Below are 56,086 nucleotides of genomic sequence, written 5' to 3' on the forward strand. Positions count from 1 at the left end.
GGTCGGCTACAGGGAGCGGTCGTGGGGGGTGCGGGTTCCTCCCCGGATCGCCGCCGTCGCCGCCTGTGTCGTACTCGGGCTCGGGCTCATCGGCGGTGCCGCGACCGGGAGTTGGCTGATCGGGGACTCGGGCGACGACAGCGGCGGCGACAGCTTCGCCAAGGCCGGGGAGCTGTGGCACAGCGTGCCCGTCGACCAGTTGTTCCCGCCGACCGTGGACGGCCGGGGCGCCGGGCCCGGCGGAGCCGACCGTACATGGACGCGGATCGCCGTCGCCCCCGACAGCGGCTGCACGGACGCCTTCGACCCGCTGCTGCGCAAGGCCCTCGCCCCCGTCGGCTGCGAACGCCTCCTGCGCGCCACCTACACGGACGCCACCCAGAGCTACGTCACCACCGTCGGCCTCCTCTTCACCGACGCCGACGCCGCCGCCATGCGCGACATGGACAAGCGCTTCACCAAAGACGGCCTGGACACCCGCACCGACCTGATGCCTCTCCCGTACGCCGCGAAGAACACCCTCGCCGCCGACTTCGGGGCGAAGCAGCGGGCGTCCTGGACGATCTCCGTCCTCACCGACGCCCCCGTCGTCGCCTACGCCGTCTCCGGCTGGGCCGACGGCCGTGCGGTCGACACCCCGGAGCCCGCCGAGCAGGCCATGGAGTCCGGGGACACCACCCCCGTGGCCCAGTCCGGTCTCGGCAACGAGGCCCAGGGCCTGGCCGACCGCGTCGAGCGTGCCCTGCGCAAGACCGTCACCTCGCCCCCGGAGCAGCCCTCATGAGCGTCACCACCCGCAGGGCAGGTCTCCTGAGCGTCCTCCTCGCCGCCTCCGTCGCCCTCGTCCCGCCCACCGCCGCGCACGCCGACGGCATCCGCGCCAAGCAGTGGGCCCTGGATGCCATGCACACCCAGCAGGCCTGGCAGACCACCAAGGGTGCGGGCGTCACCGTCGCCGTCCTGGACACCGGCGTCGAGAACGACCACCCCGACCTCGTCGGCAACGTCCTCACCGGCAAGGACATGATCGGCTTCGGGGCCGTACGGGGACAGCGCGCCTGGGCCCGGCACGGCACCGCCATGGCCGGCATCATCGCCGGGCACGGCCACGGCTACGGCGACGGCGACGGGGTCATGGGCATCGCCCCCGAGGCGAAGATCCTCCCCGTCCGCGTGATCCTGGAGGACGGCGACCCGTCCCGCACCAAGGCCCGCAACACCCGCGGCAACGCCCTCGCCGAGGGCATCCGCTGGGCCGCCGACCACGGCGCCGACGTCATCAACCTCTCCCTCGGCGACGACTCGTCCTCCGCGCACCCCGAGGCCGGCGAGGACGACGCCGTCCAGTACGCCCTCAAGAAGGGCGTGGTCGTGGTGGCCTCGGCCGGTAACGGCGGCGAGAAGGGCGACCACATCTCCTACCCGGCCGCCTACCCGGGCGTCATCGTCGCGACCGCCGTCGACCGGTACGGCACCCGCGCCGTCTTCTCCACCCGCCGCTGGTACGCCACGGTGGCCGCTCCCGGTGACGACGTCGTCATCGCCGACCCCGACCACAAGTACTACGAGGGCTGGGGGACGAGCGCCGCCTCCGCGTTCGTCTCCGGCGCGGTCGCCCTCGTCAAGGCGGCCCACCCGGACCTGACGCCCGCGCAGATCAAGCGGCTCCTGGAGGACACGGCCCGCAACGCCCCCTCCGGCGGCCGCGACGACTCCCGCGGCTTCGGCTTCGTGGACCCCGCGGCGGCACTCAAGGCCGCGGCTCGCCTCAAGCCGGAGGGCCTGCAACCGGCCTCCTACGGCGAGAAGTACTTCGGCTCCGGCCCGGACACCGCCAAGTCCGATGACGACACGGCGAGTTGGGCGGCCCCGCTGGCAGGCGGCTTCGGCATCGCCCTGCTGGCCGCCGCGGTGGTCCTGTGGCGCGGTCGCCGTGGCCCCCGCCGCTCCTACGAGGGCGTCTGAGCCGGGAGTACGACGGTCACCGCGCGGCAGCCGCGGACGCGGACGACGTGGCGTCGGCACCCGTGAACACCGACACCGCCGCCCTCGCCGCCGCCTCCACCAGCGAAACCCCCTTCGCCTGCGTCGAGTTGCCCTTGGACAGCACGGCCACCAGATAGTCGTGCCCGTCCACCGTCACCCGCCCGACGCTGTTGATGTCCCACAGCCCGGTCGTGCTGCGCGGCAGCCACCCGTTCTTCAGCGCCCAACCGACCCCGTCGGCCGCCGCCGAGACACCCCAGTGCTGGTCGGCCTCTATCTGTCCCATCAGCCCCTGAAGATACGACCGCGAGGCCTCGCTGAGCTCCGAGTCGTCCCCGAACACCTGCTGGAGCAGGGTGAGTTGGTCGGCCGCGGTGGTCTGGGTCAGCCCCCACAGCGCCCCGTCACCGCCCTCGGTGCCGGTCAGCCCGAACTTCTCGTTCGCGGCGTCGAGCCCGGACGCCTTCCCGATGATGTCCCACAGCGCGGACGCCGAGGCGTTGTCGCTGTTCTCGATCATCCTGGTGGCGTATGCCTTCTCCTGCGCGCTCAGCTCCGTGCCCGCCGCCTGGTGCTGGAGCAGCAGCGTCGCCAGGATGTCGACCTTCACGATGCTCGCCGTGTCGAAGGCGCCGTCGCCGTACACCGCGCTGTCGCCCGACTCCAGGTCGAGCACCGCCACCGACACCTTCTGCTCGCCCGTCACGCCCACCGACTTCATGGCGTCGGCCAGCTGCTCGTCGAGATCCACCACAGGCTCCGCCACAACCGCCTCCTGAGTCGTGGTCGCCGACGAGGGCGAGACCGACGGCGTCGCCGCCGACGATACGGCGCGGCTTCCGGTGTGCGCCTGCGCCTTCACGTACACGGTCCCGCCGGCCGTGGCACCGACGATGGCGACGGAGGCGAGCGCGGTGTACGTCAAAGGCCGCCCGGGGAACCTGCGGACGCGGCGTATGGCGGCTCTGGAGGACTCCATGCCGCCGATGGTCGGGCCGCCGACTGTGCGGGCCGTTAGGCGGACGTTAGAGCTGTGTCAGCGAACTCTGAGAAACCCGTGAAATCCGTCACGAGCGGGTTTCCGGGCCCGCACAACCGCAGCAGCAAGCCCCCTATAGGGTCGGTGACCGTGGCGAACAAGAACATTCCCGACCCCGGCTTCTCCGACGACGACGGCTCCGCCGATCCCCGGCTGAGCGCGGCGCTCGCGGCCTGGGCCGAGGACCGTGCCGCCGTGGGCCCCGTCCTGGAGGCGCTGAAGGGGGCCCGGCTGCTCGTCCCCGTGGTGGCCGTGCTCGGCGAGGTCGAGGAGGACGAGAACGGGCTGCGCCGCGAGAAGACCAGCGACATGGCCGTCCCCACCCTCAAGGCCGGTTCCCGCGTCGCGCTGCCGGCCTTCACGTCCACGGAGTCGCTGGCCCGCTGGGACCCCGAGGCCCGCCCCGTCGCCGTACCCCTGCACCAGGCGCTGCAGGCCGCGGCGCACGAGAAGGCCGACACGGTCGTACTGGATCTGGCCGGTCCGGTGCCCTTCGAGCTGACCGGCTCGGCACTGCTCGCGCTCGCCGAGGGCCGCGCGAGCGCCGACCCGCTGGCCGACCCGGCGGTCATCGACGCCGTACGAGACGCGGTGGCCGCCGAACCCGCCGTCCTGCGTGCCCACCTCGGCCCGGGACAGGCCGACGGCACCCTGGCCCTCGCGCTGGACCCCGGGACCCGGCCCGCGGATGCCGCTCGTGCCGTCGCCGAGCGCATCGCCGCCGACGAGACGCTGAGGGCCCGCCTGGTGCACGGCCTCGACCTGGCGGTGCTGCCGGCCGGGGCCACGCCGCCGGGCGAGCCCTTGTACGTACGCGGGTCGAACTAGCCGTAGACCGGGCCGGTGTACTTCTCACCGGGGCCCTGGCCCGGCTCGTCCGGGACCAGGGACGCCTCGCGGAACGCCAGCTGGAGGGACTTCAGGCCGTCCCGCAGCGGGGCCGCGTGGAAGGAGCTGATCTCGGTCGCGGACGCGTCCAGAAGGCCGGCCAGAGCCGTCACCAGCTTGCGGGCCTCGTCCAGGTCCTTGTACTTGTCGCCCTCCTCGGTCAGGCCGAGCTTCACGGCGGCGGCGCTCATCAGGTTGACGGCGACCGTGACGATCACCTCGACGGCGGGGACCTCGGCGATGTCGCGGGTCATCTCGTCGAAGTCGGGGGAGTCAGCAGACGCGGGAGGGGTGTCACTCATGTCCCACACGATAGGGCCCGGTGCAGGCGGGTTCGCACCACCCCCTGGATGCTGCTAACCTTGTGTGACGACCGGCCGGACATTCATATGCCCGGCCCACAAGTGGAGGCTCCGATCTCCCACCCGACCGCCCTCCGGGACGGCGGGTCACCCCGGTCAGGCGGCCACCATCGTTCCGTACGGACGATGGAGTCGCCCGAAAGCGCGCCCCGCGTCACGCGGCGGTGCTCCGGCAGTGTTTTGGAGCCCCGTCTGTGATCGTCCGGGGCATTTTTTGTGCTTCGGCGCGGTTAGGTCTTAAGAAAAGACATACGCGGCTGTCCGCCGGACCGCCGTGTGGTGCTAACCGAGGAGGATCCATCAGCGCCGAGCCCCGCATCAACGACCGGATTCGCGTTCCCGAGGTGCGACTTGTCGGTCCCAGTGGCGAGCAGGTGGGCATCGTCCCGCTGGCCAAGGCACTGGAGCTTGCGCAGGAGTACGACCTGGACCTGGTCGAGGTCGCGGCGAACGCCCGTCCGCCCGTGTGCAAGCTCATGGACTACGGGAAGTTCAAGTACGAGTCGGCCATGAAGGCCCGTGAGGCGCGCAAGAACCAGGCGCACACGGTCATCAAGGAGATGAAGCTCCGGCCGAAGATCGACCCGCACGACTATGACACCAAGAAGGGTCACGTCGTCCGGTTCCTCAAGCAGGGCGACAAGGTCAAGATCACGATCATGTTCCGTGGTCGCGAGCAGTCCCGGCCCGAGCTGGGCTACCGACTGCTGCAGCGGCTCGCCTCGGACGTCGAGGACCTCGGGTTCATCGAGTCGAACCCGAAGCAGGACGGCCGAAACATGATCATGGTTCTCGGCCCGCACAAGAAGAAGACCGAGGCGATGGCCGAGGCCCGCCAGGCGCAGGAAGCCCGCAAGGCGGACGCGAAGGCCAACCCCGGCAAGTCGCAGAACGCCGCGGAGTCCGAGCACGACGAGGACATCGACGACGTCGTGGAGTCCGAGGCGCCTGCCGAGGCTTCCGCCGAGGCGTGACCCCCGGGGACGCGAGTCCCCAGGACGTAACCGATACAACAGCGACGTTCCACCGTGCCCGGTTTCACGACCGGGCACCGGAACGCCACCGACGAGGAGAGAACGGCGCTATGCCGAAGAACAAGTCGCACAGCGGTGCCAGCAAGCGCTTCAAGATCACCGGCTCCGGCAAGGTGCTCCGCGAGCGTGCCGGCAAGCGCCACTACCTCGAGCACAAGCCGTCGACACTGACGCGCCGCCTCACCGGCAACGCCGAGATGGCCCCGGGCGACGCCAAGAAGATCAAGAAGCTTCTCGGCAAGTGAGGGCGGGCGCCCAGCGCCTGAAGCACCTCAAAGACCGGGACCCAATCGTTTCCGGGCCGTGTGAGTCCAACCACGGCCCCGCTACAAGGAGTTAACAAGTGGCACGCGTCAAGCGGGCAGTCAACGCCCACAAGAAGCGCCGGGCGATCCTCGAGGCGGCCTCCGGCTACCGCGGTCAGCGTTCGCGCCTGTACCGCAAGGCCAAGGAGCAGGTCACCCACTCGCTGGTCTACAACTACAACGACCGCAAGAAGCGCAAGGGTGACTTCCGCCAGCTGTGGATCCAGCGCATCAACGCCGCTGCCCGCGCCAACGGCATCACGTACAACCGCTTCATCCAGGGTCTGAAGGCCGCGAACATCGAGGTCGACCGCAAGATCCTGGCCGAGCTGGCCGTGAACGACGCCACCGCGTTCGCCGCGCTGGTCGAGGTCGCGCAGAAGGCCCTGCCGGCGGACGTGAACGCCCCCAAGGCTGCGTGACGCCGCGCTTGGCCCAGGCCGACGTGACTGAGTGGACCCGCAGGCTGTGAAGCCTGCGGGTCCACTGTTTCCCGAACACTTTCCGAAGGTGAAGAGCATGGCCCCCGTCACCCCCGAGCTGATCTCCCCCCGTTCCCCCCGCGTCTCCGCCGCCCGGCGGCTCGCCCGGCGGAACTTCCGGGGGAAGGAGCGGCTGTTTCTGGCCGAGGGGCCGCAGGCCGTGCGGGAGGCCGCCGGGCAGGGGCTCGTCGAGCTGTTCGCCACCGTCGAGGCCGCGGAGCGGTACGCCGACATCGTTGGCGAGGCCCGGGCCGTCGGGGCCCGTGTGCACCTCGCCGCCGAGGACGTCATCGCCGACATCTCCACCACCGTCACGCCTCAGGGGCTCGTCGGGGTCTGCCGGTTTCTCGACACCCCCTTCGAGGAGATCCTCGCCGCCCGGCCGAAGCTCGTCGCCGTGCTCGCCAACGTCCGGGATCCGGGGAACGCCGGCACCGTCCTGCGGTGCGCCGACGCCGCCGGCGCCGAGGCCGTCGTACTGACCGACGCGTCCGTCGATCTCTACAACCCCAAGGCCGTACGGGCCTCCGTGGGCTCCCTGTTCCACCTGCCCGTCGCCGTCGGTGTGCCCGTGGAGGAGGCCGTCGAGGGGCTCAGGCGGGCCGGGGTGCGCATCCTCGCCGCCGACGGGGCCGGGACCGACGACCTCGACGACGAGCTCGACCAGGGCACCATGGGCGGGCCGACCGCCTGGGTGTTCGGGAACGAGGCCTGGGGGCTCCCGGAGGAGACCCGCGCACTCGCGGACGCCGTGGTGCGCGTCCCGATCCACGGGAAGGCCGAGAGCCTGAACCTCGCCACCGCCGCCGCCGTATGTCTCTATGCGTCGGCCCGTGCACAGCGCGCCCCCGGAGGGTGCCGCTCCGTCACCCAGAACCAGTAGGGTGACCAGCTCGGGGGCCCCTCAGACGCCTGAGAGGTGGGGTACGGGGATGAGTGTCGGCACGAGGAGCGCGCAGGGCGTGCCCGGGGCCCGGGCCGGTGGTCCCGCAGAGCTCGGCATCGACCCCGACCAGCTGCCCGACGGCCTCGTCGTCGCGGACGAGCAGGGCCGGGTGATCTGCTTCAACGCGGCCGCGGCCCGGATCACCGCCCTCCCCGCCGAGGACGCCCTCGGACAGCGGCTGGAAAAAGCCCTCCCATTAGAGGACCTGGAGGGGCGGCGCTGGTGGCAGCTGACCGATCCGTACGGCGGCCTCGCCATCCGCAGGCGACAGCCCGAGCGGAACCTCCTGCTGCCGGGTGGCCGAGAGGTCCTCGTCGCCGCGCAGTACGTGCGTGCCGAGCCCACCGGACCCGTCCGCCGAGTCGTCGTCACCCTCCGCGACACCGAGGCCCGCCGCCGCACCGAGCGCAGCCACGCCGAGCTGATCGCCACCGTGGCCCATGAGCTCAGGTCCCCGCTCACCTCCGTCAAGGGCTTCACCGCGACTCTCCTCGCCAAGTGGGAGAGGTTCACCGACGACCAGAAGCGGCTGATGCTGGAGACCGTCGACGCGGACGCCGACCGGGTCACCCGGCTCATCGCCGAGCTGCTGGACATCTCCCGCATCGACTCAGGGCGCCTTGAGGTGCGCCGCCAGCCCGTCGACATCGGCGCCGCCGTCGGACGCCACATCCAGGCCTACGTCGCCGCCGGTCTCGCCGCCGACCGCTTCCTGCTCCGCCTGGAACAGCCGCTGCCCATGCTGTGGGCCGACCCCGACAAGATCGACCAGGTGCTCAGCAACCTGCTCGAAAATGCGGTGCGGCACGGCGAGGGAACCGTCACGATTGACATCACGCCCACGGCGTCCCCCCGAGAAGGGGAGGACACCGGCACGTCGGTCACGGTGAGCGACGAGGGTGCCGGCATCCCGGAGGAGTCCATGAACCGCGTCTTCACCCGCTTCTGGCGGGGCAGCAAGCGCGGTGGCACCGGCCTCGGGCTCTACATCGTCAAGGGCATCGTCGAAGCCCACGGCGGCACCATCACGGTCGGCCGCGGCCCCCAGGGCGGCGCCGAGTTCCGATTTACGTTGCCCGTGAGCGCTCCGGCCTATCTGACCTGAGCGCCCGCGGGCACATGCGTACATCCCCACCCCGTTAGACTCGGCCTTTGGCACCCATGTGTCCCATGGACGGCCCTCTGACCTCTGAGTGAGTCGGTGACGGGGACCTTCAGCCAGCCAATCGGAAGCACGGGAAGAGATGTCGGCACCGAACAAGTCGTACGACCCTGTAGAGGTCGAGGCCCTGAAACCGGAAGAGATCGAGCGCATGCGGGACGAGGCGCTCGCCGCCTTCGCCGCCGCGGACTCCCTCGACGCGCTCCAGGAGGCCAAGGTCGCCCACACCGGCGGCGCCTCCGCGCTGGCCCTGGCCAACCGCGAGATCGGCGCCCTGCCCCCGCACGCCAAGGCCGCCGCGGGCAAGCTCGTCGGCCAGGCCCGGGGCGCGGTGAACAAGGCCCTCGCCGGACGCCAGGCCGAGCTGGAGGCCGAGCGCGACGCGCGCGTGCTGGTCGAGGAGGCGGTGGACGTCACGCTGCCCCACGACCGGGTACCGGCCGGCGCCCGCCACCCGCTCACCACCCTCTCCGAGCGCATCGAGGACGTCTTCGTGGCCATGGGCTACGAGGTCGCCGAGGGCCCCCAGGTCGAGGCGGAGTGGTTCAACTTCGACGCGCTCAACATCGGCCCGGACCACCCGGCCCGCGGTGAGCAGGACACCTTCTTCGTCGAGGGCCCCCAGGGCGGCACCGAGTCCGGTGTCGTGCTGCGCACCCACACCTCGCCCGTGCAGATCCGCTCGCTGCTCTCCCGTGAGCTGCCGGTGTACGTGATCTGCCCCGGTGTCGTCTACCGCACCGACGAGCTGGACGCCACGCACACCCCGGTCTTCCGCCAGGTCGAGCTGCTGGCCGTCGACGAGGGCCTCACCATGGCCGACCTCAAGGGCACCCTGGACCACATGGTCCAGGCCCTGTTCGGCGAGGGCATGAAGACCCGGCTGCGCCCGAACTTCTTCCCCTTCACCGAGCCGTCCGCCGAGATGGACATGGTGTGCTACGTCTGCCGCGGCGAGTCCGTCGGCAACCCCGACCGCCCCTGCCGCACCTGCTCCTCCGAGGGCTGGATCGAGCTGGGCGGCTGCGGAATGGTCAACCCCAAGGTGCTGACCGCCTGTGGCGTCGACCCGCAGAAGTACAGCGGCTTCGCCTTCGGGTTCGGCATCGAGCGGATGCTGATGTTCCGCCACAACGTCGAGGACATGCGAGACATGGTCGAGGGTGACGTCCGGTTCACCCGGCCGTTCGGGATGGAGATCTGATGCGGGTCCCGCTTTCTTGGCTGCGGGAGTACGTCGACCTGCCGGCGACCGAAACCGGCCGTGACGTCCAGGCCAAGCTCATTTCGGCCGGTCTCGAGGTCGAGTCCGTCGAGCACCTCGGCGCCGACCTCAAGGGCCCCCTGGTCGTCGGCCAGGTGCTGACCATCGAGGAGCTGGAGGGCTTCAAGAAGCCGATCCGCTTCTGCACGGTGGACGTCGGCCAGGCCAACGGCACCGGTGAGCCCCAGGAGATCGTCTGCGGCGCCCGTAACTTCGCCGTCGGCGACAAGGTCGTCGTGGTCCTCCCGGGTGCCACGCTGCCCGGCGGTTTCTCCATCTCCGCCCGCAAGACCTACGGCAAGACCTCCCACGGCATGATCTGCTCCGGCGACGAGCTGGGCATGGGCGACGACGGCAGCCACGGCATCATCGTGCTGCCGCCGGAGACCGAGGTCGGCAAGGACGCCATCGAGCTCCTGGAGCTGGTCGACGAGGTCCTGGACATCGCCGTCACCGCCAACCGCGGCGACTGCCTGTCCATCCGGGGCGTGGCCCGCGAGGCCGCCATCGCCTACGGCCTGCCGCTCAGCGACCCGGCCCTGCTCGACGTGCCGGGCCCGAACGCCTACGGCTACCCGGTCCAGGTCTCCGACCCGCTCGGCTGCGACCGCTTCACCGCGCGCACCGTCACCGGTCTGAGCCCCGACGCCCGCTCGCCGCTCTGGCTCCAGCGCCGGCTCCAGAAGGTCGGCATGCGTCCGATCTCGCTCGCCGTCGACGTCACCAACTACGTGATGATGGAGCTCGGTCAGCCGCTGCACGCCTACGACCGCTCCCTGGTCCAGGGCACCATCGGGGTGCGCCGGGCGGCCGAGGGCGAGCAGATCAAGACCCTCGACGGCGTCGAGCGCAAGCTGCACGCCGAGGACCTGGTCATCACCGACGAGCGGGGCCCGATCGGCCTCGCGGGCGTGATGGGCGGCGCCAACACCGAGATCGCCGATCACACCGAGGCCGAGGGCACGACCGACGTCGTCATCGAGGCCGCCCACTTCGACGCCGTCTCCATCGCGCGTACGGCCCGCCGCCACAAGCTGTCCTCCGAGGCGTCCCGGCGCTTCGAGCGCGGTGTCGACCCGGCGGCCGCCGCGGCTGCCGCACAGCGCACGGTCGACCTGCTGGTCCTCCTCGCGGGCGGCACCGCCGAGGCCGGTGTCACCGAGGTCGTCGCCCCGTCGGCCCCGCACACCATCAGCGTCCCCGCGGATCACCCCGACAAGGTCGCCGGTGTCTCCTACGGCCGCGAGACCGTCGTACGGCGTCTCCAGGAGGTCGGCTGCGACGTGTACGGGCAGGACGAGCTGATCGTCACCGTGCCGTCCTGGCGTCCCGACCTTCAGGAGATCAACGACCTGGCCGAAGAGGTCATCCGTCTGGAGGGCTACGAGAACCTGCCCTCCACGCTGCCGAGGCCCCCCGCAGGGCGCGGTCTGACCCACCGCCAGCGGCTGCACCGCCGGGTGGGCCGGGTCCTCGCCGGTGCCGGGTACGTCGAGGCACCGAACTACCCCTTCGTCGGCGAGCAGGTCTTCGACCAGCTGCTGCTGGACGCGGACGACCCGAAGCGCCGGGTCGTCAGGCTGACCAACCCGCTCAGCGACGAGGAGCCCGCACTCCGCACGTCACTGCTGCCGGGCCTGTTCGGTGCGCTGCGGCGCAACGACGGGCGGGGTTCGCACGATCTGGCGCTGTTCGAGACGGGGCTGGTCTTCCTGCCGCGTGCGGAGCAGCGGGTCGCCTCGGTGCTGCCGGTGGACCGACGGCCCACCGACGAGGAGATCGCCGAGCTGGACGCCGCGCTGCCCGAGCAGCCGCGCCACGTTGCCGTGGTGCTCGCCGGTGCGCGGGAGCAGGCCGGCTGGTGGGGCGGTGGCCGTCCGGCCGGTTGGGCCGACGCGGTGGAGGCGGCACGGGTCGTCGCTCGCGAGACCGGGGCCGAACTGGTCGTCCGCGGTGGCCAGTACGGGCCGTGGCACCCGGGCCGGTGCGCCGAGCTCCTGGTCGGGGACACCGTCGTAGGACATGCCGGTGAGCTGCACCCGCGCGTGGTGAAGGCCTTCGGGCTGCCCGCGCGGACCTCTGCGATGGAGCTGGACCTGGACGTCCTGGAGACAGCCGGCGACGACACCCCGCAGGCGCCGAGCATCTCCACGTTCCCGGTGGCCACGCAGGATGTCGCGCTGGTCGTGGACAAGTTCGTGCCGCACGCCGAGGTCGAGGCCGCGCTGCGTGAAGGTGCGGGGGAACTCCTTGAAGGCATCCGGCTGTTCGACGTCTACGAGAACGAGGAGCAGCTCGGCGACGGCAAGAAGTCGCTGGCGTACGCGCTGCGGTTCCGGGCGGGTGACCGGACGCTGACGGTGGATGAGGCCTCGGCGGCCCGGGATGCGGCCATTGCCCTGGCGGGGGAGCGGGTGGGAGCGGCTCTCCGTAGTTAGCCGCGGCGCCGGTCACCTCACTCAATAGGGTGAGTTCACCCGGCGATCTGGCCCTTTCGGCCCATGCGGTCGACAGAATCGGACCGGCCTTTCGAGGCCGGTCCGATTGCGTGTGCAGGGCCTAGTTGGGGGGCCATCGGCATGATGTGCTTCAAGGCTGCGGTTCCCCGGGTGGGGTCGTTGCGCCGGGTGCTCTCGTGGGGGCTGCCCACCGTGTGGGGTACCGTCGCGATCACGTACAAGCTGACCTGCCCGCTCGCGCAGCAGAACGGCCTCGGCGCGCGGGTCGTCACCAGTGCCGTGTTCTTCGCCGTGGGCACCGGGCTGATAATCCATGTCCGGCGCGCACTGCTGCGTGAACTCCGGCAGGCCCGCGAGGTCGCGGGTGCCGCGCAGAGCGTGTTGCTACGGCCGTTGCCCCCGCGGATCGACGGGCTCACCGTCGCCGCGGCCCAGCTGTCCGCCGACCGTGGTGCCAGCATCGGCGGCGACCTGTACGAGGCCGTCGCCACCGAACACGGCGTACGGGTCGTCATGGGCGACGTCCGGGGCCATGGCCTCGCCGCCATCGGTACGGCCGCCGCGGTCCTCGGCAGCTTCCGCGAGGCCGTCCATGACGAGCCCGAACTCGAGGGCGTGCTGCGCAGACTGGACCGCGCGCTCGCCCGCCACCTGCGCGAACGTGCCGAACGGGACGGCATGGACACCGAGGAGTTCGCCACCGTACTGCTGCTGGAGATCGGGCGGGACGGCAGGCTGCACGGCCTCAACTGTGGGCACCCATGGCCGTACTTACTCAGCGGCCCGCGTGTGGAGCCCCTGTCCTGCGCGGATCCCTTACCCCCTCTCGGCCTGTTCCCCCTGCCCGGTGAAGTGCCGGTACTGGAGTGCGGTCAGCTGCTCCCGGGGGAGACTCTGGTGCTGCACACGGACGGCGTCGAGGACGCGAGGGACGGCCGTGGCCGGTTCTTTTCGCTGCCCGAAGCACTGGGCAAGGCGTGGGAGGCTCCTCCACAGTCTGTGCTGGGCACGGTCTTCACCGCGCTCCTCGGCCACACGGCCGGCACCCCGAAGGACGACGTGGCCTTACTGGTCCTGAGAAACGACCGTCAACCGCAGCCCGCTCACGGGGCTCGGGGCGCGCGACCAGCCACAACGCACCTCACCTGAACCCCGGTCGAGCCCACGGCCAGGCCACCGCACTGTACGAGGGGGAGCCGGCGGCCCGGCCGGCCTCTTGCGAGGCATTTCAGTCAACCGGCTGGGCACTCTCCGCAACAGTGCGCACACGCTGCGGATTCGGGCACTCCGTTCACACCCCGTGCGAAGACGAACGCACTACTCTGTCCGCACCGAGCCACCCGGGGGGCATATATGCAGCCCAACACTCTGCTCGACGCGATCCTCGACGAAGCCGGGATCTCGCACGCGGGGCTTGCCGCACACGTGAACCAGGCCGGGAGGGCACGCGGCCTCGCGCTCAGGTACGAACACACCGCCGTGGCGCGGTGGTTGAAGGGGCAGCGCCCCCGCGGCCAGGTGCCCGACCTGATCTGCGAGGTGCTCGCCGGCCGGCTCCAACGCCCCGTCACTCTCGACGACATCGGCCTCGGCGTCCCCGGTGAGCCCTCCACCCCGCACGGCACCTCCCTGTCCGGCTTCGTCGAGCGGGCCACCGCCCTGTGGCGCTCCGACGAACAGCAGCGCCCGCACATCCTGGGCGCCCCCGCGGTCACCGGCACCCCCGCCGTCATGCCCGTGTGGGAGTGGGAGAACCCGCCCGAGGACGTCGACGTCTCCCGCGGCGGCCGGCACCGGGTCACCCGCGCCGACATCGAGATGCTCCGCGCGGCCCGCACCCACTACGAGCAGATGTACCGCAAGGCCGGTGGCATCGCGACCCGCACCCGGATCGTCGGCTTCCTCAACGCCGAGGCCGCCCCGCTGCTGCGCGGCAGCTACACCGACGAGACGGGCCGCCAACTGCACCGCGCCACCGGAGGGTTGGTGGCCGTCGCCGGGATCTGCGCCTACGACTCCGACGCCCACGGTCTCGCCCAGCGCTACTTCCACCAGGCCCTCAGGCTCGCCAAGGCCAGCGGCGACCGCGGACTCGGCGCGTACGTGATCGCGCTGCTGGTCAACCAGTCCCTGTTCATGCGGGAGTACCGTCAGGCCGTCGCCTTCGCCGAGGCCGCCCTCAGGGCCGCGGGCAAGCACATCACCCCGGCGCTCGCCTGCGACCTCTACGCGATGCAGGCCAAGGCGTACGCCCACCTCGGCGACGGCACGACCGCGCTGTCCTGCATCCGGCGGGCCGAGCAGGCCGCCGAACGCATCCGGCGCGGATACGAGCCCGACGAGACCGGCTATGTCCAGCCGGGCCTCGTCAACGTCCAGGTGGCGGAGGCGCTCCTCAGCCTCGGCGAGCTCGCGGCGGCCGCCGCGCACGCCGCGGCCGCCGTCGACAACCCCGCCCACGACCGCGGCCGGGTCCACCGGCTCGGCATGCTCAGCACGATCGAACTGCGCCAGGGCAACGCCGACAAGGCGGTGGCCACCGCGGTACAGATGGCCGAACAGGCACGGGGCATGGAGTCCCAGCGCCTGCGCGACAGACTCCGGGTGGTACGCGAACACCTGGTGCGCAGCGGCTGCGCCGGCACGGCGGAGGCGGCCGAACTGATCGACGGGGCGCTGCGCGTACCGTTGTAGACGGGCGCACGACGACCGGCACCCCACAGTCCCTGCTGCGATATTGCCACTTACTCGACGGAAGGTGGCAGAACCGTGCAGTGGACGAAACAGAACGAACAAACTGTGTATGAAAACCGCTGGTTCAGCGTCAATCTCGCTGATGTCGAGCTGCCGGACGGGCGGCATCTCGACCACTTCCTGATACGGCTGAGGCCCGTCGCCGTGGCCACGGTGGTGAACGAGGCCAACGAGGTCCTGCTGCTGTGGCGCCACCGTTTCATCACCGACAGCTGGGGGTGGGAACTCGCCGCGGGCGTGGTCGAGGACGGCGAGGACATCGCCGTCGCGGCCGCCAGGGAGCTCGAGGAAGAGACCGGCTGGCGGCCGGGACCGCTCCAGCACCTCATGAGCGTGGAGCCCTCCAACGGACTCACCGACGCCCGGCACCACATCTACTGGGCCGAGGAGGGCGAGTACGTCGGGCACCCCGTGGACGACTTCGAGTCCGACCGCCGGGAATGGGTCCCCCTCAAGCTCGTTCCCGACATGGTCGCCCGTGGGGAGGTCCCGGCCGCCAACATGGCGGCCGCGTTACTCCTGTTGCACCATCTGAGGCTCGGTCAGGACACCTAGGGCCTGCCCGGCGGATCATGCCGGGCTCGCGGGCTCGGCTCGGCCGGTCCGCACTGTTTCTTCCAGCCGGCCTGATCCACCGGACAGACCCTAGCCCTGATCCCCCACCCGAGTGTCCCGAGGCCTCAGCGGCCCAGGGCCTGCCAGATCGCCACGATGAGTGCGCCCACGGCGGTGATCGCCGCGACCGCGGGAAGCGGCCAGCGGGCGTGCTCCAGGGCGATGATCCGTGCGCTCAGATCGTCGATCTCCTTGTCCGTCTCCTCCGTACGATGACTGAGCAGAGCGAGGCCTCCCTCGACGCGTGCGTACGCGACATCGAGGCGGCGCCGTAACTCTGCGAGTTCTCCATGGACCACGGGATGCTCCGGGTCGGCGGTCACGAGTCCGCTCCTTTCCGTAGTCGTCACATCCCTTGCATGCGCATGAAGAGTCAACTCGCCTGGTGGGCGCGTGGGGAGAGTGTGCGACAGGCATATGCGGGCCCGGCGCGCACACGGTGTGTGAATGACGCGGGCCCGGCGCTCCGAAGAGTGCCGGGCCCGCGTTCGTAGCACTGTGTAATCAGCACCCTGGAACGGACAGTGTGCAGGTCAGCCGTACGTGTAGAAGCCCGAGCCGGACTTCCGGCCGAGCCGGCCCGCGTCGACCATGCGCTGGAGCAGCGGGGGAGCGGCGTACAGCGGCTCCTTGTACTCCTCGTACATCGAGAACGCGACCGAGGCGACGGTGTCCAGGCCGATCAGGTCCGACAGCTTCAGCGGGCCCATCGGGTGGGCGCAGCCGAGCTCCATGCCGTTGTCGATGTCCTCACGGCTGGCGATGCCCGACTCGAACATCCGGATTGCGGAGAGGAGATACGGGATCAGCAGCGCGTTGACCACGAAGCCGGAGCGGTCCTGGGCGCGGATCGCGTGCTTGCCGAGCAGCTTCTCGGCGAACTGCTGGGCGCGGGCCAGGGTGCCCTCGGAGGTGGTGAGCGCCGGGATCAGCTCGACGAGCTTCTGCACCGGGGCCGGGTTGAAGAAGTGAATGCCGACGACCTGGTCGGGCCGCGAGGTGGCGACCGCGAGCCGCACCAGCGGGATGGAGGAGGTGTTGGAGGCCAGGATCGCGTCCGGGCGGGTCACCACCTGGTCGAGCACCTGGAAGATCTCGGTCTTCACCTGCTCGTTCTCCACGACCGCCTCGATGACCAGGTCGCGGTCCGCGAACTCGCCGAGGTCGGTGGTGAAGCTCAGGCGGGCCTGCGTCGCCGCCAGCTCGTCCGCCGTGATCTTGCCGCGTTCGGCGGCCTTGGTCAGGGAGTTGAACAGCCGGGTGCGGCCGATCTCCAGGGCCTCGCCGGTGGTCTCGGCGACCTTCACGTCCAGACCGGCGCGGGCGCACACCTCGGCGATGCCCGCCCCCATCTGGCCGCAGCCCACCACTCCGACGCGTGCGATGTCTCCCGCCGGGAAGTCCGTCACTTCGTCCCTTTCGCTGGTCTTCACCTCTGGCAGGTCAGCCGTGGCCGGTTCCTGCTCCGTTCGTGCACGTTACTCCCAAGTATCGATGATCGATCGCCGGGGTCCGTCATCCGTCGGGCATTCTGGGGCCGGGAGACGATCCGTGACCGCGCGGATCCATGGAGTCGGGGGAGTGTGCACATGGGACGTCTGTCGCGCCGGGCCTTCGCCCTGGCCGCGCTGTCGACCCTGACGACGGCCTCGGAAGCGGCGGCCACGCCACGGCATCCGAGGCGGGCGGCGACCGAGATGCGGGGGGTGTGGCTGGCCACCGTGGGCAACCGGGACTGGCCGTCGCAGCCGGGGCTGACCGCCGCCCAGCAGCGCGCGGAGCTCATCGCGCACCTCGACCGGGCGGCGGCGGACCGTCTGAACACGGTGATGTTCCAGGTGCGGCCCACCGCCGACGCCCTGTGGCCCTCGCCGTACGAGCCGTGGTCGCAGTACCTCACCGGGACACAGGGCAGGAACCCGGGCTGGGACCCGCTCGGCACGGCCGTGACCGAGGCGCACCGGCGGGGCCTGCAGCTGCACGCCTGGTTCAACCCGTACCGCATCGCCCTCCACAGCGACCCGACGAAGCTGGTCGCCTCCCACCCTGCCCGCCGACACCCGGACTGGGTGGTGCCGTACGCCGGAAAGCTCTACTACAACCCCGGGCTGCCCGCGGTCCGCGCCTTCGTCCAGAAGGCGATCCTCGACGCGGTGCACAAGTACCCCGTGGACGCGGTCCACTTCGACGACTACTTCTACCCGTACCCGGTGCCAGGCCAGACCTTCGACGACGACGCGGCCTACGACCGTTACGGCGGGGATTTCGTCAGCCGGGCCGACTGGCGGCGGAACAACATCGACAAGCTGGTCCTGGAGACGGCGGCCGCCATCAAGCGGATCCGGCCCACCACCCGGTTCGGCATCAGCCCCTTCGGGGTGTGGCGCAACGACTCCACCGACCCGCTCGGCTCGGACACGAGCGCGGGTGTGCAGTCCTACGACGACAACTTCGCGGACACCCGTAAGTGGCTGCGTGAGGGCTGGCTCGACTACCTGGTGCCGCAGCTCTACTGGAACATCGGCTTCGCCGCCGCCGACTACGCGAAGCTGGTGCCCTGGTGGGCGGAGCAGGCGCGCGGCAGCAGGACGAAGCTGTACCTGGGCGAGGCCCTCTACAAGGCCGGGGACCCGGCGCAGCCAGCCGCCTGGCAGGACCCCGCGGAACTGTCCCGGCACCTCACGCTCGCGCGCCGGTACCAGCAGGCTCGCGGGCACGTCTTCTTCGCCGCGCGGGAGATCGCGGCGGACAAGACCGGGGCGATGGCACGGGTGGTCGCCGACCACTATCAGAAGCCGGCGATTCCCCCGCGCTGAGTCACCGGCCGGTCTGCTGGAACCGGTGCCGGATCTCGGTGTCGGGGCCGGGTGAGCACACGCCCTCGTGCCCGTCCTCGAAGCGGACGCGGTACGGGGGGTTGCCCTCCTGACCCATCACCTCGACGATCTCGCCGACCTTGTCCTGCTGTCCGACCACCCTGCCGTGCTGGACAAGCTGGTCGCCCACGGTTGCACGCATCAGCGGTGCCTCCTCACCAAGTGAGCGGTCCGTGGCCTGATTTTACGGCGCGGGGGCCTACTGGGAGCCGGCGCGTACGCGTCGCTCAACCCCGCGCCCGCTGGGTGACCGCGATGCACACGAGCACCGCCGCGGCCGTCAGCGGGGCGGCCACCGTCAGGTGCTCGCCGAGCAGCAGCACCGACCACACCAGTGTGAGCAGGGGCTGGGCAAGCTGCAACTGGCTGGCCTTCGGGATCCCGATCGCCGCCATGCCCCGGTACCAGACGACCAGGCCGAGGAACTGCGAGCCCGCCGCGACCCAGAGCAGTCCGGACACGCTGTGCGCGGTGAGGTGGACGGGTTCGTACGACAGCGCGAGCGCCGCCGCCGGCACGCTGAACGGCAGGCACAGCACCAGCGCCCATGCGATGACCTGCCAGCCGGGCATGACCCGGGCCAGCCGGCCGCCCTCGGTGTAGCCGGCCGCGCACACCAGCAGGGCGGCGAAGAGATACAGGTCGGCGGTGCTGAGTGCGCCGCCGCTCTGCTGCACGGTGAAGGCGACCACCGCGGCCGCGCCCGCGAGAGCCGCCGTCCAGAAGGTGCGCGAGGGACGGGTGCCGACGCGCAGGGCGGACAGCAGCGCGGTCGTCAGGGGGAGGAGACCGACCACGACGGCGGCGTGCGCGGTGGTCGACGTCTGCAGGGCGAGCGTGGTCAGCAGCGGGAAGCCGACGACGACACCGGCGGCGACGACCACGAGCCCCGGTCGGTCACGACGGCTCGGCAGGGGCACCCGCAGCGCCAGCAGACAGCCGCCCGCGATCAGCGCCGCCAGCACACTCCGGACGGCGACGAGGGACCAGGGTCCGAAGCCCTCGAGCCCCCACGCCGTCGCGGGGAAGGTGAGGGAGAAGGCGGCGACTCCGAGGGCGGCCTGGAGGGTGCCGACGGTCTGCGTGGGGGTGATGACCGCTATCCGGGTCGGCGCAGTAGCGCTACTCTCTACTTTCATGCATGAGCGTAGCAGTGTCGGTGAACTGGCGGAACAGCTCAGACATGAGCTCGACCGCTACTCTCCAGGTGGAAAGCTCCCGTCGAGTCGGGCGCTGGTCGAACGGTTCCGGGTCAGTCCGGTGACCGTCTCCCGCGCCCTCGCCCAGCTCGCCGCCGAGGGGCTTGTGGTCACCCGGCCCGGCGCCGGAGCCTTCCGCGCCCGGGCCCGGACCACCGCCGCCGCGGCCGGGGACACCTCGTGGCAGGAGGTGGCGCTGAGCGCGGACGGCGCCGCCGACCTAGTACCGCGCTCGGTGGACGCGTCCGGCGTGCTGGTCTCGCTGGCCGCCCCGCCGCCGGGCGTGATCGAGTTCAACGGCGGGTATCTGCACCCCAATCTCCAGCCGGAGCGCGCGATGTCCGCGGCCCTGGCCCGCGCGGGCCGCCGTCCCGGTGCCTGGGGACGGCCTCCGACGGAGGGACTGCCGGAACTGCGTGAGTGGTTCGCGCGGAACATCGGCGGGGCGGTCACGGCCGCGGAGGTGCTGATCACCGCGGGCGGCCAGTCGGCGCTCACGACGGCGCTCCGCGCGTTGGCCCCGCCCGGCGCACCTGTACTGGTGGAGTCGCCCACCTACCCGGGCATGCTGGCCATCGCCCGCTCCGCGGGCCTGCGGCCGGTCCCCGTCCCGGTCGATCCGGACGGCGTGAAGCCGGACCTGCTCGCCGACGCGTTCCGGGCGACCGGCGCCCGGGTGTTCGTCTGCCAGCCGCTGTTCCAGAACCCGACCGGCGCGGTGCTCGCCCTCGAACGCCGGGGCGAGGTGCTGCGGATCGCCCGCGAGGCCGGCGCGTTCGTCGTGGAGGACGACTTCGTACGACGGCTGGTGCACGAGGACGCCGGCCCGCTGCCGCGTCCGCTGGCCGCCGACGACCCCGACGGAGTCGTCGTCCACGTCAGCTCGCTGACCAAGGCGACCTCGCCCAGCTTCCGGGTGAGCGCACTCGCCGCCCGTGGCCCGGTACTGGAACGCCTGCGCGCGATCCAGATCGTCGACACCTTCTTCGTCCCGCGCCCACTCCAGGAGGCGGCCCTGGAACTCGTCGGCTCGCCGGCCTGGCCCCGCCATCTGCGCACGATCTCGACGGAGTTGAAGGCCCGCCGGGACGCGATGACCACCGCACTGCACCTCGACCTCCCCGAACTGGCCCTCCCGCACATCCCGTCGGGTGGCTACCACCTGTGGCTGCGCCTGCCCGACGGCACGGAGGCCGCCCTGACCTCGGCAGCGCTCCGCGCGGGCGTCGCGATCACCCCCGGCCGCCCGTACTTCAGTGCCGAACCCCCCGCCGGACACCTCCGGTTGAGCTTCGCGGCGGTGGCGGGTCCACAGGAGATCACCGAGGGCGTACGGCGGCTCCGTACCGCCTGTGAGGAGGTGCTCTAGCCGCGCGGCACCGGCGCCACCCCGCACAGGAACTCGGCGGTCGCGAAGAGTTCCGGCGTCAGGCGTATGCCGGTCAGACGGTGGGCGAGAGCGAAGGAGGCGCCGGTCAGGGCCGCGTAGTACGCGTCGTGGTCACCGTCCTCGTCGCGCTCGGCCAGGTCGAAGCCCGACTCCCGCATGGCGTCGAGGAGTTCGTCGGGACGGCTCCCATGGCGTTCGTCGGCGAAGAGCGGTTGGAAGTGCAGGCGCAGATCGCCGTCCTCGTACCAGCAGAAGCGGTCCACCGCGTTGACGTTGAGGAAGTGGGAGACCACCCTGCGGCCGCGCGAGACCGGCAGCATGGCCGCATCGGTGACGCCGAGGTAGCCGTTGAACTCGACCATCAGCGTCCAGCGGCCCGTCGCCGCGGCCCCGGCGAACTGCCGGGCCGGGCGGGACACCTCGTACGACGGCCCGGCCAGTCCGTCCACCCCGACGATCCGCATCCGCCCTTCGGCGCCCAGCTCTCGGAGCAGCTCCTCCGGTGTGATGTCCCGGACCAGCGTGACGCAGTACGCCTCCAGCAGGAGCTCGTACCGCTCCTTGAGCCACGCGTAGTCCGCGGCCGTCGTCATCCCCGTCATCCCCGTCATGTCCGCAGCATGGCACCCGGCACTGACAACGGCCTCCGTCCGCCGCGAAAACCGTTCGACGCCGACGGTCGTGAGCTGGGAATCTCCCGGCATGAACGACACCCCGCCCCTCGCCGAGGGCTACGAGATCTCCACCGACCCGGACCGCCTCGACGCCGGGCGGGTGCATCACTGGCTGTCCACCGACGCGTACTGGGCCATCGGGCGCCCGCGGGAGAAGCAGGACCGGGCCATCGCGGAGTCGCTCAACTTCGGGGTGTACGACACGGCGTCGGGGGAGCAGGTGGGGTACGCGCGGGTCGTCACCGACAGGGCCACCTTCGCCTGGCTGTGCGATGTGTACGTGGACCGTGCCGTACGCGGGAAGGGGATCGGGGTGGCCCTCGTCGGGGCGGTGCGCGAGCACCTGCGGCCGCACGGGCTGCGGCGGATCTTGCTCGCCACCCGGGACGCGCACGGGGTGTACGAGAAGCTGGGGTTCGCGCCACTGGTCGAGCCGGACATCTGGATGGCGCTGGTCCTCGACCGGTGAACCTGCGCACACCCAGGGTAACCGCCCGGTAACGCCTCTTGACCTGCGCACTTCCGCGGCTCACGATCGCCGCATGCAACTTCGGGTCACGTTCGTCGCCGCCGCGCGCAGCTCCTCGCTGCTCGCCGAGCGGTTCGAGGACGACCGTCCGCTCGACCAGGCCGGCTGGGACGAGGTGCTGGCCGCCGCGCGGGAACTGCTGCCGCTCGCGGCGGCCGAACTGCGCTACTGCTCGCCCACGCCCCGCAGCCGTGCCACCGGGGAGGCCCTCGGCTACTCCCCGCTGGTCCAACTCGCCCTGCGGGACTGTGACATGGGCCGCTGGCGCGGGCTGACCCTCGGCGAGGCGATGGCCCGTGAGCCGGGGTCCGTGGACGCGTGGCTCGCCGACCCGCGGGCGACCCCGCACGGCGGTGAGTCACTGCTGACCTTCATCTCGCGGGTGGGGGAGTGGCTCGACACCCGGCCGGTGGAGGACGGCGGCCGTGTCGTCGCCGTCGCGGAGCCCGCCGTGATCCGGGCCGCGCTGGTGTACGCCCTGAAGGCTCCGCCGTCGACCTACTGGAACATCGACGTACGCCCCCTGTCGGCAACCACGGTCACGGGCCGGGCGGGCCGCTGGAACCTCCGCTTCGAGGGGGCGCCGGCTCACCCTGTGCGGGGCTAGGGGAGGGGGCGCGTGGTGCGGGCCGGTGGCTGGTGGGTCTCGTGCGGGTGGCTGCGGGGGCTCGCTGGTGGGTTACCGGCTGTTTTATGCGGGCGGGTCCGCGCCGTGAGCCGTTGGCCGTCCGGGCGGTGGCTGTCGCGTGGTCTGGTGCGGTGAGGTGTCGGTCGGCCTGTGTCGGTGGTGGTCGTCGGGGCTTGCGTGGGGTGTCGTGGCCGCTCTTGGGTGAGGTGGCCTCCGGGTTCCGCGTGGTGGGTCGCCGACGGTGTCCTGGGGGCGGTCGGCGGGCCCTCTCGTGCGGGTGGCTCCCAGGCGTACCCGTGCCCTGAGTAGACGGCCGCCGCCTGCCGGAGGCTGCCGTTGGACTCGTGCCGTCAGCCGTCTCGTGTGCGCAGCGGCCCGCAGTCGCCCGCCCCCGTACGCGTGTAGTCGGTCGTCAGGACGAGGTCCTTGGCCGGGCCGCCGACCCGCCACACCGTGCGCCAGTGGTCCGCGTCCAGGACGGTGAACTCGCCGCGGTAGAGGTCGGCCGCGCAGGGGTGGTCGGCGACATGGTGGCCGGACGTCAGGTCGAGGTCGTGAAAGGGGCGGCCGTCGGAGAAGCGGACGTCCGCCGTGCCCGGTGATCCTCCGGGCAGGAAGCGCAGGGTCCGTTCGGCGGGGCGCGGGACGCCCTGCCAGGTGAAGGTGCCGGACTCCTCGGACAGCAGGCCGCCGCCCTCCAGTTGGCCGAAAGCGGTGGTGCCGGAGAACTCCCCCTCCGCCCCGCTCTCCAGATCCCGCACGGTGCGCTCGGTCCGCCAGGTGCCGGCCAGATACCTCAGCGCATCCGGCACTGGCCAGAACCCGCTCATGCGTCCCTCACTTCCGACACTTTCGGTACCGCGCGACCCGTTGACGCTCCGGAATCCCCCTCCCTATCTTGCCGTTCGAAGTGCTGATCATTGTCTGATATTTCGAACCCGACTTCGGTAGAACCCCACTTCGACAGAGCCGCGGAGCATCCATGTCACGCACCCGCTGGAGACTCGGTCTCGGCGCCACCGCCTTCCTGGTGGCCGCCGGTCTGGTCCCCGCACCCGCCCATGCAGAGGACGTCACCGACTACGCGATCACCGTCGACCCGGCCGCCAAGGGCGCGAAGATCGACGACACGATGTACGGCGTCTTCTTCGAGGACATCAACCGCGCCGCCGACGGAGGTCTGTACGCCGAGCTCGTACAGAACCGGTCCTTCGAGTACTCCACCGCCGACAACTCCTCGTACACCCCGCTGACCTCGTGGACGGTCGACGGCACCGCCCAGGTCGTGAACGACGACGGGCGCCTCAACACACGCAACCGCAACTACCTCTCCCTGGCGGCCGGTTCGTCCGTCACGAACGCCGGATACAACACCGGCATCCACCTCGACGAGGGCAAGAAGTACGACTTCTCGGTGTGGGCGCGCGCGGGCGCCGGTACCCAACTCGCCGTGTCGTTGCAGGACGCCGACGGTGCGCTGGCCACGGCCCGCCGGGTCGCCGTGACGAAGAGCGGCTGGGCCCGGTACAAGGCCACCTTCACCGCCACCCGGACCAGCAGCGCCGGCCGCCTCACCGTGGCCTCCTCCGCCGCGGCCGCCCTCGACATGGTGTCCCTGTTCCCGCGCGACACCTACCGCGGTGAGTCCAACGGCCTGCGCAAGGACCTCGCCGAGAAGATCGCCGCCCTGCGTCCGGGCTTTGTGCGGTTCCCCGGAGGCTGCCTGGTCAACACGGGCTCGATGGAGGACTACAGCGAGGCCTCCGGCTGGCAGCGCAAGCGCTCGTACCAGTGGAAGGACACCATAGGCCCGGTCGAGCAGCGCGCCACCAACTCCAACTTCTGGGGCTACAACCAGAGTTACGGCCTCGGCTACTACGAGTACTTCCGGCTCTCCGAGGACCTCGGCGCCATGCCGCTGCCCGTCGTCCCGGCCCTGGTGACCGGCTGCGGTCAGAACCAGGCCGTTGCCGACGACGCGCTGCTGAAGCGGCACGTCCAGGACACCCTCGACCTCATCGAGTTCGCCAACGGCCCGGTGACCTCGACCTGGGGCAAGAAGCGCGCCCAGATGGGACACCCCAAGCCCTTCCGCCTCACCCACATCGAGGTCGGCAACGAGGAGAACCTGCCGAACGAGTTCTTCGCCCGCTTCAAGGAGTTCCGCGCCGCCGTCCAGGCGAAGTACCCGGACATCCAGGTGATCTCCAACTCCGGCCCGGACGACTCCGGTACGACCTTCGACACGGCCTGGCAGCTCAACAAGGACGCCAAGGTCGACATGGTCGACGAGCACTACTACAACAGCACGCAGTGGTTCCTGCAGAACAACGACCGCTACGACTCCTACGACAGGAACGGTCCGAAGGTCTTCCTCGGCGAGTACGCCTCCCTGGGCAACACCTTCAAGAACGGTCTCGCCGAGGCGGCGTTCATGACCGGTCTCGAGCGCAACGCGGATGTCGTCAAACTCGCCTCCTACGCCCCGCTGTTCGCCAACGAGGACTACGTCCAGTGGCGCCCGGACCTGGTCTGGTTCAACAACCACGCCTCCTGGAACTCCGCCAACTACGAGGTCCAGAAGCTCTTCATGAACAACGTCGGCGACCGGGTGGTGCCGTCGACGGCCACCGGCACGCCCTCGCTGCTCGCCCCGATCACCGGCGCCGTGGGCCTGTCGACGTGGGCGACGACGGCGGCGTACGACGACGTGAAGGTCACGGATGCCGACGGCCGGGCGCTGCTCACCGACGACTTCTCCTCCGGTGCCTCGCGGTGGACGCACACCGGCGGCGGCAGCTGGAGTGTCCAGGACGGGCAGTACGTGCAGACGGACGTGGCCGCCGAGAACACCATGGTCTCGGCGGGCGACCCGAGTTGGCACGACTACGACCTGCAGGTGAAGGCCACCAAGAAGGCCGGCAAGGAGGGCTTCCTCGTCGCCTTCGGCGTCAAGGACACCGGCAACTACTACTGGTGGAACATCGGTGGCTGGAACAACACCCAGTCCGCCGTCGAACAGGCCGTGGACGGCGGCAAGTCGACGCTGATCTCCAAGGCGGGGTCGGTGGAGACCGGTCGCACCTACGACGTCGACGTCAAGGTGCGGGGCCGTCAGGTCACCCTCTACCTCGACGGTCAGGAGTGGGACAGCTTCAAGGACGACAGGCCGGCCGAGCCGTTCCGGCAGGTCGTCACCAAGGACAAGAAGACCGGTGACCTGATCGTCAAGGTCGTCAACGCCCAGGACTCGGCGGCCCGTACGGCGATCGACCTGGGCGGCGCCAAGGTGGCGTCCAAGGCCCGGGTGACCACGCTGGCGGCCGCCCCGGACGCCGTGAACAGTGAGACGTCGACCGCGGTCGCCCCGGTCACATCCACCTTCGACGGGGTCGCCGGGAAGTTCTCGTACACCTTCCCGGCGAACTCGGTCACCTTCCTCAGGATCAGGCAGAGGTAGCTCGACCCTCCGGCGTGGGCTGCTGTCCGACGGGCAGCAGCCCACGCTCGGCGAATACCTTCTTCGCCACGGCCATGGCGTTCAGCGCCCTGGGGAAGCCGCAGTAGCCGGCCGACTGGAGCAGCGCCTCGGCGATCTGCTCAGGGGCCAGGCCCACGTTCAGGGCGGTGTGGACGTGCACCTCCAGCTGGGTCTCGCAGCCGCCGAGCGCGGTGAGCATGCCCAGCGTCACCAACTGGCGGTCCCGGGGCACGAGCTGCGGACGGGAATAGATCTCGCCGAACCCCCAGGCGACGAGCTGGTGGCCCATCTCCGGGCTGATGTCGGCCAGTGAGTCGACGACCAGCTGTCCCACCTCGGGATTGACGCTCCCCAGCATCTCCAGGCCGCGCGCGAAACGCTCCTCGCGGGTGGTGCTCTCGCTCATGTCAGCTCCCTCTGCCCGTACGGTCCCCTCGGCCACCGTTGCCTCCGGGGCGTACGGAATTCACTGCACCGCCATCTGCGGTAGGACAACCAACCGTATGCACCCCCGGTCTAAATCGGCGCAGCAACAACGCACGGGGTGAACGCCCCGGACGGGGGCTTGAATTGACCAGCAAACAGGGCGTGCGACCGACCGTCCTGCCCGAACCTAAGACCGCGGACGACCACACAGGTGAGCGGCCGCCGCCCGGACCGGGACAGGCCGCCCTGCTCGCGGCGACGATCACCGTCGTCGTGCTCTGCGCGGCCGACGCCGTGGCCCGCAGCTACCCCTTCGGCCCGCGCACCCGGAACGTCAACGACCTGGGCAACCAGTACGTCCCGTTCCACGCGCACCTGTGGGACCTGCTGCACGGCAAGGCCACCGGCGGACTCCTCGTCAACTGGCAGTCCGGGTACGGCGCGAGCTTCCTGCCCGACTTCGGCACCTACCTCACCAGCCCGTTCGCCCTGCTTGTGGCGGTGTTCCCGAGGGACCGGATCGATCTCGCGGTGTACGTCATCACCGTGCTGAAGATCGCGTGCGCCGGTGCCGCCATGGCCTGGCTGCTGCTGAGGCTGCGCCCAGGGCGCTGGTGGGCGGCGGGGCTCCTCGGCGCGTCCTACGCCCTGTGCGGATGGACCGTGGCCACCGCCTCGTACAACCTGATGTGGCTCGACGGACTGATCGCCCTGCCGGCGCTGTGTCTGGTCGGCGAGTGGATCCTGAGCGGCAGGCGCCCGCTCGTCGGGGTGCTGGTCGTGACGGCCGTCTGGATCGCCAACTTCTACACGGCGTACATGGCCACCCTCGCCGCCGCGCTCGTGTTCCTGCTGCGGCTGTGGTTCGCCGGCCTCCCCCGCCGCCGCGCGCTCGGTGCGGTGGGCCGGGCCGTGCTGACCTTCGCGCTCGGCACGGGCCTGGCCGCACCCCTGGTGACGGTCGTGTACTTCGGCAGCGCGCACGCCTCCGTGGGCCGGTTCACCCAGTTCGCTCCGGTCGGCACCGAGGACCTCCTCGCCCGGCTGCTGCCGACGACGTACAGCTTCGGTTCCCCGGCGCTCTTCGTCGGCACCACCGCACTGCTGCTCGCCCTCGCGCTCCCCTTCCACCGGGCGGCGCCGAGGAGGGTGCGCGCCGGTTGGACGCTGCTGGTGGTCGCCGTGACCCTGTCGATGCAGTGGGGGCCGACCCATCTGGCCTGGCACGCCTTCGCCGAGCCGCAGGGCAGTTCGTACCGCCAGACCTTCGTGGTGTGCGCACTGCTGGTCATCGCGGCCTGGCACACGCTCTCCTACGGCCCTCTCGACCGGCGGGCCCTGGGCGCGGCCGTCGGGCTGCTCGCCCTGATCGCGCTCGTCGCGAGCGGCAGCCCGCTGGTCCGCGTCTTCGCCTGGCCGGTGTTCCTGGTGGCCGCCGTGAGCGCGGTGCTCGGGCTGGTCCTGCTCGGCCGCCGGCGACCCGTGCTGCGCATGGCCCCGGCCGCGCTCGCCGCCGTACTCCTCGTGGGGGCACAGCTCGGCGAGGCCACCGCCACCGATGCCGTGGCCACCCGGATGCGGTTCGGGCACATGGACGACTACGCCCCCTGGGGCGACCGGCAGCAGCAACAGGCGGACGCGATCGCGCAGGCCGACGGCTGGCCGCGCTACCGCACCGACCCGGGCCGGGAACAGACCGTCGGCAACGACCCGCTGGAGGTCGGCGGTCAGGGCGCCCAGTACTACAGCAGCCACACCTCGGCCGTGCTCAGCAGCACGCTCACGGCTCTCGGGTACGGCTGGACCTCGGGCGGCCGCAGTCTGCAGAGCCTGGACAACGCCGTCACGGACGTCGTCTTCTCCGTCGGCGCCCGGGTGCACTCCCCGCCGGACCCGCACCAGAACTGGTTCCCGCAGGACGGCAGCGGGGTGACCGTGACCAGGCAGGCCGTTCCGCCCCTGGTGACGGTACGGCCGTCCGCCGCGACCGGTGCCTTCGGGCGCTCGCCCTACCGCAACCAGGAGCTGCTGCTGGGCACCCGCGTCTACAGCCTGCCGCGCATCACCGTCCGCAACGGCGCCGGGAGGCGGCCGGACCGCAGTACCGACCAGCGGGAGGGCGTGCGCGTCGGCGGAAGGGCGACGATCGCCGCCCAGTGCCGGGCGGGCAGTGAGGTCTACCTCTGGGCGCCCCACTTCGCGGGCACCGCCCGGCTCGCCGGCCCCTCCGCCGACGGTCTGACGGGACGGTTCAGGGCCGACTTCCACCCCCTCACCAAGATCGCCGCCATGCAGCGGCTCGGCACGGTGCCGGACTCCGGGCGCCTGACGATCGAGCTGTCCGCGAACCGGATGGGCGTCGTACCGGACCAGGCGGTCGGCTGCCTGGACACCGGGCGTCTTCAGGCCGTCGTACGACAGCTCAGGGCCACCGGAGCGACCAAGGTGTCCGTCTCCGGCTCCGGCGGGACGATCCGGGCCGAGCTCCCGGCGGGCAGCAAGGGCGTCGCCGTCGTCGCGGCGCCCCGGATCGCCGGCTGGCGCTGCGCCTCCGGTGACGCGGCCGCCGTACCCGCGAAGGAGTACCACGGGCTGATCGCCGTGCCACTCGACGGCACCTCGACGGGTGTCACCTGCGACTTCCGTCCGCCCGGTCTGCGCCTGGGGTCGGCCGTCGGGGGCGGCGCGCTCGTGGCGCTCGCAGGACTGGGCGCGTTCGGGGCGGTGCGCCGGAGGAGGGCGTGAGTATGCATGTGGTTGCATAAACGTGCAGCGAAACGTATAGTCATGCCATCCAGGAGGAGGATGACATGGCGGTACGGGCGGCAGTGGCCGGAGCGAGCGGATACGCGGGCGGTGAGGTCCTGCGACTGCTTCTGGCGCACCCTGAGATCGAGATCGGAGCCCTGACCGGCAACTCCAACGCCGGACAGCGACTCGGCTCGCTCCAGCCCCACCTGCTGCCGCTGGCCGACCGGGTACTCCAGGAGACCACGGCCGACGTCCTCGCCGGACACGACGTGGTCTTCCTCGCCCTACCGCACGGCCAGTCCGCCGCGGTCGCCGAGCAGCTCGGCCCGGAGGTCCTCGTCGTCGACATGGGCGCCGACTTCCGGCTCAAGGACGCGGCCGACTGGGAGAAGTTCTACGGCTCCGCGCACGCCGGCACCTGGCCCTACGGCCTTCCCGAACTGCCGGGTGCCCGCGCCGCGCTGGAGGGGACCAAGCGCATCGCCGTGCCCGGCTGCTACCCGACCGCCGTCACGCTCGCCCTGTTCCCGGGCTACGCCGCCGGCCTCGCCGAGCCCGAGGCCGTGATCGTCGCCGCCTCCGGCACCTCCGGCGCGGGCAAGGCGCCCAAGCCGAACCTGCTGGGCAGCGAGGTCATGGGGTCCATGTCGCCGTACGGCGTCGGCGGTGGGCACCGGCACACGCCCGAGATGATCCAGAACCTCAGCGGGGTGGCCGGTTCCCCGGTGAGCGTCTCCTTCACGCCGACCCTCGCGCCGATGCCCCGCGGCATCCTGGCCACGTGCAGCGCTTCCGCGAAGCCGGGGGTGACCGCGGAGAGCGTCCGTGCCGCCTACGAGAAGGCCTTCGCCGACGAGCCCTTCGTGCACCTGCTCCCCGAGGGACAGTGGCCCGCCACTGCGTCCGTCTACGGTTCGAACGGCGTTCAGGTACAGGTCGCCCTCGACGAGTCCGTGGGCCGCATCATCGCGATCAGCGCCATCGACAACCTGACCAAGGGCACCGCCGGCGGTGCCGTCCAGAGCATGAACATCGCCCTCGGACTTCCCGAGGAGCTCGGTCTTTCCACGATCGGAGTCGCACCGTGAGCGTCACGGCAGCCAAGGGATTCCAGGCGGCGGGCATCGCCGCCGGAATCAAGGAGAACGGCAACCCGGACCTGGCCCTCGTGGTCAACACCGGGCCCCGCCGCGCCGCCGCCGGCGTCTTCACCTCCAACCGCGTGAAGGCCGCGCCGGTGCTGTGGTCCGAGCAGGTCCTCAAGAGCGGCCAGTTGTCCGCCGTGGTCCTCAACTCCGGTGGCGCCAACGCCTGTACGGGGCCGAAGGGCTTCCAGGACACGCACGCCACCGCCGAGAAGGTCGCCGACGTGCTCGGCATCGGCGCAGGCGAGGTCGCCGTCGCCTCCACCGGCCTCATCGGCCTGCTGCTCCCGATGGACAAGCTGCTCCCCGGAGTCGAGACGGCAGCGGCTTCCCTGAATGAGCACGGCGGCGAGAAGGCCGCGATCGCCATCAAGACCACCGACACCGTCCACAAGACGTCGGTCGTCACGAAGGACGGCTGGACCGTGGGCGGGATGGCGAAGGGGGCCGGCATGCTCGCGCCCGGCCTCGCCACCATGCTTGTCGTTCTGACCACCGACGCGGACCTCCCGAGCGACGTCCTGGACCAGGCCCTCAGGGCCGCCACCCGGACCACCTTCGACCGCGTCGACTCCGACGGCTGCATGTCCACCAACGACACCGTGCTGCTGCTCGCCTCCGGCGCCTCCGAAGTCACCCCGGACCACGTGGAGTTCGCGGAAGCCGTACGGCAGGTCTGCGACGACCTCGGTCAGCAGCTCATCCGGGACGCCGAGGGCGCCAGCAAGGACATCAAGGTCGAGGTCGTCAACGCGGCGAGCGAGGACGACGCCGTCGAGGTGGGCCGCTCCATCGCCCGCAACAACCTCCTCAAGTGCGCGATCCACGGCGAGGACCCCAACTGGGGCCGCGTGCTCTCCGCGATCGGCACGACCAAGGCCGCCTTCGAGCCGGACCAGTTGAACGTCGCCATCAACGGCGTCTGGGTCTGCAAGAACGGCGGCGTGGGCGAGGACCGCGACAAGGTCGACATGCGCTACCGCGAGGTGCACATCGTCGCCGACCTCGCGGCCGGGTCCGAGACCGCCACGATCTGGACCAACGACCTCACCGCCGACTACGTCCACGAGAACAGCGCGTACTCGTCATGAGCACTACTCGCAAGCACACCGCGCTCCCCAAGGCCCAGATCCTCATCGAGGCGCTGCCCTGGCTGGTCCGTCACAACGGCAAGACCGTCGTCATCAAGTTCGGCGGCAACGCCATGATCGACGAGGACCTCAAGGCCGCCTTCGCCCAGGACGTGGTGTTCCTGCACCACGCCGGGCTCAAGCCGGTCGTCGTGCACGGCGGCGGCCCGCAGATCAGCGCTGCCCTCGACAAGCACGGCATCGTCAGCGAGTTCAAGGCCGGCCTGCGTGTCACCACCGAGGACGCCATGGACGTCGTACGCATGGTGCTGGCCGGGCAGGTGCAGCGCGAGCTGGTCGGGCTGCTCAACGAACACGGGCCGCTCGCCATCGGGTTGACCGGCGAGGACGCGCACACCATCACCGCCACCAAGCACCAGCCCGAGATCGACGGCGAGTTGGTCGACATCGGGCGGGTGGGCGAGATCACCGCGATCGACACGGGCGCGATCGAGGCACTCCTCGCCGACGGCCGGATCCCGGTCGTCTCGTCGATCGCCCGTAGCCAGGACGACGGACATGTCTACAACGTCAATGCTGACACGGCGGCTGCGGCACTCGCTGCTGCTCTTGGAGCGGAGACTCTCATGGTCCTCACGGACGTCGAGGGTCTTTACGAGGACTGGCCGAACAGCGACGAGGTGATCAGCCGCCTCACGGCTTCCCAACTGGAGAAGCTGCTGCCGGAGTTGAGTTCCGGCATGGTCCCGAAGATGGAGGGCTGTCTGCACGCCGTGCGCAACGGCGTGACCACCGCCCGGGTCATCGACGGGCGGGTCCAGCACTCGATCCTGCTGGAGATCTTCACCGACGAGGGGATCGGCACGATGGTCGTGCCGGACGCGCAAGAGGGGGATGCCGTATGACCGACAATCAGGAGCTCACCCAGCGGTGGCAGGGCTCGCTCATGAACAACTACGGCACCCCCAGGCTGCCCCTCGTCCGCGGTGAGGGCCTCAAGGTCTGGGACACCGAGGGCCGGCAGTACCTCGACTTCGTCGGCGGTATCGCCACCAACGCGCTCGGCCACGCCCACCCGGCGATCGTCGAGGCCGTCAGCCGGCAGATCGCGTCCCTCGGCCACATCTCCAACTTCTTCATGGCAGAACCGACCGTCGCGCTCGCCGAACGGCTCATCCAGCTCTTCGGCCGGGACGGCAAGGTCTTCTTCTGCAACTCCGGGGCCGAGTCGATCGAGGCGGCCTTCAAGATCGGCCGGCTGACCGGGCGCACGCACATGGTCGCCACCGAGGGCGGCTTCCACGGCCGGACCATGGGCGCCCTCGCGCTCACCGGCCAGCCCGCCAAGCAGACCCCCTTCCTGCCGCTGCCCGGTGACGTGACGCACGTGCCGTACGGCGACCCGCAGGCACTGGACGCCGCGGTCACCGAGGACACCGCGCTGGTCGTCATCGAGCCGATCCAGGGCGAGAACGGCGTCGTGGTCCCGCCCGCCGGCTACCTCAAGGCGGCCCGGGCGATCACCGCGGCCAAGGGCGCGCTGCTGGTCCTCGACGAGGTGCAGACCGGCATCGGCCGCACCGGCCACTGGTTCGAGTACCAGGCCCACGAGGGCGTGCTGCCCGACGTGGTCACCCTCGCCAAGCAGCTCGGCGGCGGACTCCCGCTCGGCGCGACCGTCGCCTTCGGACGGGCCGCGGAACTCCTTCAGCCGGGGCAGCACGGGACGACCTTCGGCGGGAACCCGGTCGCGTGTGCCGCCGGACTCGCCGTTCTCGACACCATCGCGAACGACGGGTTGCTGGAGAACGTCAAGCAGCAGAGCGAGAGGTTGCGGGACGGAATCGAGTCACTGGGACACCCCTTGATCTCGCATGTCCGGGGTGCGGGGCTGCTCCTGGGTATCGTGCTCACCGAGCCGCTCGCGCCGCAGGTGCAGCAGACGGCTCAGGACGCCGGTTTCCTGGTGAACGCGCCCGCCCCCGATGTCGTACGGCTGATGCCGCCGCTGAACCTCGGCGACGACGAAGTGGACGCGCTTGTTCAGGCGCTGCCCGGCATCCTGGACGGGGCCAACGGGGTCGGATGATCCGGAGAATGAGACGACGATGAGTCATGCGCAGGATCATGAGCAGAACGGGGCCGGCGGTCCCGCCGTGCCACAGACGCGTACCGCGCGCCACCGCCGGATCGTGGACATCCTCAACCGGCAACCGGTGCGGTCGCAGAGCCAGTTGGCCAAGCTGCTCTCCGACGACGGGCTGAGTGTCACGCAGGCGACGCTGTCCCGGGACCTCGACGAGCTGAACGCGGTGAAGATCCGCAACACCGACGGTGACCTGATCTACGCGGTGCCGAGCGAGGGGGGTTTCCGGACTCCTCGGGCGCCGTTGGGGGAGTCGGCGAAGGAGGAGCGGATGCGGCGGCTGTCGCAGGAGCTGCTGATCTCTGCGGAGGCTTCGGCGAACCTTGTGGTCTTGCGGACTCCTCCGGGGGCTGCGCAGTTTCTGGCGTCGGCCATTGATCAGGCTGAGCTGCATGACATCTTGGGGACGATTGCCGGTGACGACACGTTGATGTTGATCAGCCGGAACCCCACGGGGGGACAGGCGCTGGCTGAGCATTTGTTGCGGTTGGCTCAGAACGGGCACTAGAGGTTGTCGGTCGGGCGCGGGTGCGTGGGGGCTTGTCGCGCAGTTCCCCGCGCCCCTAAAAACATCCGCTCACCCCAAGCGGGCAGCCAAACCGCCCGTACAGCGAACTTCATCGCCCGCTGTGATCAGCAGTGCCTCCACGTCCGGCAAACTCTCCAGCCAGGCCAGGCCCTCCCGTGAACCCATCGCGAAAGCCGCCGTCGCCCAGCAGTCCGCCCAGGTGATGGTCGGGGCCACCACCGTCACCGCCAGCAGGTCCGTGACCGCCGAGCGGCCCGTGCGGGGGTCGACGATATGGGCGCCGCGTTCGGCTGTGCCGGACGTCGCCACCGCCAGTTCCGATGCGCCGGCCGCCGAGACCACCGCCGCCAGGCCGCCCGGGCGGAGCGGGTCCGAGACGCCTACGCGCCAAGGGCGTTCCGGGCCCGGTACGCCGAGCAGTTGGACGTCTCCGCCGCCGTTGACGCTTACTCCCGTCGCGCCCGACTCAGCCACACGACGGGCCGCGCGCTCCACCGCCCAGCCCTTGACGATGCCCGTCGGGTCCAGGCGGCCCTCGTAGCGCATGCTGAACCAGCCGTCGCTCAACCGCTCGGCCTCGGCGCCCAGTTCGAGGATCTCGGCGACCTCGGGGTCGCAGTCCGCGACCGTCAGTTCGCCGCGGGCCAGGCGGGAGACCTGGCTGTCGTCGCGGTAGGTGCTGAACACCTCGTTCACGCGGTGCAGTCCCGCCACCGCCTCCCGCAACGCCGTCTGTACGGCGCCGGGTTCCCCGCCGCGGACGTCAAAGGAGAAGACCGTCCCCATGACCTCCTCCGCGTGACGTACCGCGGCGGGAGCTTGTGCCGGCTCGGCCACCGTGTCAGCCACCGGCCTGGTCCAGCGCGGACTGGAGCGACTTCTTGTAGCCCTCGCTGGTGTACGTGGCCCCGGACACCGAGTCGATGTCCGCGCTGCCGGCCGCCACTGCCTCCTGGTTGAGCTTCGGGATGGACAGCGCCGTCTTCTGGTCGCTCGTCCCGCCCTTCGGCGCCTGCACGGCCTCGGCGTTGGTGATCTTGCCACCGCTGACCGTGATCCGGACCTGGACCGGGCCGTACTGGGTCTGGGAGACCGCGCCGGTGACCGTCTTGGCGGCCGCCTCCGCGCTGCCGCCCGCCGGCTGGGACGGCTGAGCCGACGGCTGGGCCTGGGACGCGGCCTGGTTCGCCTTGTCGATCGCCGACTGGAGCGACTTCTTGTAGCCCTCGCTGGTGTAGGTCGCTCCGGAGACCGTGTCGATCTGCGGGCTCTGCTTGGCGACCACGTCCTGGTTGAGCTTCGGGACGGACAGAGCGGTCTTCTGGTCGCTCTCGCCGCCCTTGGGGGCCTGGACCGCCTCGGCCTTGGTGATCTTGTTGCCGCTCACGGTGATCCGGACCTGGACCGGGCCGTACTGCGTCTGGACCACGTCTCCGGTGACCGCGCCCCCGGCGGCCGCCCCGGCGCCGCCCTGGGCCGACTCCTGCGCCGCCGCCGTCTGCTGCGGGATCGTGCCGCCCGCCTGGGCGGACGCCGGGTCCGTGGACGGCTTCAGCGACAGCATCAGCACGACACCGGAGACGGTGGCGGCGGTCGCGAGCACGACTCGACGGACGGGGTGAGACTTCCTCATCGCTTCAACAGCTCCTGGTTTCCCGTCGCTCACATCTCGAACGACTCGTGATGGATGCGGCGGGCGGGCACACCCGCGCCGCGCAGTGCTTCGAACACGGTCTGCGCGAAGCCGTTCGGCCCGCACATGAACACGTCGTGCTTGTCGATGTCGGGGAGCTTGCGCTGGAGGGACTCCGCGGAGATGTCCGGGCGCTCCCCGTCCGGGCTGTTCACCGCGTACATCAGGCGGGCGCCGCGCTCCTCCGCGATGGCGGCGAGCTCGTCCCACAGGGCCAGGTCCTGGGTGGTGTTGGCCCGGTACAGCAGGGTGATGTCACCGGCCGCGCCCGGCAGCGTCTCGAACAGGGCCCGCATCGGCGTGATGCCGACACCGCCGGCCACCAGCAGCACCTTGCCGCGGCTGCGGCGCTGGGCGGTCAGGGCGCCGTACGGCCCCTCCGCCCACACCTTGGTCCCGGGCTCCAGCTCACGCAGCCGCTCGCTGTGGTCGCCGATCGCCTTCACCGTGATCCGCAGCATGCCCGGTCGGGGCGCCGCGGACAGCGAGTACGGGTGGGAGCTGAACCGCATGCCCGGCGCGAGGAACCGCCAGCGGAAGAACTGGCCCGCCTCCGCGCCCATCCGGTGCAGCTTGCGCCCGCCGATCAGCACCGACACCACGCCCGGGGTCTCCTCGACGACCGCCTCGACGTACATCCGATGGCGCAGGTTCAGGCGGATCGGCGTGAGGATCCGGTACCAGACGACCAGCGCGGTGACCGAGCCGTACAGCGCGTACCAGACGGTCTTGGCGACCGGCTCGACCGCGAAGTCGTTGCCGGTGGTCAGCTGGTGCCAGAAGGTCAGGAAGACCGCCGCGTACGTCAGCAGGTGCACGTGGTACCAGGTGTCGTACGGAATCCTCTTGCGCACCCCGCCGATCGACATCAGCCCGATGACGAACAGCAGGCCGGTGCCGATGGCCGCCTTGCCCATGTCCGGCAGCTGGTTGATGGAGTCCATCGTCTGCTGGACGATGTCGCCGAGCCCCTTGCCGGCCTGGAGGGCGTAGCCCCACATGATCAGGAAGACGTGGGCGACGGTCAGGCAGAGCGTGTAGCGGCCGGTCATCGCGTGCCAGCGGGCGACGCGGTCGGAACCCACCCGGCGTTCCAGCGCGGGTACCCGGGCCATCTGCAGCACGACCAGTGCCATCAGGTAGCCGGCCAACAGGCCGGTGATCCGGCCGGCGTTGAGGATCTTGCTGTTGTCGTCGGCGACGGACGGCGTGTTGTGCCACCACAGCCACAACACGCCGGCCGCGCCGGCCCATACGGCGATCAGCAGGACGGTCGCCGGGGAACGGCGCGGACGGATGCGGCGCATCGTCTGACGGCGGGCGGCGCGGCCGCTGGCGAGCGTGGTGGTCACGTTTCCTCCGGGGACGGGGGCAAGGGGGGTGGGCGTGGTCCCTTGGTCCTTGGATACGTGCCGTGACGCCGGTGTGTTCAGCTGCCCGCGGAGTCCAGTGCGGACTGGAGTGACTGGCGGTAACCATCACTTGTGTACGTGGCCCCCGAGACCGTGTCGATGTCCGCGCTCTGCGCCTGGAGGGCCTCGCTCCGCAGCCGGGGCAGGGCATAGCTGTTGATCTCCTGGTCCCGCGGGTTGTCCGTGGGGTAGGTGACCGCCGTGACCTCGGTGAGCCTGCCGTCCTTGATGGTGATGCGGACCTGGACCGGCCCCCACCGGGTCTGGACGGTGTCGCCGGTGACGGTCTTCGTACCGGTGGCGGCCGATCCGGTGCCGGCCGACGCGCTCGCGCTGCCGGAGGGCGCGGGCAGGGCCAGGGCTGCCTGCGGCGAGGCGTGCGGCTTCAGCGACAGCAGCATCACCATTCCGGAGACGGTGGCGGCGCTCGCCAGCACGATCCGGCGCAGCGGACGGTTCTTCTTCAGCGCGTGCACGTGTACGGCCTCACAGTTCTCGCAGATCCCGCAGTTCTCAGAGCTCGAACGACTCGTGGTGTATCCGGCGGTCCGGCACCCCGGCGGCGCGCAGCTCCTCGTACAGGTCCCGGGCGAAGCCGTGCGGGCCGCAGAGGTAGACGTCGTGCTCGGCGAGGTCGGGGAGGGCCGACCGCAGCGACTCGGCGGTGATGCGCGGCCGTTGTCCCCCGGGCCCGTTGAGCAAGTAGTGCAGCCTGGCCCCGCGCCAGCGCGCGACGGCCTCCAACTCCCCGCCCAGCGCGAGGTCTTCGACCGTGCGCGCCCGGTACAGGAGGGTGACCTCGCCCGGCAGCGTCTCGAACAGGGCCCGCAACGGGGTGATGCCGACCCCGCCCCCGATGAGCAGGGACTTGGACGAGGTCTGCCGGTCCCCGGTCAGCGAGCCGTACGGCCCCTCAGCCCACACCCGCGTGCCCGGCCGCAGCAACGCCACGGCCGCGCTGTGGTCGCCGAGCGACTTGACCGTGATCCGCATGCGGTCGCGGCGGGGCGGCGCCGACAGGGAGTACGGCGTCGACGTCCACCGCAGACCGTCGGCGAGGAACCGCCAGCGGAAGAACTGCCCCGCCAGCGCCCCCAGTTGATCCAGATCCCGCCCGTGCACGACGACGGACCACACGCCCGGCGCCTCGTGGTGCACCGACTCCACCCGCAGCCGGTGCCGCAGGTTCAGCCGCACCGGGGCGAGGATCCGGAACCACAGCACCAGGGCCGCGACACCTAGGTAGAGCGCGTACCAGGCCGCGGTGGCCACGGAGTTGCCGTTGAAGTCGTTGCCGAGGGCCAGTTGGTGGCCGAAGGAGAGGAACACGGCGGCGTACGTGAGGAGATGGACGTAGTACCAGAACTCGTGGCCGGTGCGGCGGCGCACCGCGCGGGCGGAGGTGACGCCGACCGCGAGGAGGATCACCGTGCCGGCGGTCGCCTTGAGCATCTCCGGATAGTCCAGGACCACGGTGACCGTCTCGTGCCACAGCGAGGCGCTGTCCTGGGCGGCGTACCCGGTGAGGATCAGCCCGATGTGCGCGAGCAGCAGGCAGACGGTGTAGCGGCCGGCCATCGCGTGCCAGCGGGCCACCCGGTCCGACCCGACCCGCCGCTCCAGCACCGGCATCCGCGCCATCAGCCCGACGAGCACCGCGCAGGCGTACCCGCACAGCAGCCCGGCGATCCGCCCGGCGCCGGTCAGCCATCCGGCCGTACCGACCACGGAACCGGTGTCCGCCCACCACAGGGCGAGCACGGCCGCCGCCCCGGCCCACAGCAGGGCCAGCGCGGCACCCGCGGGGGAGCGTCGGGCGGGTGGCGTCACGGCCGGTGCGGCCCGCCGCTCGTACACGGTGGTCATGGATGCGTCCTTTCGCCGGTCCGGACACAACCGTGCAGGGCGAACTTCTCAGGACCCTCTGAAAGGGCACCCCGCAGAGCGCACTCAGAGAAAACTCAGAGCTTCCCGAGGCCTCCGCCACCCCGGCCAGGGGGGATCCTGGAGAGGTCATGAACACCGCACGCTCCGGCCGCCCCGCCGTCACCCGCCCCGACGGCACCCCACTGCGTGTCCTCGTCGTCGACGACGACCCTGATCTCGCCGAGGTCCTCTCCGGCGCCCTGCGCTACGAGGGCTGGCAGGTCCGCACGGCCGGCGACGGCGCCTCGGCGGTGGCCGCCGCCCGGGAGCTGCTGCCCGACGCGGTCGTCCTGGACGTGATGCTCCCGGACACCGACGGCTTCGCCGTGCTGCGGGCCCTGCACACCGTGAAGTCCGACGTCTGCGTGCTCTTCCTGACCGCCCGGGACGCCGTCGAGGACCGCATCAAGGGCATCACGGCGGGCGGCGACGACTACGTGACCAAGCCGTTCAGCCTGGAGGAGGTCGTCGCCCGGCTGCGCGGACTGCTGCGCCGCGCGGGCATGGCCCGGCAGCTCGACGAGGGCCCCCGGCTGACCGTCGGCGACCTGGTCATGGACGAGGAGGCCCGCGAGGTCACCCGGGGCGGCGAGCTGATCGAGCTGTCCCCGACCGAGTTCGAGCTGCTGCGCTTCCTCATGCGCAACCCCCGCCGGGTGCTCAGCAAGGCGCAGATCCTCGACCGGGTGTGGTCCTACGACTTCGGGGGCCGCGCCCACGTGGTCGAGCTGTACATCTCGTACCTGCGCAAGAAGGTGGACGCGGGCCGCGAGCCGATGATCCACACCGTGCGCGGGGCGGGGTACGTGATCAAGCCGGTGACGTCATGAGGAGCCTACGGCCGCACACGCTGCGGGCCCGGCTCACCCTCGGCCTCGTCGTGCTGTTGGCGGTCAGCTGCGCCGCCGTCGGGCTGGCCGCCGTGGTGGAGCTGAGCGGCTTCCTCACCAGTCGGCTCGACGAGCAGCTCACCGAGGCCGGGAACAGGTTCGCGGTCAGCCTTGAGCACGAAGGGCAGCCGCAGAAGGACGACCACGACGGCGACGAGCACGGCGACACCCGCAGGCAGGCCACGGGCACGTTCGGCGCCCGGCTGGTGGACGGCACGGTGACCAACGCGGCGGTCGTCCGCTCCAGCGGCACCCTGAACGTCGACCTGAGCGCGGCCGACCGCAAGAGGCTCGCGGCCGTCCCCGTCGACGGCCGGGGCCACAGCGTCGACCTCTCCGTCCTGGACGACTACCGGGTGGTCGCATCCCGGGGAGTGGACGGAGACGTCCTGGTCACCGGCCTGCCCCTGGAACCCGTCGAAGCCGCCGTCCACCGCCTCGAACTGGTCGCCGGAATCGTGCTCGCCGCCGCCCTCACCACCGCGGGCGTCGCGGGTGCCCTGTGGGTGCGCTTGTCCCTGCGCCCGCTCAGCCGGGTCGCCGCGACCGCCACCCGGGTCAGCGAACTCCCGCTGGCCAGCGGGGAGGTGGCCCTTCCGCCCCGTGCCCCGGAGTCCGACCCGCGCAGTGAGGTGGGCCGGGTCGCCGGCGCCTTCAACCGCATGCTCGGCCATGTCGAGGACGCCCTCACCAAACGCCATGCCAGCGAGGAACGGCTGCGCAGCTTCGCCGCCGACGCCAGCCACGAACTGCGCACCCCGGTCGCCTCGGTACGCGGCCACGCCGAACTCGCCCTGCTGCACCCCGGGCTGCTGCCGCCGGAGATCACCCGGGCCCTGGAACGCATCGCCGCCGAGTCGACCCGCATGGGCGCCATGGTCGACGACCTGCTCCTGCTGGCCCGCCTGGACGCGGGCCGCCCCCTGGAGGCGGCCCCCGTCGACCTGACCCGCCTGGTCCTCGACGCCCTCACGGACGCGCGGGCCACGGGTTCCGGTCACCGCTGGGAGTTGGACCTTCCGGAGGACCCCGTCACGGTGACGGGCGACGAGCACCGTCTCCAGCAGGTCCTGGCCAACCTGCTGTCCAACGCCCGGCTGCACACCCCGGTCGGCACCAAGGTGACGGTGACGCTGGAGACCGACGCCACCACAGCGGTGTTGAAGGTCCACGACGACGGACCCGGCATCCCCGAGGACATCCGGCCCGGCGTCTTCGAACGCTTCACCCGCGCCGACCGCAGCACCAAGGCGGAGACCGGCGGCGCGGGCCTCGGCCTGTCGATCGTGGCGGCCGTGGTGGAGGCACACGGGGGAAGTGTGACGGTGGACAGCGTGCCGGGCTCGACGACCTTCACTGTCCGGATCGGCTGCGCGTGAGTCGGACCGTTGACGTGAGTCAGATCGTGGACGGCGGCAACGGCAACGGCAGTCCCGGCAGTCCGTCCAGGCTCGTGGCGATGTGCTCCTTCTTGGTGAAGTACGCGCTCAGCGACTCGTCGTCCTCGCGCGAGAACCGCTTGGCGTGCAGTTCGCGGTCGCTCTCGTACGCCATGTACGGCACCGCGTAACCGCAGGAGTCGCGAATCAGTTCGGCCGTCACGACGATGATCGCCCGCAGCCCGTGCTCGGTCGGGTCGATGTCCGGGAAGTGGGCGAGCAGTTCCCCGAAGCGCGGGTCGTCCCGGAAGACCGGCTCACCGCGCCCGTGCACCCGGACGATGTTCGGCGGCCCCTGGAACGCGCACCACATGAGGGTGATCCGGCCGTTCTCCCTCAGATGCGCCACCGTCTCGGCGTTGGATCCGGCGAAGTCGAGGTAGGCCAGGGTGAGTTCGTCGAGGATCGCGAAGGAGCCGCGCAGCCCCTTGGGGGAGAGGTTGACCGTGCCGTCGCCCGACAGCGGGGCGGACGCGGTGAAGAAGAGGGGCTGCGACTCGATGAACGTGCGGAGCCGGCCGTCTATGCGCTCGTAGGTCTTTCCCATGTCTAAGCATTATGGGCGCAGACCTTTCGCCCGTCTAAGGAATTCAGGAGTCCCGTCGAGGGCAGGACGTCCGTGGCCGCCCCGGCCGGCGCTCACACGGGGCGGCCACAGCACCTGTCACGTCACTGGGTGACTGAGCAGGTGGCCAGGGAGTCGAGGCCCTGCGGCTTCTCCGCGGTGCGGCCGATGGAGATGGCGATGCGGTCGATGGTCGACTTCCGCTTGTCGGCCAGCGGGCCGAGGATCGCGTTCTGGACGAAGTTCGGTCCGCCCTGGCCGACCGTGTCGACGAGCCGCTTGTTCGCCTCGGCGAGCTGTGTGTCGAGCAGCGCCAGGTTGCGGTCCACCTCGGCCTGCGCGGTGGCGGGGATCGCGGGCAGCTGCGAGGCCACGTCGGGGCAGGAGATGGCGCCCGCGGCGGCCCCACCGGCCTCGTCGGCGGCACCCCCGGCGTCCTCGGCACCTGCCTCCGCACCTGCCTCCGCACCGGCGCCCGCCTCAGCGCCTGCCTCCGCACCGGCACCCGCCTCGGCACCTGCCTCCGCACCGGCGCCTGCCTCAGCGCCCGCTTCCTCGCCGCCGCCGGCCCCCGCTTCCTCGCCGGTACCGGTGTCGGCCGCACCGCCTGCGTTGAGCGCGCAGGGCGCGAGGGCGTCCAGGCCCTGCGGCTTCTCCGCCGTACGGCCGATCGCCGTGGCGATGCGGTTGACGGTCGCGATCCGCTTGTCCTCCAGTGGACCGAGGATGGCGTTCTGGACGAAGTTGGGCCCGCCCTGGCCGACCGTGTCCACGAGCCGCTTGTTCGCCTCGTCGATCTGGGTCTGGAGCAGGGTCAGGTTGCGGTCCACCTCGGCCTGCGCAGTGGCCGGGATCTCCGGCAGCTGGGAGGCCACGTCCGGGCAGCTGATGCTGCCGGGGCCGGCGGCCAGCGTGCGGGCGCCCGTGGTGCTGCTCTTGGAGGTCTCCCCGGCGAGGGCGGTACCGGCGACGATGGCCCCGGTCAGTGCCACGGCGGCGGCGCCACCGATGATCGCCACGCGGCGCTTGTTGTACTTCGGAAGAGCCCTGGACATGCGGATGCCTCACTCGGGGTCGGGAGTGGTCTTCGTTTACAAACGCGGCGCCTGCGTTCGGCGTGGAATACGGGCAAGCGGTTTCCCGTGTTCAAAGGGACCGCAAATTCTCCGCCGACCACGGATCCTGGAGGGCGACACCGGGCCCGGATTGACGAATCATGCAGCACTCTGCATAATCATGCATGACGTTGGAGTGCAGCGGTGAGGAGCAACGCAAGTGAGCAGCAACAGCGGTGACGTCCGGCTCTGGGGCGGTCGTTTCGCCGACGGTCCCGCCGAGGCGCTGGCGAAGCTGTCCGCGTCCGTCCACTTCGACTGGCGGCTCGCGCCGTACGACATCGCCGGTTCGCGTGCCCACGCGCGCGTGCTGCACAAGGCGGGCCTGCTGACCGACGACGAGCTCCAGCGCATGCTCGCGGGCCTCGACCAGCTCGAAGCCGACGTGGCCGACGGCTCCTTCGTGGGCACCATCGCCGACGAGGACTGCCACACCGCCCTGGAGCGGGGCCTGCTGGAGCGGGTCGGTCCCGACCTCGGCGGCAAGCTGCGTGCCGGCCGCTCCCGCAACGACCAGATCGCCACCCTCTTCCGCATGTACCTGCGGGACCACGCCCGGATCATCGGCGGTCTGATCGCCGAGCTCCAGGAGGCCCTGGTCGGCCTGGCGGAGGCTCACCCGGACGTGGCGATGCCCGGCCGCACCCACCTCCAGCACGCCCAGCCGGTCCTGTTTGCGCACCACGTCCTGGCCCACGTCCAGTCCCTGTCCCGGGACGCGGAGCGGCTGCGCCAGTGGGACGAGCGCACGGCGGTGTCGCCGTACGGCTCGGGCGCCCTGGCCGGTTCCTCCCTGGGTCTGGACCCGGAGGCGGTGGCGAAGGACCTCGGCTTCGAGCACGGCTCGGTCGGCAACTCCATCGACGGCACGGCCTCCCGTGACTTCGTCGCCGAGTTCGCCTTCATCACCGCGATGATCGGCGTCAACCTCTCCCGGATCGCTGAGGAGATCATCATCTGGAACACGAAGGAGTTCTCCTTCGTGACCCTCCACGACGCCTTCTCCACGGGATCGTCGATCATGCCGCAGAAGAAGAACCCGGACATCGCGGAGCTGGCGCGCGGCAAGAGCGGCCGGATGATCGGCAACCTGACGGGCCTGATGGCCACGCTCAAGGCCCTGCCCCTCGCCTACAACCGCGACCTCCAGGAGGACAAGGAGCCGGTCTTCGACTCCTGCGACCAGCTGGAGGTCCTGCTCCCCGCCTTCACCGGCATGATGGCCACCCTCACGGTCAACCGCGACCGCATGGAGGAACTGGCCCCGGCCGGCTTCTCCCTCGCCACCGACATCGCCGAGTGGCTGGTCAAGCAGGGCGTCCCCTTCCGCGTGGCCCACGAGGTCGCCGGCGAGTGCGTCAAGGCGGCGGAGGCCGAGGGCAAGGAACTGAACGACCTGACGGACGACCAGTTCGCCAAGATCAGCGCCCACCTGACGCCCGAGGTGCGGACCGTCCTCAATGTCCCAGGCGCCCTGGCATCCAGGAACGGCAGGGGCGGCACGGCCCCGAGCGCGGTGGCGGTCCAGCTGGCAGAGGTGAAGACGGACCTGGCAGCACAGCACGAATGGGCTCGGGCGAAGGGCCTTTAGGGGCGCGGGGAACTGCGCGACAAGCCACAACACACCCGCACTCGCCGGAAATACCGCACCGCCCACTCCCTGAGGCGAAAGGGCATCCCGAGTTACGTTGTCGGCATGCCCTTCGCCCGCCTCGCCACAGCAACCACCCCCACCTGCCACATCGGCCTCGGCCTCGCCGCGGTCGGCCGCCCGGGCTACATCAACCTGGGCCGAGACGAAGACCTGGGAGACGACCGGAGCGTCGAGACGCTCCGCGCCCGCACCCACGAACTCCTCGACGCCGCCTACGCCCAAGGCGTCCGCTACTTCGACGTGGCCCGCTCCTACGGCCGCTCCGAGGAGTTCCTCGCGGACTGGCTCAACAAGCACCCCGGCCGAAACGACGTAGTCATCGGCAGCAAGTGGGGCTACACCTACACCGCCGACTGGACCACCGACGCCGAGAAGCACGAGGTCAAGGACCACAGCGTCCAGACGTACGACCGCCAGCGCGCCGAGACCGCAGAGCTGCTCGGCGACCGCCTGGACCTCTACCAGATCCACTCGGTGACCCCGGACAGCCCGGCCCTCACCGACAAGGAACTCCACGCGAGGCTCGCCGAGGCGGCTGCCCAGGGCACCACGATCGGCTTCTCCACCAGCGGCCCCGCCCAGGCCGACGCCATCCGTGCCGCACTGGAAGTGACCGTCGACGGCGAACCCCTCTTCCGTACCGTCCAGTCGACGTACAACGCCCTGGAGACCTCGGCCGCCCCCGCCCTCGCCGAGGCCCACGACGCCGGACTCACGGTGATCGTCAAGGAGGGCATGGCCAACGGCAGGCTCGCCGCGCCGCACGCCCCGGCCGCCCTGAAGGCCGTAGCCGAGGAAACGTCCCTCGGCTGTGACTCGGTGGCCCTCGCGCTCGTCCTCAGGCAGCCCTGGGCCGGAGTGGTCCTGTCCGGAGCCGCCACGGCCAACCAGCTCGCCTCCAACCTCCACGCGGCCGTGGTCGACCTCGACGACGAGCAGCTGTCCCGGCTGGCCGCGCTGGTGGAGGAGCCGCGGGCGTACTGGGAGCGGCGCGGACAGCTGCCCTGGCACTGAGGAAAAGCCCAGTCCAACCCTCGTAGATGAGACGACCGCACCTCGTGTGAGACAACAATGTCTCATGCGAGGTACTCTTGTCTCATGGCTGTCGATCGTGACCACGTGCTGCGCAGTGCCGCGGCCCTGCTGACCCGCAAATCCACCTCGACCATGGACGAGGTCGCCAAGGCCGCCGGGATCAGCCGGGCCACGCTGCACCGCCACTTCGCGGGACGGGACGCGCTCGTCCGTGCCCTTGAGGAACACGGCATCGCCGAGTGCGAGGCGGCTCTCGACGCGGCCCGCCTCGACGAGGGGCCCGCGAGCGACGCCGTGCGCAGGCTCGTGCGGGAGATCGAGCCGGTCGCCGGACTGCTGGCCTTCCTCTACGGCGAGAACGAACTGTGGGAGGACGGCGGAGGCGACTCCTGGTCGCGACTGGACCTCCGGATCGCCTCGGTGTTCGTGCGCGGCCAGCAGAACGGCGAGTTCCGCATCGACCTCGCCCCGGCCTGGCTCACCGAGGCGCTCTACGGACTGATCACCTCGTGCGCCTGGGCCACTCAGGCGGGCCGCGTGGCTCCCAAGGACTTCACCCACATGATCACCGAGCTGTTGCTCGGTGGCGCACTACGGAGAGAGGAATCATGACCAGCACCCTGCAGCCGGCGACCACGACCGAGGCGGTGAAGCGTCCCGGCCGTTGGCTCGCGCTGTCCGTCCTGGTGCTCGCCGTGCTGCTGGTGGCCGTCGACGCGACCGTCCTCGGCCTCGCGACCCCGTACATCAGTGAGGACCTGAGGCCGACCGGCACCCAGCTCCTGTGGATCGGCGACGTCTACTCGTTCGTCATCGCGGGCCTGCTGGTGTCGATGGGCAGCCTCGGCGACCGCATCGGCCGCAAGCGGATCCTGCTGATCGGCGCGACCGCGTTCGGCGCGGTGTCGATCCTCAACGCCTATGCGACGACACCGGAGTTGATGATCCTGGCGCGGGCCCTGCTCGGCGTCGCCGGCGCGACCCTGATGCCCGCCACCCTGGCCCTGATCCGCAACCTCTTCCACGACCCGCGCGAGCGCAGCCTCGCCGTGGGGATCTGGGGCGCGACCGCCTCCGCAGGCACAGCGGTCGGCCCGATCGTCGGCGGCTTCCTCCTCGAACACTTCTGGTGGGGCTCGGTCTTCCTGATCAACCTGCCGGTGATGGCGGTCCTGGTCCTCGTCGGCATCAGGCTGCTGCCGGAGTCACGCAACCCGAACCCGGGCCCCTGGGACATGGTCAGCGTGGCGCTGTCCCTGGTCGGCATGATCGCGGTGGTCTACGCGGTCAAGGAGGCCGCGACCCACGGCCTCACGTGGGAGACGCTCACCGCGGGCGCCCTCGGCGCGGCAGCCCTCTATGCCTTCGTCCGCCGCCAACTCACCCTCCCCACCCCCCTCCTGGACATGCGCCTCTTCCGCAACCGCGGCTTCAGCGGCGCCGTCCTGGCCGACCTGCTGACCATCCTCGGCCTCTCCGGCCTGGTCTTCTTCCTCTCTCAGTACCTGCAACTGGTCCAGGACAGACGCCCGTTGGAGGCAGGCCTGGCCGAACTCCCGGCGGCGGTGGGCGCGGTGGCGGCGGGCCTGGTCGCGGGCACGGTGGCCCGTCGCTACTCGGTGCGCGCGGTCGTCTCCGGAGGCCTCGCGGCCATCGGCCTGGCCCTGGCATCCCTGACCCTGCTCGACCAGTCCACGGCCTACCCGATGCTGGGCGCCGCTCTGCTGGTCGTGGGCGTGGGCGCGGGCTTCTCGTTCACGGTGACGTCCGACGTCATCCTGTCGAGCGTCCCGAAGGAACAGGCGGGCGCGGCGTCGGCGGTCTCCGAGACGGCGTACGAACTGGGCGCGGCTCTGGGGATCGCCGTACTGGGCTCGATCGTGACGGGCGTGTACCGGGGCTTCGCAGCTCCCGCCGGTACCCCGGGCGACGCGCACGAGTCACTCGGCGGAGCGGTGGAAGCGGCGTCCGGCATGCCGACAAACACCGCTCAAGACCTACTGGTGTCAGCCCGAGAGGCTTTCGTCGACGGCCTCACCATCGCCACGGGCGCAGGAGCGGCGGTCCTGCTGGCAACGTCAATAGCAGCCTGGTTCATGCTGAAGAACCAACGGTTGGGCTTGTAGGGGCGCGGGGCTGTGTCGATTTGCGGCTCCCCGCGTGGGCGCGAGAAGCCCCACGCACCCGCACCCGACAAGGAACCGGCTACGCAGCCTTCGCCTTGGTCGCATACATGTCCACGTACTCCTGCCCGGACAGCCGCATGACCTCGGTCATCACAGAGTCCGTCACAGCCCGCAGCACATACCGGTCCCGGTCCATCCCGTCGTACCGGGAGAACTCCATCGCCTCACCGAACCGCACAGTGACCCGGCCAGGCCGGGGCATCCCCGCACCCCCCGGCTGCAACTTGTCCGTGCCGATCATCGCGAAGGGCACAACCGGCGCCCCCGTCATCAGCGTCAGCCGGGCGATCCCCGTACGCCCCCGGTACAGCCGTCCGTCGGGCGACCGCGTCCCCTCGGGGTAGATCCCGAAGACCTTCCCCTCCTCGAGGACGCGTCGCCCGGTCATCAGCGCGGCCACGCCACCGCGACCACCGTCACGGTCCACGGGGATCATGCCGACGCCGGTGAAGAACCAGGCCATCAGCCGGCCCTTCAGGGTCTTCCCGGTGACGTACTCGTCCTTGCCGATGAAGAAGACCTGCCGGTCGCACACCAGCGGAAGGATCATCGAGTCGATGAAGGTCAGGTGGTTGCCGGCCAGGATGACGGGACCGTCACCCGGGATGTGCTCCGCGCCCTCCACCTGTGGGCGGAACATCAGGCGCATGATCGGTCCGAGCACTGCCTTGATGAGCGCGAAGCGGGACAACGGGCCCTCCGGTGTCAAGAGAAAAACTGTATGAGTCTATGCAGGTGAGGACATTACTCGCGGCTCGGGGGGTCGTGCACATCGCGCGCCCGGGGTTCACCGAGGTCTTACGCACTGTTGACACTCGTTCACCTGCGGTTGAACCCCGTTGCCTCCCGGAAACCCGGGCGGAACGATGTGACAGAGGTCGCGCCGAACGACGCGTACCCAGGCCTTCCGCCATGAAGCCGACGAGTCATCAGACATCTGTTCCCATACGACATCCCGCGTCACCCGCGTGTTCCGCCGTAGGTCTCCCGCGGGTCATGGACACGCACCTACGATCGGCCCGCATCGAAGAGGCGACGGCAGGAGGGGTCCACATGGGATCGCAGGACGAGCAGACGGACGGCACCGGACGCCGGGCACTTCTCGGGGCCGCGATGTTCGGCGCCGGGGGAGTGGTCCTGGGCCTCTCCGGTACGGCGAGAGCCGCCGAGGCCGGATCCGCGGGACACGGCGGACAGGGCGGCGGCCTGAAGAGCCTGCCGGTGCCGACGGTCATCGGCCACCGGGGTGCCAGCGGTTACCGCCCCGAGCACACCTTCGGCTCCTACCAGCTGGCCCTCGACCTGGGCGCCGACGTCGTCGAGGCCGGCGACCTCGTCCCCACCAAGGACGGCCATCTGGTCTGCCGGCACGAGCCGGAGATCGGCGGCACCACGGACGTCGCCGACCACAAGGAGTTCGCCGACCGCAAGAAGACCAAGGTCCTCGACGGCGTCTCCACCACCGGCTGGTTCACCGAGGACTTCACGCTCGCCGAGCTCAAGACGCTCCGCGCGATCGAGCGCATCCCGGCCAACCGCCCGCACAACACGCTCTACAACGGCCGCTGGGAGATCCCCACCTTCGAGGAAGTCCTGAAGTGGCAGGACGAGCAGACCCGCAAGCGCGGCAAGCAGGTCTGGATCTACCCCGAGACCAAGCACCCCACGTACTTCCGCAAGCTCGGCCTCGGCCTTGAGGAGCGGGTCGCCAAGCTCCTGCACAAGCACGGCAAGGACCGGCGGAACTCCCCGGTCATCCTGCAGTCCTTCGAGCCGACCAGCATCCAGCGCCTGAACAAGCTGGTCGACAACCCCCTCGTCGTGCTCCTGTCGGCCGCGAGCACCCGCCCCTGGGACTTCGTCGAGTCGGGCGACCCGCGCACGGTCGCCGACCTCATCACCCCCAAGGGTCTGAGGGAGATCGCCGGCTACGCCCAGGGCATCGGCCCGACCCTCGACCTGGTCATCACGAAGAAGGCGGACGGCAGCCTCGACAAGGAGACCACCCTCGTCGTCGACGCCCACAAGGTCGGGCTGATCCTGCACCCCTACACCATGCGCAACGAGAACCCCTTCCTGCCGACGGAGTACCGCAAGGGCACCGACGCGGACGCCTACGGAGACGCCTTCGGCGCCTTCAAGAGGTACTTCGCCACCGGCATCGACGGCGTCTTCACCGACAACGCGGACACCGGCGTCCTGGCCCGCCAGGACTTCGTCAACGGCTGAGCCACCGGCCCCCCGATGGGGGTGACTTACGGCCGCCCGGGCAACCCATGACCCGGGCGGCCGTGTCGTACCGCATATGACGCCCGACCTCGTCACCACCCTGCGCCCACTGCTCACCGCCGAGGCCTCCGCGGAGGCACATGCCACCGGTACGGAACCGGCCGACCTGGAACAGGCGGTCTGGCTCCGCCTCCTGGAGCACCTGGAGACGCAGGGCCCGCCCCTCGACCCGCCCGGCTGGCTCCGCCGCGCGGTCCGCTCCGAGTCCCGCCGCAGCCGTCGTACGACCCGCCTCGAACGGCCGTACGACACCGAACCCGCGACCGACGACGACCGCACCCCCGAGCAGCTCACCCTTGCCGCGGCCCGTCGCAGGGCCCTGCACGACGCGGTGCGCCGCCTGCCCGGCCGCTGCCCCTCCCTCATGGCCGCCCTGCTCTCGCCGAGGGACCTCACCTACCGGGAGATCGCGGGGGAGTTGGGTATCTCACAGGGCAGTCTCGGTCCGGAACGTTCCAGATGCCTGGGATGTCTTCGCCGATTGCTCACACCGGAGGTTGCGGCCCGCGGAGGGCGGGGATAGGAGTGAGGAACAACAGGCGATCAGGTGAGCGGGAGGCGTGCGCACATGGGCATGAGCGTGACCATCTCTGCGGCGGCCGAGCAGGACGCGGAGCAGATCTTCAGGCTGCAGTACCTGTGCTTCCAGAGTGAGGCGGCGCTGTACGGCAACTACCGCATCGATCCGCTCGTCCAGACCCTGGACTCGGTCCGTGCGGAGGTGGCCTCGGACTGCGTGTTCGTGGCCCGCCTGGGCGAGGAGGTGGTCGGCTCGGTCCGCGGCCATGTCACCGAGGACGGCTCGGCCGCCATCGGCAAGCTCTGCGTCCACCCCCGCCTCCAGGGCCACGGCATCGGCGCACGGCTCCTCCGGGCGGCGGAAGCGGCCCTGGCGGACGAGCGCGGTGCGACGAGCTTCCGCCTCCACACCGGCCACCGCAGCGAGGGCAACCTCCGCCTCTACCGCAAGGTCGGCTACCATACGGTGGGCACGTCGAAGGGCGCGGACGGCGTGGAGATGATCGTCCTGGAGAAGCCTGCGGGCACATACGCGGCTACGGCTTGATGCCCTAGGAGCACGGGGAACTGCGCGACCAGCCACACGGCCGGATGCCGCCACGCAACCTCAGGCGGCATCCCCCGTAGGCACACCCTTCCGCAACCAGTAGATGGCGGAAAGCGGCAACAGCACCGGGATGAACAGGTACCCGATACCGAAGTCCGACCACACGGTCGCATCCGGGAACGCGGACGGCTCGACCAACGTCCAGGTGCCCACGGTCAACACGCCCAACAGCTCGACGACACAGCAGACCAGCGCAGCCTTACGAGCAGTCTCCCCGCCCCGCACCAACGAGTACGTGATGAACCCGTAGACGACACCGGCAACGGCAGACAGTGAATAGGCCAGCGGTGCCCGGTCGAACTCGGTAGAGATCTGCACGGCCGACCGCGACACCGCCCCGACCACCATCACGCCGTACAGCCAGACAAGCAACGTCCCCGGCCCACTGATCAACCGTCGCCGACGCACGTCAACTTCCCCAGATGTCATAGAGCCGCACCTCCAGAACGGCCAGCACCACACCGCCGGCGGCAACCGTCACCGACCCCCACCGCGTCCGCTCCGCGAGCGACATGAACCCCGCCGCCGGCACACACGCGAACGCCCCCAGCAGATAGGCGACGAAGATCGTCGTGCCCTGCTCCGGCTTCTCACCCCGCGCCAGCTGCACGATCCCGACCGCCAGCTGGACCAGCGCCAGCACCGACACCACGGCCATCCCGATGAAGTGCCAGTCCTTGGTCGGCTGGTCACGGTACGCGGCCCAGCCGCACCAGGCGGCAAGCAGCAGCGCGGCGACGCCGGTCACCAGCGTCAGGGCATCAAACATGCGGCGAGCCTATTACGGTCCAAAAGGCCTGATGCGGCCGCCCCCGCCGGGCACCGTAGGGTCGAGGGCATGAAGATCCATGCCGAAGCCCTCCTGTTCGACAACGACGGAACCCTCGTCTCCTCCCTGGAGTCCGTCGACCGCTGCTGGACGCGCTGGGCCGAGGAGTTCGGCGTCACCGCCGAGGCCTTCGCGCAGATCGAACTGCACGGCCGCCCCGCCGCCGAGATAGCCGCAGACCTGCTCCCCGCCGACGTCGTGCCGCAGGCCCTCGCGCGGATCGAGCAGTTGGAGGTGGAGGACGTACCCAACGGCGGGGTCCATCTGCTCCCCGGGACCAGGGCCTTCCTCGACTCCCTGCCCGCCGACCGCTGGGCCGTCGTCACCTCCGCCACCCGCCGGCTCGCCGAGGCCCGCCTCGAAGCGGTCGGTATCCTCCCCAAGACCATGGTCGCCGCCGACGACGTCACCCGCGGCAAGCCCGACCCCGAGCCCTACCTGCTCGCCGCCCGCGAACTCGGCGTCGACCCGGCCCGCTGTGTCGTCTTCGAGGACGCTCCGGCCGGTCTGCGCGCCGGCCGGGCCGCCGGTATGACCACCGTGGCGTTGACCACAACCCACCAGGCCCACGAGCTCGACGCCGACCTCGTGGTCGAGAATCTGTCGGCGCTGTCGGCACTGGTCACCGCCGGGAACGTGGAGATCTCCGTACGCGCCTGACACCTGTCCACCGCTGTCCGTCATTCGGACAGCGGGTTCTTGGCCGTTCCCATACATCTGCTTTACTGATCGCATGACCACGACGAGCTGCCGCACCCTTGCGACCGAGGCGACCATGACGCCCGGTGCTCGTTGTATGTGTCGAATGTGCGCCTGTTAGAGGGCCCTCGCACCACCCCCCGCGCTCGCGCCCCGAAGCGAGCCGCCCCGGCACGTCCGTACGCCCTGAACGCCGTACGTGACCCATGTGCCCGCGCACGACTTCCCTCCCGTACCAGGGCACACCCACGCCCGCGTACTCGACAGTGACGGAAACCCAGTGATCACGACCTCAGGCCTGACCAAGGTCTACCGCTCACGCGGTCGCGAGATCACCGCCCTCGACGGCGTCGATCTCCACGTCCGCGAAGGCGAGGTGTACGGCGTCATCGGCCAGTCCGGCGCCGGCAAGTCCTCGCTCATCCGCTGCGTCAACCTGCTGGAGCGCCCCACCGCCGGCACCGTGACCGTCGACGGACAGGACCTCACCGCCCTCACGGGCCGCGGGCCCCGGGCCGGCAAGGAGCTGCGTCAGGCGCGCAGCCGTATCGGCATGGTGTTCCAGCACTTCAACCTGCTGTCCACCCGAACCGTCCAGGACAACGTCGAGCTGCCGCTCGAGATCCTCGGCACCTCCGGCAAGGAGCGCTCGCGCAAGGCGCTCGAACTCCTCGACCTCGTCGGGCTCGCCGACAAGGCCAGGTCGTACCCCGCCCAGCTCTCCGGTGGTCAGAAGCAGCGCGTCGGCATCGCCCGCGCCCTGGCCGGCGACCCCAAGGTGCTGCTGTCCGACGAGGCCACCAGCGCCCTCGACCCGGAGACCACCCGCTCGATCCTCCAGCTGCTGCGGGACCTGAACCGGCAACTGGGGCTCACCGTCCTGCTCATCACCCACGAGATGGACGTCGTGAAGTCGGTCTGCGACTCGGCCGCGCTCATGGAGAACGGCCGCATCGTGGAGTCCGGCACGGTCAGCGAGCTGCTCGCGACCCCCGGCTCCGAGCTGGCCGCCGCGCTCTTCCCGGTCGGCGGCGAGGCCACCGGCGAGGACCGGACCGTTCTCGATGTCACCTTCCAGGGCGAGGCTGCCACCCAGCCCGTGATCTCCCAGCTCTCGCGCACCTACAACATCGACATATCGATCCTCGGTGCCGCCATCGACACCGTCGGCGGCCTCCAGGTCGGCCGGATGCGCATCGAACTGCCGGGCCGCTACGAGGACAACGTCGTGCCGGTCGGCTTCCTGCGCGAACAGGGTCTTCAGATCGACGTCGTCGGTGAGCCGCAGCTGGTGAAGGAAGGTGTCAAGTGACCTGGTCCGAATTTTCGACGAGGCAGCCCCTGCTGGAGCAGGCGTGTTGGGACACCCTCTACATGGTCGGCTGGTCCACCCTCATCGCCGTCGTGGGCGGCCTTCCGCTCGGCATCCTCCTCGTCCTCACCGACCGCGGCGGACTCCTCCAGAACCTCGTCGCGAACAAGGTCATCGGGCAGGTCGTGAACGTGGCCCGCTCGATGCCGTTCATCATCCTGATGGTCGCGCTGATGGGCTTCACCCGCTCGATCACCGGCACCACCATCGGCCGTGAGGCGGCCATCGTGCCGCTCGCCATCGGCGCGATCCCGTTCTTCGCGCGCCTTGTCGAGACGGCTGTCCGCGAGGTGGACGGCGGGCTGGTGGAGGCCGTGCAGTCGATGGGCGGCAACACCTGGACGATCGTCCGCAAGGTGCTCGTACCGGAGGCCCTGCCCTCGCTGATCGCCAGCACCACGACCACGATCGTCGCCCTCATCGGCTACTCCGCGATGGCCGGCACGGTCGGTGCCGGCGGCCTCGGTGACATCGCCATCCGCTACGGCTACCAGCGCTTCGAGACCCAGCTCATGTGGATCACCGTCGCGATCCTCGCCGTCGTCATCTCGCTCATCCAGTTCGCCGGCGACTTCGCGGCCCGCTCGCTGCACCGCCGCGGCGGACGCTCGGGGCCGGCGCCGAAGCTGCGGCTGCTGAAGGCCGCGACGGCGGACACCAAGACCGTCTGAGACACCGCTGATCTTCCCGTGCACCCCATCACGGGATCGCTGCACCCAAAAGGAGAGGCACTTTTCGTGCGTAACACCGCAAAGTTCACCACCGCCGTCCTCGCCACCGGAGCCCTCACCCTCGGGCTCGGCGCCTGCGGTTCGTCCGACTCCGCCTCGGACACCAGCGGACCGCTGGTCGTCGCCGCGAGCCCGACCCCGCACGCCGAGATCCTGAACTACGTCAAGGACAACCTGGCGAAGAAGGCGGGACTCGACCTGGAGGTCAAGGAGTTCCAGGACTACATCGTCCCGAACACCGCGACCGAGGACGGCTCGGTGGACGCCAACTACTTCCAGAACCAGCCGTATCTCGACGACTTCAACAAGAAGCGCGGCACCCACATCGTGCCCGTCGTCACGGTGCACCTGGAGCCGCTCGGCCTCTACTCCCACAAGGTGAAGAGCGCCGACGCCCTGAAGAGCGGCGCGACCGTCGCCCTCCCGAACGACGCCGTCAACGAGGCCCGCGCCCTGAAGCTGCTCGCCGACAACGGGCTGGTCACGCTCAAGGACGGCGCCGGGAGCGAGGCGACCCCGCAGGACATCACGAAGAACCCGAAGAACCTCAAGTTCAAGGAGGTCGAGGCGGCCCAGACCGTGCGCTCCCTCGACGACGTGGACGCGGCGGTCGTCAACGGCAACTACGCCATCTCCGCCGACCTCAAGCCCGCCCTCGTCCTGGAGTCCGCGAAGAACAGCCCCTACGGCAACTTCCTCGCCGTCAAGGAGGGCAACGAGGACGACCCGCGCGTGAAGAAGCTCGCCAAGCTGCTCACCTCACCCGAGGTGAGGAAGTTCATCGAGGACAAGTACGAGGGCTCGGTCATCCCGTCCTTCTAACCGCGCGTATACGGCGTATCACCACGCACGGGGTCCGCTCCCTTACTTGGAGTGGGCCCCGTGGTGCGGTTCCGCGCCGACATGCTGCATGCTGGGCAGTTCAGTAGGCCCTGAAGGTTTTCCGAAGGTTACGGAGCGGCGC

56 protein-coding genes (1 of these 56 only partly in view) are annotated in these 56,086 nt (G+C 70.6%); 37 read left to right on the forward strand and 19 right to left on the reverse strand.

The window, feature by feature from the left end; genetic code table 11:
• Together AB0D34_RS10920 and mycP are read left to right on the forward strand one after the other, a co-directional pair.
• A protein-coding gene (locus tag AB0D34_RS10920) for a hypothetical protein (RefSeq protein ID WP_362659723.1) crosses the window boundary here: on the forward strand, window positions 1–784 show its 3' portion. 62 nt of this gene lie to the left of the window's left edge; 784 of the gene's 846 nt are visible here — the last part of the coding sequence; its start codon lies off the left edge, out of view; the stop codon is at window positions 782–784.
• On the forward strand, window positions 781–1,965 hold the full coding sequence (gene mycP, locus AB0D34_RS10925; protein WP_362659726.1) for a type VII secretion-associated serine protease mycosin: 1,185 nt from the start codon (window positions 781–783) through the stop codon (window positions 1,963–1,965). Before AB0D34_RS10920 ends, mycP begins: the two co-directional genes overlap by 4 nt.
• Before the next feature lie 16 nt (window positions 1,966–1,981).
• On the opposite strand, the gene AB0D34_RS10930 is transcribed toward mycP, so the two are convergent.
• Entirely contained in the window at window positions 1,982–2,965 is a 984-nt protein-coding gene (locus AB0D34_RS10930; RefSeq protein WP_362659729.1) for a serine hydrolase, read from the reverse strand.
• Window positions 2,966–3,115: 150 nt separating this feature from the next.
• Between AB0D34_RS10930 and AB0D34_RS10935 the strand changes: the two genes are divergently transcribed.
• Complete coding sequence (locus AB0D34_RS10935; RefSeq protein WP_362659732.1) at window positions 3,116–3,853, forward strand: SseB family protein; 738 nt, start codon at window positions 3,116–3,118, stop codon at window positions 3,851–3,853.
• Here AB0D34_RS10935 and AB0D34_RS10940 read toward each other — a convergent pair.
• Window positions 3,850–4,215: a DUF1844 domain-containing protein gene (locus tag AB0D34_RS10940; RefSeq protein WP_362659735.1), complete on the reverse strand. Its 366-nt coding sequence runs from the start codon at window positions 4,213–4,215 to the stop codon at window positions 3,850–3,852. The two genes, AB0D34_RS10935 and AB0D34_RS10940, sit on opposite strands and share 4 nt — an antisense overlap.
• A 359-nt stretch (window positions 4,216–4,574) precedes the next feature.
• On the opposite strand from AB0D34_RS10940, the gene infC reads away from it, so the two are divergent.
• The 10 genes from infC to AB0D34_RS10990 all read left to right on the forward strand — a co-directional run bounded on the left by infC (window position 4,575) and on the right by AB0D34_RS10990 (window position 15,236).
• The gene (gene infC, locus AB0D34_RS10945) at window positions 4,575–5,249 is read left to right on the forward strand and encodes a translation initiation factor IF-3 (protein ID WP_362660121.1); all 675 of its coding nucleotides are present in this window, start codon (window positions 4,575–4,577) and stop codon (window positions 5,247–5,249) included.
• A 110-nt stretch (window positions 5,250–5,359) separates the two neighbouring features.
• Window positions 5,360–5,554, forward strand: coding sequence for a 50S ribosomal protein L35 (gene rpmI, locus AB0D34_RS10950; RefSeq protein ID WP_234762671.1), 195 nt, complete (start codon window positions 5,360–5,362; stop codon window positions 5,552–5,554).
• A gap of 98 nt (window positions 5,555–5,652) precedes the next feature.
• Window positions 5,653–6,036, forward strand: a complete 384-nt coding sequence (gene rplT, locus AB0D34_RS10955) for a 50S ribosomal protein L20 (RefSeq protein WP_007380809.1) — start codon at window positions 5,653–5,655, stop codon at window positions 6,034–6,036.
• A gap of 97 nt (window positions 6,037–6,133) precedes the next feature.
• On the forward strand, window positions 6,134–6,979 hold the full coding sequence (locus tag AB0D34_RS10960) for an RNA methyltransferase (protein WP_362659738.1): 846 nt from the start codon (window positions 6,134–6,136) through the stop codon (window positions 6,977–6,979).
• Between the two features lie 49 nt (window positions 6,980–7,028).
• Entirely contained in the window at window positions 7,029–8,147 is a 1,119-nt protein-coding gene (locus tag AB0D34_RS10965) for an ATP-binding protein (RefSeq protein ID WP_362659741.1), read from the forward strand.
• Window positions 8,148–8,286: 139 nt separating this feature from the next.
• A complete protein-coding gene (gene pheS / locus AB0D34_RS10970; RefSeq protein ID WP_362659744.1) occupies window positions 8,287–9,408 on the forward strand; it encodes a phenylalanine--tRNA ligase subunit alpha in 1,122 nt (373 codons plus the stop codon).
• A complete protein-coding gene (pheT, locus tag AB0D34_RS10975) occupies window positions 9,408–11,906 on the forward strand; it encodes a phenylalanine--tRNA ligase subunit beta (protein WP_362659747.1) in 2,499 nt (832 codons plus the stop codon). Before pheS ends, pheT begins: the two co-directional genes overlap by 1 nt.
• Window positions 11,907–12,050: 144 nt before the next feature.
• Complete coding sequence (locus AB0D34_RS10980; protein WP_362660123.1) at window positions 12,051–13,076, forward strand: PP2C family protein-serine/threonine phosphatase; 1,026 nt, start codon at window positions 12,051–12,053, stop codon at window positions 13,074–13,076.
• Window positions 13,077–13,280: 204 nt separating this feature from the next.
• Window positions 13,281–14,621, forward strand: coding sequence for a transcriptional regulator (locus AB0D34_RS10985; protein ID WP_362659750.1), 1,341 nt, complete (start codon window positions 13,281–13,283; stop codon window positions 14,619–14,621).
• Between the two features lie 75 nt (window positions 14,622–14,696).
• Window positions 14,697–15,236, forward strand: coding sequence for an NUDIX hydrolase (locus AB0D34_RS10990; RefSeq protein WP_362659753.1), 540 nt, complete (start codon window positions 14,697–14,699; stop codon window positions 15,234–15,236).
• 125 nt (window positions 15,237–15,361) lie between these two features.
• Here AB0D34_RS10990 and AB0D34_RS10995 read toward each other — a convergent pair whose 3' ends face one another.
• A complete protein-coding gene (locus AB0D34_RS10995) occupies window positions 15,362–15,619 on the reverse strand; it encodes a hypothetical protein (protein ID WP_362659756.1) in 258 nt (85 codons plus the stop codon).
• A gap of 210 nt (window positions 15,620–15,829) precedes the next feature.
• Window positions 15,830–16,729 (reverse strand): 3-hydroxybutyryl-CoA dehydrogenase, encoded by a 900-nt coding sequence (locus tag AB0D34_RS11000; RefSeq protein WP_362659758.1) that lies wholly within the window; start codon window positions 16,727–16,729, stop codon window positions 15,830–15,832.
• A gap of 156 nt (window positions 16,730–16,885) precedes the next feature.
• On the opposite strand from AB0D34_RS11000, the gene AB0D34_RS11005 reads away from it, so the two are divergent.
• Window positions 16,886–18,112: a family 10 glycosylhydrolase gene (locus tag AB0D34_RS11005; RefSeq protein WP_362659761.1), complete on the forward strand. Its 1,227-nt coding sequence runs from the start codon at window positions 16,886–16,888 to the stop codon at window positions 18,110–18,112.
• A gap of 1 nt (window position 18,113) precedes the next feature.
• Here the strand turns inward: AB0D34_RS11005 and AB0D34_RS11010 are convergent, their stop codons facing one another.
• A complete protein-coding gene (locus tag AB0D34_RS11010) occupies window positions 18,114–18,314 on the reverse strand; it encodes a DUF1918 domain-containing protein (RefSeq protein ID WP_053848921.1) in 201 nt (66 codons plus the stop codon).
• A gap of 85 nt (window positions 18,315–18,399) precedes the next feature.
• Window positions 18,400–19,311, reverse strand: coding sequence for a DMT family transporter (locus tag AB0D34_RS11015; protein WP_362659764.1), 912 nt, complete (start codon window positions 19,309–19,311; stop codon window positions 18,400–18,402).
• Between AB0D34_RS11015 and AB0D34_RS11020 the strand changes: the two genes are divergently transcribed.
• Entirely contained in the window at window positions 19,310–20,740 is a 1,431-nt protein-coding gene (locus tag AB0D34_RS11020; protein ID WP_362659767.1) for a PLP-dependent aminotransferase family protein, read from the forward strand. The two genes, AB0D34_RS11015 and AB0D34_RS11020, sit on opposite strands and share 2 nt — an antisense overlap.
• Here AB0D34_RS11020 and AB0D34_RS11025 read toward each other — a convergent pair.
• Entirely contained in the window at window positions 20,737–21,372 is a 636-nt protein-coding gene (locus AB0D34_RS11025) for a DUF6461 domain-containing protein (RefSeq protein ID WP_362659770.1), read from the reverse strand. The two genes, AB0D34_RS11020 and AB0D34_RS11025, sit on opposite strands and share 4 nt — an antisense overlap.
• A gap of 91 nt (window positions 21,373–21,463) precedes the next feature.
• On the opposite strand from AB0D34_RS11025, the gene AB0D34_RS11030 reads away from it, so the two are divergent.
• Both AB0D34_RS11030 and AB0D34_RS11035 read left to right on the forward strand, forming a co-directional pair.
• Window positions 21,464–21,904, forward strand: coding sequence for a GNAT family N-acetyltransferase (locus tag AB0D34_RS11030; RefSeq protein ID WP_362659773.1), 441 nt, complete (start codon window positions 21,464–21,466; stop codon window positions 21,902–21,904).
• Window positions 21,905–21,977: 73 nt separating this feature from the next.
• Window positions 21,978–22,571 carry a histidine phosphatase family protein gene (locus AB0D34_RS11035; RefSeq protein WP_362659776.1) on the forward strand — a complete coding sequence of 198 codons (594 nt, stop codon included), beginning with the start codon at window positions 21,978–21,980 and terminating at the stop codon, window positions 22,569–22,571.
• A gap of 371 nt (window positions 22,572–22,942) precedes the next feature.
• On the opposite strand, the gene AB0D34_RS11040 is transcribed toward AB0D34_RS11035, so the two are convergent.
• Entirely contained in the window at window positions 22,943–23,422 is a 480-nt protein-coding gene (locus AB0D34_RS11040) for a DUF6314 family protein (RefSeq protein WP_362659779.1), read from the reverse strand.
• A 152-nt stretch (window positions 23,423–23,574) separates the two neighbouring features.
• On the opposite strand from AB0D34_RS11040, the gene AB0D34_RS11045 reads away from it, so the two are divergent.
• On the forward strand, window positions 23,575–26,052 hold the full coding sequence (locus AB0D34_RS11045; protein ID WP_362659781.1) for an alpha-L-arabinofuranosidase C-terminal domain-containing protein: 2,478 nt from the start codon (window positions 23,575–23,577) through the stop codon (window positions 26,050–26,052).
• Here the strand turns inward: AB0D34_RS11045 and AB0D34_RS11050 are convergent.
• Window positions 26,039–26,479, reverse strand: coding sequence for a carboxymuconolactone decarboxylase family protein (locus AB0D34_RS11050; RefSeq protein WP_362659783.1), 441 nt, complete (start codon window positions 26,477–26,479; stop codon window positions 26,039–26,041). The genes AB0D34_RS11045 and AB0D34_RS11050 overlap by 14 nt on opposite strands.
• A gap of 182 nt (window positions 26,480–26,661) precedes the next feature.
• Here AB0D34_RS11050 and AB0D34_RS11055 point away from each other — a divergent pair, with 182 nt between their 5' ends.
• The 6 genes from AB0D34_RS11055 to AB0D34_RS11080 all read left to right on the forward strand — a co-directional run bounded on the left by AB0D34_RS11055 (window position 26,662) and on the right by AB0D34_RS11080 (window position 34,140).
• Window positions 26,662–29,244, forward strand: coding sequence for a YfhO family protein (locus AB0D34_RS11055; protein ID WP_362659786.1), 2,583 nt, complete (start codon window positions 26,662–26,664; stop codon window positions 29,242–29,244).
• Between the two features lie 65 nt (window positions 29,245–29,309).
• Window positions 29,310–30,338, forward strand: a complete 1,029-nt coding sequence (argC, locus tag AB0D34_RS11060) for an N-acetyl-gamma-glutamyl-phosphate reductase (protein WP_362659789.1) — start codon at window positions 29,310–29,312, stop codon at window positions 30,336–30,338.
• Entirely contained in the window at window positions 30,335–31,486 is a 1,152-nt protein-coding gene (gene argJ, locus AB0D34_RS11065) for a bifunctional glutamate N-acetyltransferase/amino-acid acetyltransferase ArgJ (protein ID WP_362659792.1), read from the forward strand. The genes argC and argJ overlap by 4 nt, the downstream gene beginning before the upstream one ends.
• Window positions 31,483–32,391: an acetylglutamate kinase gene (argB, locus tag AB0D34_RS11070; RefSeq protein ID WP_362659795.1), complete on the forward strand. Its 909-nt coding sequence runs from the start codon at window positions 31,483–31,485 to the stop codon at window positions 32,389–32,391. Before argJ ends, argB begins: the two co-directional genes overlap by 4 nt.
• The gene (locus AB0D34_RS11075) at window positions 32,388–33,575 is read left to right on the forward strand and encodes an acetylornithine transaminase (RefSeq protein ID WP_362659797.1); all 1,188 of its coding nucleotides are present in this window, start codon (window positions 32,388–32,390) and stop codon (window positions 33,573–33,575) included. The genes argB and AB0D34_RS11075 overlap by 4 nt, the downstream gene beginning before the upstream one ends.
• Window positions 33,576–33,594: 19 nt before the next feature.
• Entirely contained in the window at window positions 33,595–34,140 is a 546-nt protein-coding gene (locus AB0D34_RS11080; RefSeq protein ID WP_362659800.1) for an arginine repressor, read from the forward strand.
• Between the two features lie 69 nt (window positions 34,141–34,209).
• Here AB0D34_RS11080 and AB0D34_RS11085 read toward each other — a convergent pair whose 3' ends face one another.
• The 5 genes from AB0D34_RS11085 to AB0D34_RS11105 form a co-directional block, all read right to left on the reverse strand.
• Complete coding sequence (locus tag AB0D34_RS11085; protein WP_362660126.1) at window positions 34,210–34,998, reverse strand: FAD:protein FMN transferase; 789 nt, start codon at window positions 34,996–34,998, stop codon at window positions 34,210–34,212.
• Window positions 34,999–35,002: 4 nt separating this feature from the next.
• On the reverse strand, window positions 35,003–35,794 hold the full coding sequence (locus AB0D34_RS11090; RefSeq protein WP_362659803.1) for an FMN-binding protein: 792 nt from the start codon (window positions 35,792–35,794) through the stop codon (window positions 35,003–35,005).
• 29 nt (window positions 35,795–35,823) lie between these two features.
• Entirely contained in the window at window positions 35,824–37,206 is a 1,383-nt protein-coding gene (locus tag AB0D34_RS11095; protein WP_362659806.1) for a ferredoxin reductase family protein, read from the reverse strand.
• 77 nt (window positions 37,207–37,283) lie between these two features.
• On the reverse strand, window positions 37,284–37,742 hold the full coding sequence (locus AB0D34_RS11100; RefSeq protein WP_362659808.1) for an FMN-binding protein: 459 nt from the start codon (window positions 37,740–37,742) through the stop codon (window positions 37,284–37,286).
• A gap of 37 nt (window positions 37,743–37,779) precedes the next feature.
• A complete protein-coding gene (locus AB0D34_RS11105; protein ID WP_362659811.1) occupies window positions 37,780–39,132 on the reverse strand; it encodes a ferredoxin reductase family protein in 1,353 nt (450 codons plus the stop codon).
• Between the two features lie 149 nt (window positions 39,133–39,281).
• Here AB0D34_RS11105 and AB0D34_RS11110 point away from each other — a divergent pair, with 149 nt between their 5' ends.
• A complete protein-coding gene (locus tag AB0D34_RS11110) occupies window positions 39,282–40,022 on the forward strand; it encodes a response regulator transcription factor (RefSeq protein ID WP_362659814.1) in 741 nt (246 codons plus the stop codon).
• Entirely contained in the window at window positions 40,019–41,461 is a 1,443-nt protein-coding gene (locus AB0D34_RS11115; protein ID WP_362659816.1) for a HAMP domain-containing sensor histidine kinase, read from the forward strand. The genes AB0D34_RS11110 and AB0D34_RS11115 overlap by 4 nt, the downstream gene beginning before the upstream one ends.
• Before the next feature lie 19 nt (window positions 41,462–41,480).
• Here AB0D34_RS11115 and AB0D34_RS11120 read toward each other — a convergent pair whose 3' ends face one another.
• Both AB0D34_RS11120 and AB0D34_RS11125 read right to left on the reverse strand, forming a co-directional pair.
• The gene (locus AB0D34_RS11120; protein WP_362659819.1) at window positions 41,481–42,068 is read right to left on the reverse strand and encodes a pyridoxamine 5'-phosphate oxidase family protein; all 588 of its coding nucleotides are present in this window, start codon (window positions 42,066–42,068) and stop codon (window positions 41,481–41,483) included.
• Between the two features lie 122 nt (window positions 42,069–42,190).
• Complete coding sequence (locus tag AB0D34_RS11125) at window positions 42,191–43,141, reverse strand: hypothetical protein (protein WP_362659822.1); 951 nt, start codon at window positions 43,139–43,141, stop codon at window positions 42,191–42,193.
• Window positions 43,142–43,361: 220 nt separating this feature from the next.
• On the opposite strand from AB0D34_RS11125, the gene argH reads away from it, so the two are divergent.
• From argH to AB0D34_RS11145, 4 genes are all read left to right on the forward strand, one after another.
• Window positions 43,362–44,792 carry an argininosuccinate lyase gene (gene argH, locus AB0D34_RS11130; protein ID WP_362659825.1) on the forward strand — a complete coding sequence of 477 codons (1,431 nt, stop codon included), beginning with the start codon at window positions 43,362–43,364 and terminating at the stop codon, window positions 44,790–44,792.
• Between the two features lie 105 nt (window positions 44,793–44,897).
• Window positions 44,898–45,869: an aldo/keto reductase gene (locus AB0D34_RS11135; RefSeq protein WP_362659828.1), complete on the forward strand. Its 972-nt coding sequence runs from the start codon at window positions 44,898–44,900 to the stop codon at window positions 45,867–45,869.
• Between the two features lie 84 nt (window positions 45,870–45,953).
• Window positions 45,954–46,502: a helix-turn-helix domain-containing protein gene (locus AB0D34_RS11140; protein WP_362659831.1), complete on the forward strand. Its 549-nt coding sequence runs from the start codon at window positions 45,954–45,956 to the stop codon at window positions 46,500–46,502.
• Window positions 46,499–48,016: an MFS transporter gene (locus tag AB0D34_RS11145; RefSeq protein ID WP_362659834.1), complete on the forward strand. Its 1,518-nt coding sequence runs from the start codon at window positions 46,499–46,501 to the stop codon at window positions 48,014–48,016. The genes AB0D34_RS11140 and AB0D34_RS11145 overlap by 4 nt, the downstream gene beginning before the upstream one ends.
• Before the next feature lie 79 nt (window positions 48,017–48,095).
• On the opposite strand, the gene AB0D34_RS11150 is transcribed toward AB0D34_RS11145, so the two are convergent.
• Entirely contained in the window at window positions 48,096–48,767 is a 672-nt protein-coding gene (locus AB0D34_RS11150) for a lysophospholipid acyltransferase family protein (protein WP_362660129.1), read from the reverse strand.
• Between the two features lie 362 nt (window positions 48,768–49,129).
• On the opposite strand from AB0D34_RS11150, the gene AB0D34_RS11155 reads away from it, so the two are divergent.
• From AB0D34_RS11155 to AB0D34_RS11165, 3 genes are all read left to right on the forward strand, one after another.
• Window positions 49,130–50,305, forward strand: a complete 1,176-nt coding sequence (locus tag AB0D34_RS11155) for a glycerophosphodiester phosphodiesterase (protein WP_362659836.1) — start codon at window positions 49,130–49,132, stop codon at window positions 50,303–50,305.
• A 76-nt stretch (window positions 50,306–50,381) separates the two neighbouring features.
• A complete protein-coding gene (locus AB0D34_RS11160; protein WP_362659839.1) occupies window positions 50,382–50,888 on the forward strand; it encodes a sigma-70 family RNA polymerase sigma factor in 507 nt (168 codons plus the stop codon).
• Between the two features lie 45 nt (window positions 50,889–50,933).
• On the forward strand, window positions 50,934–51,431 hold the full coding sequence (locus tag AB0D34_RS11165; RefSeq protein WP_362659841.1) for a GNAT family N-acetyltransferase: 498 nt from the start codon (window positions 50,934–50,936) through the stop codon (window positions 51,429–51,431).
• 60 nt (window positions 51,432–51,491) lie between these two features.
• On the opposite strand, the gene AB0D34_RS11170 is transcribed toward AB0D34_RS11165, so the two are convergent.
• A complete protein-coding gene (locus tag AB0D34_RS11170) occupies window positions 51,492–51,920 on the reverse strand; it encodes a hypothetical protein (protein WP_362659844.1) in 429 nt (142 codons plus the stop codon).
• Window positions 51,901–52,260, reverse strand: coding sequence for a hypothetical protein (locus AB0D34_RS11175; protein ID WP_362659847.1), 360 nt, complete (start codon window positions 52,258–52,260; stop codon window positions 51,901–51,903). The genes AB0D34_RS11170 and AB0D34_RS11175 overlap by 20 nt, the downstream gene beginning before the upstream one ends.
• A 69-nt stretch (window positions 52,261–52,329) precedes the next feature.
• Here AB0D34_RS11175 and AB0D34_RS11180 point away from each other — a divergent pair, with 69 nt between their 5' ends.
• The 4 genes from AB0D34_RS11180 to AB0D34_RS11195 all read left to right on the forward strand — a co-directional run bounded on the left by AB0D34_RS11180 (window position 52,330) and on the right by AB0D34_RS11195 (window position 55,944).
• Window positions 52,330–52,980 (forward strand): HAD family hydrolase, encoded by a 651-nt coding sequence (locus AB0D34_RS11180; protein WP_362659850.1) that lies wholly within the window; start codon window positions 52,330–52,332, stop codon window positions 52,978–52,980.
• 319 nt (window positions 52,981–53,299) lie between these two features.
• A complete protein-coding gene (locus AB0D34_RS11185; RefSeq protein ID WP_362659853.1) occupies window positions 53,300–54,331 on the forward strand; it encodes an ATP-binding cassette domain-containing protein in 1,032 nt (343 codons plus the stop codon).
• Complete coding sequence (locus AB0D34_RS11190) at window positions 54,328–55,062, forward strand: methionine ABC transporter permease (RefSeq protein WP_362659855.1); 735 nt, start codon at window positions 54,328–54,330, stop codon at window positions 55,060–55,062. Before AB0D34_RS11185 ends, AB0D34_RS11190 begins: the two co-directional genes overlap by 4 nt.
• A gap of 66 nt (window positions 55,063–55,128) precedes the next feature.
• A complete protein-coding gene (locus tag AB0D34_RS11195) occupies window positions 55,129–55,944 on the forward strand; it encodes a MetQ/NlpA family ABC transporter substrate-binding protein (RefSeq protein ID WP_362659858.1) in 816 nt (271 codons plus the stop codon).
• Window positions 55,945–56,086 lie beyond the last annotated feature (142 nt).

Origin of the sequence: Streptomyces sp. NPDC048420 (assembly GCF_040651535.1) — a bacterium.
GTDB lineage: Bacteria > Actinomycetota > Actinomycetes > Streptomycetales > Streptomycetaceae > Streptomyces.

Coding starts and splice junctions, on each gene's coding strand:
- mycP (WP_362659726.1), top strand. CDS start 781: ATGAGCGTCACCACCCGCAGGGCAGGTCTCCTGAGCGTCCTCCTCGCC.
- AB0D34_RS10930 (WP_362659729.1), bottom strand. CDS start 2,965: ATGGAGTCCTCCAGAGCCGCCATACGCCGCGTCCGCAGGTTCCCCGGG.
- AB0D34_RS10940 (WP_362659735.1), bottom strand. CDS start 4,215: ATGAGTGACACCCCTCCCGCGTCTGCTGACTCCCCCGACTTCGACGAG.
- rpmI (WP_234762671.1), top strand. CDS start 5,360: ATGCCGAAGAACAAGTCGCACAGCGGTGCCAGCAAGCGCTTCAAGATC.
- AB0D34_RS10960 (WP_362659738.1), top strand. CDS start 6,134: ATGGCCCCCGTCACCCCCGAGCTGATCTCCCCCCGTTCCCCCCGCGTC.
- AB0D34_RS10965 (WP_362659741.1), top strand. CDS start 7,029: ATGAGTGTCGGCACGAGGAGCGCGCAGGGCGTGCCCGGGGCCCGGGCC.
- pheS (WP_362659744.1), top strand. CDS start 8,287: ATGTCGGCACCGAACAAGTCGTACGACCCTGTAGAGGTCGAGGCCCTG.
- pheT (WP_362659747.1), top strand. CDS start 9,408: ATGCGGGTCCCGCTTTCTTGGCTGCGGGAGTACGTCGACCTGCCGGCG.
- AB0D34_RS10980 (WP_362660123.1), top strand. CDS start 12,051: ATGTGCTTCAAGGCTGCGGTTCCCCGGGTGGGGTCGTTGCGCCGGGTG.
- AB0D34_RS10985 (WP_362659750.1), top strand. CDS start 13,281: ATGCAGCCCAACACTCTGCTCGACGCGATCCTCGACGAAGCCGGGATC.
- AB0D34_RS11005 (WP_362659761.1), top strand. CDS start 16,886: ATGGGACGTCTGTCGCGCCGGGCCTTCGCCCTGGCCGCGCTGTCGACC.
- AB0D34_RS11010 (WP_053848921.1), bottom strand. CDS start 18,314: ATGCGTGCAACCGTGGGCGACCAGCTTGTCCAGCACGGCAGGGTGGTC.
- AB0D34_RS11020 (WP_362659767.1), top strand. CDS start 19,310: ATGCATGAGCGTAGCAGTGTCGGTGAACTGGCGGAACAGCTCAGACAT.
- AB0D34_RS11015 (WP_362659764.1), bottom strand. CDS start 19,311: ATGAAAGTAGAGAGTAGCGCTACTGCGCCGACCCGGATAGCGGTCATC.
- AB0D34_RS11025 (WP_362659770.1), bottom strand. CDS start 21,372: ATGACGGGGATGACGGGGATGACGACGGCCGCGGACTACGCGTGGCTC.
- AB0D34_RS11030 (WP_362659773.1), top strand. CDS start 21,464: ATGAACGACACCCCGCCCCTCGCCGAGGGCTACGAGATCTCCACCGAC.
- AB0D34_RS11035 (WP_362659776.1), top strand. CDS start 21,978: ATGCAACTTCGGGTCACGTTCGTCGCCGCCGCGCGCAGCTCCTCGCTG.
- AB0D34_RS11040 (WP_362659779.1), bottom strand. CDS start 23,422: ATGAGCGGGTTCTGGCCAGTGCCGGATGCGCTGAGGTATCTGGCCGGC.
- AB0D34_RS11045 (WP_362659781.1), top strand. CDS start 23,575: ATGTCACGCACCCGCTGGAGACTCGGTCTCGGCGCCACCGCCTTCCTG.
- AB0D34_RS11050 (WP_362659783.1), bottom strand. CDS start 26,479: ATGAGCGAGAGCACCACCCGCGAGGAGCGTTTCGCGCGCGGCCTGGAG.
- argC (WP_362659789.1), top strand. CDS start 29,310: ATGGCGGTACGGGCGGCAGTGGCCGGAGCGAGCGGATACGCGGGCGGT.
- argB (WP_362659795.1), top strand. CDS start 31,483: ATGAGCACTACTCGCAAGCACACCGCGCTCCCCAAGGCCCAGATCCTC.
- AB0D34_RS11075 (WP_362659797.1), top strand. CDS start 32,388: ATGACCGACAATCAGGAGCTCACCCAGCGGTGGCAGGGCTCGCTCATG.
- AB0D34_RS11080 (WP_362659800.1), top strand. CDS start 33,595: ATGAGTCATGCGCAGGATCATGAGCAGAACGGGGCCGGCGGTCCCGCC.
- AB0D34_RS11090 (WP_362659803.1), bottom strand. CDS start 35,794: ATGAGGAAGTCTCACCCCGTCCGTCGAGTCGTGCTCGCGACCGCCGCC.
- AB0D34_RS11105 (WP_362659811.1), bottom strand. CDS start 39,132: ATGACCACCGTGTACGAGCGGCGGGCCGCACCGGCCGTGACGCCACCC.
- AB0D34_RS11110 (WP_362659814.1), top strand. CDS start 39,282: ATGAACACCGCACGCTCCGGCCGCCCCGCCGTCACCCGCCCCGACGGC.
- AB0D34_RS11115 (WP_362659816.1), top strand. CDS start 40,019: ATGAGGAGCCTACGGCCGCACACGCTGCGGGCCCGGCTCACCCTCGGC.
- AB0D34_RS11120 (WP_362659819.1), bottom strand. CDS start 42,068: ATGGGAAAGACCTACGAGCGCATAGACGGCCGGCTCCGCACGTTCATC.
- AB0D34_RS11125 (WP_362659822.1), bottom strand. CDS start 43,141: ATGTCCAGGGCTCTTCCGAAGTACAACAAGCGCCGCGTGGCGATCATC.
- AB0D34_RS11135 (WP_362659828.1), top strand. CDS start 44,898: ATGCCCTTCGCCCGCCTCGCCACAGCAACCACCCCCACCTGCCACATC.
- AB0D34_RS11140 (WP_362659831.1), top strand. CDS start 45,954: ATGGCTGTCGATCGTGACCACGTGCTGCGCAGTGCCGCGGCCCTGCTG.
- AB0D34_RS11145 (WP_362659834.1), top strand. CDS start 46,499: ATGACCAGCACCCTGCAGCCGGCGACCACGACCGAGGCGGTGAAGCGT.
- AB0D34_RS11155 (WP_362659836.1), top strand. CDS start 49,130: ATGGGATCGCAGGACGAGCAGACGGACGGCACCGGACGCCGGGCACTT.
- AB0D34_RS11160 (WP_362659839.1), top strand. CDS start 50,382: ATGACGCCCGACCTCGTCACCACCCTGCGCCCACTGCTCACCGCCGAG.
- AB0D34_RS11165 (WP_362659841.1), top strand. CDS start 50,934: ATGGGCATGAGCGTGACCATCTCTGCGGCGGCCGAGCAGGACGCGGAG.
- AB0D34_RS11170 (WP_362659844.1), bottom strand. CDS start 51,920: ATGACATCTGGGGAAGTTGACGTGCGTCGGCGACGGTTGATCAGTGGG.
- AB0D34_RS11175 (WP_362659847.1), bottom strand. CDS start 52,260: ATGTTTGATGCCCTGACGCTGGTGACCGGCGTCGCCGCGCTGCTGCTT.
- AB0D34_RS11180 (WP_362659850.1), top strand. CDS start 52,330: ATGAAGATCCATGCCGAAGCCCTCCTGTTCGACAACGACGGAACCCTC.